Source organism: Enterococcus sp. S22(2020), from assembly GCF_020295385.1.
Taxonomy (GTDB): domain Bacteria; phylum Bacillota; class Bacilli; order Lactobacillales; family Enterococcaceae; genus Enterococcus_L; species Enterococcus_L dunnyi.
In genome coordinates, this window is record NZ_JACFUD010000002.1 from 403,701 (window position 1) to 461,371 (window position 57,671).

General features: G+C 37.8%; 52 protein-coding genes and 1 other annotated feature (2 of these 53 cut by a window edge). Of the genes, 37 read left to right on the forward strand and 15 right to left on the reverse strand.

All coding sequences use genetic code 11. The features are described from left to right. From H3T55_RS04785 to H3T55_RS04795, 3 genes are all read left to right on the forward strand, one after another. On the forward strand, positions 1–1,936 hold the 3' portion of the coding sequence (locus H3T55_RS04785) for a calcium-translocating P-type ATPase, PMCA-type (RefSeq protein ID WP_225533565.1). Its footprint begins 701 nt before the window's first position; the window shows 1,936 of its 2,637 coding nt (coding positions 702–2,637); its start codon lies beyond the left edge, outside the window; the stop codon is at positions 1,934–1,936. Between the two features lie 1,082 nt (positions 1,937–3,018). Continuing rightward, positions 3,019–4,965, forward strand: coding sequence for a KUP/HAK/KT family potassium transporter (locus H3T55_RS04790; RefSeq protein WP_225533715.1), 1,947 nt, complete (start codon positions 3,019–3,021; stop codon positions 4,963–4,965). 114 nt (positions 4,966–5,079) lie between these two features. Beyond that, positions 5,080–6,369 (forward strand): hemolysin family protein, encoded by a 1,290-nt coding sequence (locus H3T55_RS04795; protein WP_225533566.1) that lies wholly within the window; start codon positions 5,080–5,082, stop codon positions 6,367–6,369. A 56-nt stretch (positions 6,370–6,425) separates the two neighbouring features. Here the strand turns inward: H3T55_RS04795 and H3T55_RS04800 are convergent, their stop codons facing one another. Next, positions 6,426–7,010, reverse strand: coding sequence for a hypothetical protein (locus H3T55_RS04800; protein ID WP_225533567.1), 585 nt, complete (start codon positions 7,008–7,010; stop codon positions 6,426–6,428). A gap of 196 nt (positions 7,011–7,206) precedes the next feature. Between H3T55_RS04800 and H3T55_RS04805 the strand changes: the two genes are divergently transcribed. The 10 genes from H3T55_RS04805 (at position 7,207) to H3T55_RS04850 (ending at position 19,460) form a co-directional block, all read left to right on the forward strand. Beyond that, positions 7,207–7,932, forward strand: coding sequence for an epoxyqueuosine reductase QueH (locus tag H3T55_RS04805; protein WP_225533568.1), 726 nt, complete (start codon positions 7,207–7,209; stop codon positions 7,930–7,932). 167 nt (positions 7,933–8,099) lie between these two features. Then, positions 8,100–10,364: a 5-methyltetrahydropteroyltriglutamate--homocysteine S-methyltransferase gene (metE, locus tag H3T55_RS04810; protein WP_225533569.1), complete on the forward strand. Its 2,265-nt coding sequence runs from the start codon at positions 8,100–8,102 to the stop codon at positions 10,362–10,364. Beyond that, positions 10,365–11,228 carry a methylenetetrahydrofolate reductase [NAD(P)H] gene (gene metF, locus H3T55_RS04815; protein WP_087640894.1) on the forward strand — a complete coding sequence of 288 codons (864 nt, stop codon included), beginning with the start codon at positions 10,365–10,367 and terminating at the stop codon, positions 11,226–11,228. 404 nt (positions 11,229–11,632) lie between these two features. Further along, positions 11,633–12,538, forward strand: coding sequence for a signal peptidase I (locus H3T55_RS04820; protein ID WP_225533570.1), 906 nt, complete (start codon positions 11,633–11,635; stop codon positions 12,536–12,538). Between the two features lie 68 nt (positions 12,539–12,606). Further along, positions 12,607–13,854 carry a hypothetical protein gene (locus H3T55_RS04825; protein WP_225533571.1) on the forward strand — a complete coding sequence of 416 codons (1,248 nt, stop codon included), beginning with the start codon at positions 12,607–12,609 and terminating at the stop codon, positions 13,852–13,854. A 36-nt stretch (positions 13,855–13,890) separates the two neighbouring features. Next, positions 13,891–14,628 (forward strand): cell wall protein, encoded by a 738-nt coding sequence (locus tag H3T55_RS04830; RefSeq protein ID WP_087640896.1) that lies wholly within the window; start codon positions 13,891–13,893, stop codon positions 14,626–14,628. A 13-nt stretch (positions 14,629–14,641) separates the two neighbouring features. Then, entirely contained in the window at positions 14,642–15,484 is an 843-nt protein-coding gene (locus H3T55_RS04835; RefSeq protein ID WP_225533572.1) for a BsaA family SipW-dependent biofilm matrix protein, read from the forward strand. A gap of 11 nt (positions 15,485–15,495) precedes the next feature. After that, the gene (locus H3T55_RS04840) at positions 15,496–16,116 is read left to right on the forward strand and encodes a hypothetical protein (RefSeq protein ID WP_225533573.1); all 621 of its coding nucleotides are present in this window, start codon (positions 15,496–15,498) and stop codon (positions 16,114–16,116) included. Positions 16,117–16,231: 115 nt separating this feature from the next. Beyond that, a complete protein-coding gene (locus H3T55_RS04845; RefSeq protein WP_225533574.1) occupies positions 16,232–18,451 on the forward strand; it encodes a MucBP domain-containing protein in 2,220 nt (739 codons plus the stop codon). A 307-nt stretch (positions 18,452–18,758) separates the two neighbouring features. Then, the gene (locus tag H3T55_RS04850; protein ID WP_225533575.1) at positions 18,759–19,460 is read left to right on the forward strand and encodes a recombinase family protein; all 702 of its coding nucleotides are present in this window, start codon (positions 18,759–18,761) and stop codon (positions 19,458–19,460) included. A 58-nt stretch (positions 19,461–19,518) separates the two neighbouring features. Here the strand turns inward: H3T55_RS04850 and H3T55_RS04855 are convergent, their stop codons facing one another. The 3 genes from H3T55_RS04855 to H3T55_RS04865 all read right to left on the reverse strand — a co-directional run bounded on the left by H3T55_RS04855 (position 19,519) and on the right by H3T55_RS04865 (position 22,958). After that, the gene (locus H3T55_RS04855; RefSeq protein ID WP_225533576.1) at positions 19,519–20,670 is read right to left on the reverse strand and encodes a pyridoxal phosphate-dependent aminotransferase; all 1,152 of its coding nucleotides are present in this window, start codon (positions 20,668–20,670) and stop codon (positions 19,519–19,521) included. A gap of 109 nt (positions 20,671–20,779) precedes the next feature. Next, positions 20,780–21,502, reverse strand: coding sequence for an amino acid ABC transporter ATP-binding protein (locus H3T55_RS04860; RefSeq protein WP_225533577.1), 723 nt, complete (start codon positions 21,500–21,502; stop codon positions 20,780–20,782). Beyond that, on the reverse strand, positions 21,495–22,958 hold the full coding sequence (locus H3T55_RS04865) for an ABC transporter substrate-binding protein/permease (RefSeq protein ID WP_087640903.1): 1,464 nt from the start codon (positions 22,956–22,958) through the stop codon (positions 21,495–21,497). The genes H3T55_RS04860 and H3T55_RS04865 overlap by 8 nt, the downstream gene beginning before the upstream one ends. 220 nt (positions 22,959–23,178) lie before the next feature. On the opposite strand from H3T55_RS04865, the gene H3T55_RS04870 reads away from it, so the two are divergent. The 9 genes from H3T55_RS04870 (at position 23,179) to H3T55_RS04910 (ending at position 32,765) form a co-directional block, all read left to right on the forward strand. Continuing rightward, positions 23,179–24,267 (forward strand): iron-containing alcohol dehydrogenase family protein, encoded by a 1,089-nt coding sequence (locus H3T55_RS04870; protein ID WP_225533578.1) that lies wholly within the window; start codon positions 23,179–23,181, stop codon positions 24,265–24,267. A gap of 189 nt (positions 24,268–24,456) precedes the next feature. Further along, entirely contained in the window at positions 24,457–25,602 is a 1,146-nt protein-coding gene (gene tgt, locus H3T55_RS04875; protein WP_225533579.1) for a tRNA guanosine(34) transglycosylase Tgt, read from the forward strand. Between the two features lie 81 nt (positions 25,603–25,683). Further along, the gene (gene yajC / locus H3T55_RS04880; protein WP_225533580.1) at positions 25,684–26,055 is read left to right on the forward strand and encodes a preprotein translocase subunit YajC; all 372 of its coding nucleotides are present in this window, start codon (positions 25,684–25,686) and stop codon (positions 26,053–26,055) included. A gap of 128 nt (positions 26,056–26,183) precedes the next feature. Continuing rightward, positions 26,184–26,432 (forward strand): post-transcriptional regulator, encoded by a 249-nt coding sequence (locus H3T55_RS04885; RefSeq protein ID WP_225533716.1) that lies wholly within the window; start codon positions 26,184–26,186, stop codon positions 26,430–26,432. Positions 26,433–26,621: 189 nt separating this feature from the next. Continuing rightward, positions 26,622–29,219, forward strand: a complete 2,598-nt coding sequence (adhE, locus tag H3T55_RS04890) for a bifunctional acetaldehyde-CoA/alcohol dehydrogenase (RefSeq protein WP_088269841.1) — start codon at positions 26,622–26,624, stop codon at positions 29,217–29,219. 87 nt (positions 29,220–29,306) lie between these two features. Continuing rightward, positions 29,307–29,735: a GNAT family N-acetyltransferase gene (locus H3T55_RS04895; protein ID WP_225533581.1), complete on the forward strand. Its 429-nt coding sequence runs from the start codon at positions 29,307–29,309 to the stop codon at positions 29,733–29,735. 361 nt (positions 29,736–30,096) lie between these two features. After that, complete coding sequence (locus H3T55_RS04900; protein WP_225533582.1) at positions 30,097–31,272, forward strand: RtcB family protein; 1,176 nt, start codon at positions 30,097–30,099, stop codon at positions 31,270–31,272. A gap of 24 nt (positions 31,273–31,296) precedes the next feature. Then, positions 31,297–31,827 (forward strand): GNAT family N-acetyltransferase, encoded by a 531-nt coding sequence (locus H3T55_RS04905; protein ID WP_225533583.1) that lies wholly within the window; start codon positions 31,297–31,299, stop codon positions 31,825–31,827. Between the two features lie 68 nt (positions 31,828–31,895). Further along, positions 31,896–32,765 (forward strand): VOC family protein, encoded by an 870-nt coding sequence (locus tag H3T55_RS04910; RefSeq protein WP_225533584.1) that lies wholly within the window; start codon positions 31,896–31,898, stop codon positions 32,763–32,765. A gap of 81 nt (positions 32,766–32,846) precedes the next feature. Here the strand turns inward: H3T55_RS04910 and H3T55_RS04915 are convergent, their stop codons facing one another. Continuing rightward, positions 32,847–33,326 carry an RrF2 family transcriptional regulator gene (locus H3T55_RS04915; RefSeq protein ID WP_225533585.1) on the reverse strand — a complete coding sequence of 160 codons (480 nt, stop codon included), beginning with the start codon at positions 33,324–33,326 and terminating at the stop codon, positions 32,847–32,849. A gap of 100 nt (positions 33,327–33,426) precedes the next feature. Here H3T55_RS04915 and H3T55_RS04920 point away from each other — a divergent pair, with 100 nt between their 5' ends. Beyond that, positions 33,427–34,533: a YhgE/Pip domain-containing protein gene (locus tag H3T55_RS04920; RefSeq protein ID WP_225533586.1), complete on the forward strand. Its 1,107-nt coding sequence runs from the start codon at positions 33,427–33,429 to the stop codon at positions 34,531–34,533. 158 nt (positions 34,534–34,691) lie between these two features. On the opposite strand, the gene fni is transcribed toward H3T55_RS04920, so the two are convergent. From fni to H3T55_RS04950, 6 genes are read right to left on the reverse strand one after another with little or no spacing between them, the layout of a single operon-like run. Beyond that, positions 34,692–35,741 carry a type 2 isopentenyl-diphosphate Delta-isomerase gene (gene fni / locus H3T55_RS04925; RefSeq protein ID WP_225533587.1) on the reverse strand — a complete coding sequence of 350 codons (1,050 nt, stop codon included), beginning with the start codon at positions 35,739–35,741 and terminating at the stop codon, positions 34,692–34,694. Continuing rightward, a complete protein-coding gene (locus tag H3T55_RS04930; protein WP_225533588.1) occupies positions 35,725–36,822 on the reverse strand; it encodes a phosphomevalonate kinase in 1,098 nt (365 codons plus the stop codon). Before H3T55_RS04930 ends, fni begins: the two co-directional genes overlap by 17 nt. Further along, positions 36,819–37,817 (reverse strand): diphosphomevalonate decarboxylase, encoded by a 999-nt coding sequence (gene mvaD / locus H3T55_RS04935; RefSeq protein ID WP_225550107.1) that lies wholly within the window; start codon positions 37,815–37,817, stop codon positions 36,819–36,821. The genes H3T55_RS04930 and mvaD overlap by 4 nt, the downstream gene beginning before the upstream one ends. Next, positions 37,817–38,761 carry a mevalonate kinase gene (gene mvk / locus H3T55_RS04940; RefSeq protein ID WP_225533590.1) on the reverse strand — a complete coding sequence of 315 codons (945 nt, stop codon included), beginning with the start codon at positions 38,759–38,761 and terminating at the stop codon, positions 37,817–37,819. The genes mvaD and mvk overlap by 1 nt, the downstream gene beginning before the upstream one ends. Before the next feature lie 17 nt (positions 38,762–38,778). Beyond that, positions 38,779–40,137, reverse strand: a complete 1,359-nt coding sequence (locus H3T55_RS04945) for a tripartite tricarboxylate transporter permease (RefSeq protein ID WP_225533591.1) — start codon at positions 40,135–40,137, stop codon at positions 38,779–38,781. Next, a complete protein-coding gene (locus tag H3T55_RS04950; RefSeq protein WP_225533592.1) occupies positions 40,137–40,364 on the reverse strand; it encodes a hypothetical protein in 228 nt (75 codons plus the stop codon). Before H3T55_RS04950 ends, H3T55_RS04945 begins: the two co-directional genes overlap by 1 nt. Before the next feature lie 517 nt (positions 40,365–40,881). Here H3T55_RS04950 and H3T55_RS04955 point away from each other — a divergent pair. Beyond that, positions 40,882–41,814: an N-acetylmuramoyl-L-alanine amidase gene (locus tag H3T55_RS04955; RefSeq protein WP_225533593.1), complete on the forward strand. Its 933-nt coding sequence runs from the start codon at positions 40,882–40,884 to the stop codon at positions 41,812–41,814. Positions 41,815–41,857: 43 nt separating this feature from the next. On the opposite strand, the gene H3T55_RS04960 is transcribed toward H3T55_RS04955, so the two are convergent. Both H3T55_RS04960 and H3T55_RS04965 read right to left on the reverse strand, forming a co-directional pair. After that, a complete protein-coding gene (locus tag H3T55_RS04960) occupies positions 41,858–42,490 on the reverse strand; it encodes a pentapeptide repeat-containing protein (protein WP_225533594.1) in 633 nt (210 codons plus the stop codon). Positions 42,491–42,525: 35 nt separating this feature from the next. Beyond that, positions 42,526–43,590, reverse strand: a complete 1,065-nt coding sequence (locus H3T55_RS04965) for an FUSC family protein (protein WP_087640922.1) — start codon at positions 43,588–43,590, stop codon at positions 42,526–42,528. Positions 43,591–43,888: 298 nt separating this feature from the next. Here H3T55_RS04965 and H3T55_RS04970 point away from each other — a divergent pair, with 298 nt between their 5' ends. Next, on the forward strand, positions 43,889–45,562 hold the full coding sequence (locus H3T55_RS04970) for a peptide ABC transporter substrate-binding protein (protein ID WP_225533595.1): 1,674 nt from the start codon (positions 43,889–43,891) through the stop codon (positions 45,560–45,562). A 306-nt stretch (positions 45,563–45,868) separates the two neighbouring features. Here H3T55_RS04970 and H3T55_RS04975 read toward each other — a convergent pair whose 3' ends face one another. Continuing rightward, complete coding sequence (locus H3T55_RS04975) at positions 45,869–46,216, reverse strand: DUF3899 domain-containing protein (protein ID WP_087640924.1); 348 nt, start codon at positions 46,214–46,216, stop codon at positions 45,869–45,871. A gap of 82 nt (positions 46,217–46,298) precedes the next feature. On the opposite strand from H3T55_RS04975, the gene opp1B reads away from it, so the two are divergent. From opp1B to H3T55_RS05030, 11 genes are all read left to right on the forward strand, one after another. Continuing rightward, positions 46,299–47,240 (forward strand): oligopeptide ABC transporter permease Opp1B, encoded by a 942-nt coding sequence (gene opp1B, locus H3T55_RS04980; protein ID WP_087640925.1) that lies wholly within the window; start codon positions 46,299–46,301, stop codon positions 47,238–47,240. Further along, positions 47,240–48,292: an oligopeptide ABC transporter permease gene (opp3C, locus tag H3T55_RS04985; protein ID WP_087640926.1), complete on the forward strand. Its 1,053-nt coding sequence runs from the start codon at positions 47,240–47,242 to the stop codon at positions 48,290–48,292. The genes opp1B and opp3C overlap by 1 nt, the downstream gene beginning before the upstream one ends. A 5-nt stretch (positions 48,293–48,297) precedes the next feature. Continuing rightward, a complete protein-coding gene (gene opp1D, locus H3T55_RS04990) occupies positions 48,298–49,359 on the forward strand; it encodes an oligopeptide ABC transporter ATP-binding protein Opp1D (RefSeq protein WP_087640927.1) in 1,062 nt (353 codons plus the stop codon). Continuing rightward, entirely contained in the window at positions 49,359–50,318 is a 960-nt protein-coding gene (locus H3T55_RS04995; RefSeq protein ID WP_087640928.1) for an ABC transporter ATP-binding protein, read from the forward strand. The genes opp1D and H3T55_RS04995 overlap by 1 nt, the downstream gene beginning before the upstream one ends. Positions 50,319–50,730: 412 nt before the next feature. Then, complete coding sequence (locus tag H3T55_RS05000; RefSeq protein WP_225533596.1) at positions 50,731–51,843, forward strand: transposase; 1,113 nt, start codon at positions 50,731–50,733, stop codon at positions 51,841–51,843. A gap of 353 nt (positions 51,844–52,196) precedes the next feature. Next, positions 52,197–52,997 (forward strand): Cof-type HAD-IIB family hydrolase, encoded by an 801-nt coding sequence (locus tag H3T55_RS05005; protein WP_225533597.1) that lies wholly within the window; start codon positions 52,197–52,199, stop codon positions 52,995–52,997. A 109-nt stretch (positions 52,998–53,106) separates the two neighbouring features. Next, positions 53,107–53,241: a sequence feature (ribosomal protein L20 leader region), on the forward strand. A 70-nt stretch (positions 53,242–53,311) separates the two neighbouring features. Further along, a complete protein-coding gene (infC, locus tag H3T55_RS05010; RefSeq protein WP_087640931.1) occupies positions 53,312–53,833 on the forward strand; it encodes a translation initiation factor IF-3 in 522 nt (173 codons plus the stop codon). A 97-nt stretch (positions 53,834–53,930) separates the two neighbouring features. Continuing rightward, entirely contained in the window at positions 53,931–54,131 is a 201-nt protein-coding gene (rpmI, locus tag H3T55_RS05015; protein WP_069662903.1) for a 50S ribosomal protein L35, read from the forward strand. Positions 54,132–54,263: 132 nt separating this feature from the next. Further along, positions 54,264–54,623, forward strand: a complete 360-nt coding sequence (gene rplT, locus H3T55_RS05020) for a 50S ribosomal protein L20 (RefSeq protein WP_087640932.1) — start codon at positions 54,264–54,266, stop codon at positions 54,621–54,623. 130 nt (positions 54,624–54,753) lie between these two features. Then, complete coding sequence (locus tag H3T55_RS16710) at positions 54,754–55,479, forward strand: hypothetical protein (RefSeq protein ID WP_225533598.1); 726 nt, start codon at positions 54,754–54,756, stop codon at positions 55,477–55,479. A gap of 126 nt (positions 55,480–55,605) precedes the next feature. Next, a complete protein-coding gene (locus tag H3T55_RS05030; RefSeq protein WP_225533599.1) occupies positions 55,606–56,295 on the forward strand; it encodes a CPBP family intramembrane glutamic endopeptidase in 690 nt (229 codons plus the stop codon). A gap of 58 nt (positions 56,296–56,353) precedes the next feature. Here H3T55_RS05030 and H3T55_RS05035 read toward each other — a convergent pair whose 3' ends face one another. Continuing rightward, a complete protein-coding gene (locus tag H3T55_RS05035; protein WP_225533600.1) occupies positions 56,354–57,082 on the reverse strand; it encodes a TraX family protein in 729 nt (242 codons plus the stop codon). Between the two features lie 230 nt (positions 57,083–57,312). On the opposite strand from H3T55_RS05035, the gene psiE reads away from it, so the two are divergent. Continuing rightward, on the forward strand, positions 57,313–57,671 hold the 5' portion of the coding sequence (gene psiE, locus H3T55_RS05040; protein ID WP_087640935.1) for a phosphate-starvation-inducible protein PsiE. The gene runs 85 nt beyond the window's last position; only the first 359 of its 444 coding nucleotides appear in the window; the start codon lies at positions 57,313–57,315; its stop codon lies beyond the right edge, outside the window.

Here is a 57,671-nt window from a genome sequence, read left to right on the forward strand (position 1 = left end):
GACACAACAAACACCATTGCAAAAGCGTTTAAATCAATTAGGAAAACGAATCAGCCTGATTGCACTAGGAGCCGCGGCGATTGTTTTTATTATTGGACAGTTACAAGGGGAACCATTATTAGAAATGTTTATGACGGCTGTTTCATTAGCAGTTGCAGCTGTACCTGAAACGTTGATGGTCATCGTTACATTGACGCTGGCTTTTGGCGTGCAGAAAATGGCGAAAAAACATGCGATTATTCGCCGTTTACCAGCAGTTGAAACACTCGGGACCGCTAATGTCATTTGTTCGGATAAGACAGGGACGCTTACCCAAAATAAAATGCGTGTCAGACGTGTCTGGTCTCGTGGAGATGAAGTGACGGATACAGAAGACGCAATGACAGATGAAGCGATGGAAGTGTTAAAAATGGCTGCTCTTTGTACGGATGTGATCGTGGACAAAGAGGGTGACGATTTAGTCATTCAAGGAAATCCAACAGAGGCGGCAATTGTGCGTGCAGTCGAAGAAAACTACCATACAAAAGCTGAGTTAGAAGAAAAATACCCAAGAATTGGCGAAATTCCATTTGATTCAGAGCGCAAAATGATGACGACGGTTCATAAAATGGGGAAAAAATATATTTCTGTTACCAAAGGAGCCTTTGATGTCTTATTGACCCGTTTTCGTTTTGGGGATTTGGATCAGGCAGCCGTAGTTAATGATCGATTCGGAAAAAGGGCTTTACGAGTGATTGCAGTCGGTTATGCGATCTATGATGAAGAACCTACTGAAATTACTTCTGAAGCCTTAGAGAAGAATTTAAGGCTATTAGGATTGATTGGGATGATCGATCCGCCGAGACCTGAAAGTAAAGGCGCAATTGCCAGAGCTAAAAAAGCGGGGATCAAAACAGTAATGATCACAGGAGATCATGTGGTGACTGCTGGCGCAATTGCAAAAGAATTAGGTATTTTACAAGACAAAAGTGAAGCGTTGACTGGTTCAGAGTTACAACAAATGTCTGATGAAGAACTGGATCAACGAGTAAAATCACTTTCTGTTTATGCACGGGTAACACCAGAAGACAAGATTAGAATCGTAAAATCATGGCAGCGGACAGGTGCTGTGGTCGCAATGACAGGAGACGGTGTCAACGATGCCCCTGCTTTAAAGGCCAGCGATGTTGGTTGTGCGATGGGGATCACTGGAACGGATGTAGCGCAAGGCGCAGCAGATATGATTTTAACGGATGATAACTTTGCCACAATTGTTGATGCAGTAGCCCAAGGACGTGCTGTTTACAGAAATATCCGCAAAGCAGTAAATTTTCTGCTGAGCTGTAATATTTCAGAGATTTTTATTGTATTGATTGCTATGCTTTTAGGTTGGGGTGCACCGTTCACAGCGGTACAACTACTATTTGTCAATGTAGTTGCAGATGGCTTGCCAGGTTTTGCTTTAGGGAAAGAACCTGCTGAAGCTGGTATCATGGATGAAGCACCAATTCCTAGAAATGAAGGGATTTTTGCGCGTGGTTTATGGAAAAAAATCGGAATCAATGCTTTTGTTTTCACCGTGATCACACTCTTTGGTTTTTATTTAGGGGCAAATGTTGATTCCGTATCATATTTCTTTGATGCAAGCTATGAAGTAGGTCAAACTGTGGCTTTCTTGATCTTAGCTTACTCATCGATTTTACATGTATTCAATGTCAGAAGCACTCAATCGATATTTAGAGTAAAACTTGCAACGAACAAATCATTATTTGAAATGGCAGTACTAGCTGTGATTATCACCACAGTGATCGCATTAGTGCCATTTACACAAGATTTATTTGGCTTAGTACCGATTGGTATGAATCATTGGCTATTGGTTTTTGGTCTTTCTATCGTACCGATTTTCGTGAATGAAATGATTAAATTCCATTATTCTTCAGACGAAGAGGAAGAATAAAAAAGACGATAAAATGGCTTGGAATACTGTCTTTAGCAAAGGCAGTATTCTAGGTCTTTTTTTGTAGAAAAAACGAATAAAAAATATTTATATAAAAAGACTTGCTAAAATAGTGTGAGAGTATTATAGTTGTTATCAAAATCAGTTATTTTTTTATTGATTTTGTTAATTAAATAAAAAATTACAACCACTATTTTTATTTGGCTGACCAAATAAAAATCTTAGGGGAGTAGCGACATAGTTTACTATGTTCTTAGATCAACAGCTAGTGTGAATAACACTGGTCTAGGAATGAAATTGCGAGACCTAAGTGTAAGGACCAAGTGTCGTTTCACTTAGGTCTCTTGTTTTGCTTTTTAAGGGAACAAACATCTGAAAAAAAGTGGTTGGAAAGATGTATTGTTGTGCTTTACAGGTATTCCCTCGGAAAAAAGATAAAAACTGCCAGTGATAAAAAGCATCACTTTCAGGTTTTCCTATTTTTCGTTTGGGACAGATCGAGCCTGTACAGCTTTTGCATCGTCTAGCTTCAAGAGCTAGTCTCTCGGAAAAAAGATGACTATTGCTCGTGGCAAAAAGCACCACGTCCAATAGTCCCTATTTTTCAGTCGAGACTGACCGAGCTCTTTCAGCTTTTGCATCATCTAGCTTCAGGAGCTAGTCTCTCGGGAAAAAGATGACTATTCCTCGTGGTAAAAGCACCACGTTCAATAGTCCCTATTTTTCGGTCGAGACTGAATGAGCTCTTTCGGCTTTTGCATCATCTAGCTTCAAGAGCTAGTCTCTCGGAAAAAAGATGACTATTGCTCGTGGCAAAAAGCACCACGTCCAATATTCCCTATTTTTCGATCGAGACTGAATGAGCTCTTTCAGCTTTTGCATCATCTAGCTTCAAGAGCTAGTCTCTCGGAAAAAAGATGACTATTGCTCGTGGTAAAAAGCACCACGTTCAATATTCCCTATTTTTCAGTCGAGACTGACCGAGCTCTTTCAGCTTTTAATTTTAGGAGGAGAATCTTGTGGGAGAGAAGTCTAAGTTTTCGCATCATCAGAAATTGACCGCTGCTGGTCTTTTAGTGGCTATGGGGGTCGTTTATGGCGATATCGGAACTAGTCCGCTTTATGTAATGAAAGCAATCGTTGGAGATAATGGCGGTCTTCAAAATGTGTCAGAGAACTTTATTATTGGAGCGGTGTCATTGATTTTTTGGACACTGACGATTTTAACAACGATCAAATATGTTGTGATTGCTTTGAATGCGGATAACCATGGTGAAGGAGGGATCTTTTCTTTATATACGCTTGTGCGTAAAAAAGGGAAGTATCTGATCATTCCGGCGATGATCGGAGGAGCTGCGCTTTTAGCAGATGGTGTCCTGACTCCAGCTGTGACTGTGACGACTGCAATAGAAGGATTACGTGGTATTCCAATATTTTTCGAGCGTTTCGGAAATGATCAAAATATTATTGTGATCATTACGTTAGTGATCATCCTTGTGCTGTTTTCAGTGCAGCGCTTTGGGACAGATGCTGTTGGTAAAGCATTTGGACCAATCATGTTTGCTTGGTTTACTTTTTTAGGTATCATGGGTCTGATCAATTTTGGACAAGATTGGACGGTATTGCGGGCGTTGAATCCCTATTATGCGATCCATCTTTTAATGAGCCCTGAAAATAAGCTGGGGATTTTTGTTTTAGGGAATGTCTTTCTTGCAACAACTGGTGCAGAAGCATTGTACTCTGATTTAGGTCACGTAGGAAAATATAATATACGTGCAAGCTGGCCGTACATCAAGGTCTGTTTAGTACTGAATTATTTAGGTCAGGCTGCGTGGATTTTAAGTGCTAAAAATGATCCATCGATTTTAGCGATTGAAAACTTGAATCCATTTTTCCAAATGATGCCGAATAGCATGATGCTGTTTGGAGTTGTGTTTGCTACGATCGCAGCAGTCATTGCTTCACAGGCTCTGATTTCAGGTTCGTTTACTTTAGTATCAGAAGCGATCAAATTAAAATTATTACCAAGATTAAAAATCATTTATCCTGGTGCGAATATCGGTCAAATGTATATTCCGGCTGTGAATACACTGTTATGGCTGATTTGTTCATTGATCGTAATCACATTTAGAACATCTACACATATGGAAGCCGCATATGGACTTTCGATCACAGTAACGATGTTGATGACAACTATTTTGCTTATGTTCTATCTTCTTCAAAAAGGTGCACCGCGCGGAATTGCTTATCTTATTACTTTATTCTTCGGCAGTATTGAATCGATTTTCTTTGTGTCGAGTATTGCAAAATTCTTCCATGGTGGTTACGTTGCTGTGGGGATCGCCCTTTTGATCCTTAGCGTGATGACGATTTGGGAATGGGGCAATATCATCAAAGAGAAAACATCAGATACAGTGCCTTTGAAGCAATATGTGGAGCAATTGCGGATGTTGAAAGAGGATACTTCTGTACCAAAATCTCAAACAAATGTGGTCTTCATGACTCCTGATTTGATCGGTGAAGAAATTGGCCGACCAATTATTTATTCGATTTTAGATAAACAGCCGAAACGGGCAAATGTTTATTGGTTTGTCAATGTTGAAGTAACGGATGAGCCTTTTACGAAAGAGTATTCTGTTGATATGATGGGGACTGATTTTATCGTTCAGGTTCAATTGTATCTTGGCTTCCATGTGGCTCAAGAAGTAAATATCTATATTCGCCAAATCGTTCATGATTTGATGAAAGACGGCCGTTTACCAAAACAACCACAAAGATATTCCTTGACTCCTGGTCGTGAGGTTGGGGATTTCCAATTTATCATTATTCGGGAAGAGCTTTCAAAAGTTACTGAGTTAAAAAAATGGGATCGTCAAATCATGCAATTGAAGCTGGCGATCAAAAAATGGACGACCACTCCGGAAAACTGGTTTGGTCTGGAATATAGTGAAGTGAAATATGAGTCTGTACCATTGATCATTGGTGATACACGTAAAACACGATTAAGAGAAAGAAAACCTGTGTTATAACGTCAAAAAGCTTTAGTCCGTTGATTGGGCTGAAGTTTTTTTGATTGCTCTTATTCGCACAATTTGGATTAGACAAGTATAATAAGCACAGAGAAGAAAAACGAGGTGTAGGAAATGCTTGCAATTAATTTTTTTATTTTATTTTTAATGATCGCTGTTACTGCTTTTTTTGTAGCAAGCGAATTTGCTCTAGTGAAGATTCGAATGTCTAGATTGGAACAATTAAAAAAAGATGGAGTTAAAAATGCTGAACTGGCGATCCACGTCACACATCATTTAGATGCTTATTTATCGGCAAGTCAGTTAGGGATCACTTTGACTGGATTGATCATTGGTTGGGTCGGTGAAGGCTCTGTAGCTGCTTTACTACATCCTTTGATCGGCAACTTACCGATCAGTGCAGCATTGAGCAGAACGATTTCTATTATTTTAGGTTTTGCATTGGTGACTTATGTCGATGTTGTAGTAGGTGAGTTATTACCTAAAAGTTATAGCATTGCGCAAACAGAAAAAGTTGTTTTAGCTATAGTTAAACCGCTGCATTATTTTTATAAAATCATGTATCCATTTATTTGGCTGTTAAATCATTCGGCAGCTGGATTAGGAAAACTATTAGGGATCAAACTAGTTTCAGAAGGTGAAGAAACCTTGACTCAAGAGGAATTACTTTTTGTGGCAGTTGATTCTTATAAAAAAGGTGAGCTCACAAAGGAAGAGTATCATTATATGGAGAATGTCTTTGAATTTGATGATACCCTCGCAAAAGAAATTCAAGTCGATCGGACATCGATGGAAGTTTTTGAGGCGGATGAAACGGTCACACAAGCGATACAGCATTCTTTAAAACGAGGACACACAAGATATCCTGTGATCGAAGAGTCAAAAGACCAGGTACTGGGCTATGTTACCTTGCCGACATTGATCAGAGAATCTTTTGTAGATGGAGAAAGAAAAGTCTGTGATCTAGTCGAAGAACCGATCGTAGCTCTAGCGACAACACCTATCAAAACCTTGTTGACAATGATGCGTAAAGAGGGAAAACATATCGCGATTTTAAAAGATGAATATGGCGGAACTACTGGAATGGTCACGATCGAAGATATTTTAGAAGAGCTTGTTGGAGATATTCGTGATGAAACGGATTTGGAAACGGCTCTGATCGCAAAAGAGTCAGAGAATACGTATATCATCTCAGGAAAAATCACGCTGGACGATTTTGAGCGTTATTTCAAAGTTAAAATACCAGAATTTGAAACGTCTGAAATGTCGACCTTAGCAGGATTTATTGTTGAACAAAAGAATACTCAAATTACAGTTGGGGATCGATTCGTATTTAATGAATTTACTTTTGAAGTCATGGATTATGAGCATGCACATATTGATTATTTTAAAGTAACAAAATAAAATAAGAGTGAGACAAACTGTTTTTTGACGTTTGTCTCACTCTTTTTGTTAAACTATTAAGCTCTATGATAAGTCAAATCAGAGGGACCGAAGAAAGAGCCTGAAACAGACATTTGGGAGAAATTCTCTAAATCGATGTCATGAACAGTCAATGTGAAGTCATTATCAGGAACGTGATTTCCTTCTGCGTCATACACTTCATTTGTGATGAGTAGGCTTTGATTTTGTTCGTCCCAATTTAAAGCTGCTAATTTAATAGAAAAAGCACCTCCTACACCTGACATAGGTGCTATGCTTGCAGTTTCACCTGAAAATGAAGCGGACCATTGTATCCCGTTAGCATCATTTTCAGTTGAACGCCATTCGCCCATTAGTGCATTGTAAATCGTTTGTGGATCTTTAGGAGTAGTTTCAGCAGTAGTGCTTGTTTCAGTGTTGGTTTCTTCGTTAACCGATGATGGAGTCACATCTACTGTGTCGGTAGTCTCGATTGTTACTGTAGCATCTGTTTTGGCTTTAGTATCCGTTGTCACTACTTGAGTAGATGTTTTTGGTTGTTCAGATTTGCTCTCCTTTTTCCCACCGCACGCGCTTAACGTTATTAATAGTAGAGTTGCCATAAGTAATGTTGATTTTTTCATTGTGTAACCTCCTTTTGATATATCTATTGTAACTTTAAAGAAATGTTTTTGCAATACAATTGTAATAAAAAAAGACTGTTATATTTATTGTATCGAGTATAGGTAATTGCATTCATTTTTGCTAAGAGAGTAGATAAATAGGAATAGAAGAAGTAAAATAGAACGTATCGTACAACAAATCTTGGAGGTGATTTAGGTGATAAACGTAACAGAAATAACAGAAAAATTATCTCCAAATCAAAAGATCAATTATGATCATGTCCTGCAAAAGCTGATTGCAGATTGGGAAAAACGGGCGATTCGCCCAACTATTTTACTTCATAGCTGTTGCGCACCTTGCAGTACGTATACACTTGAGTACTTAACGAAATACGCGGATGTGACGATTTATTTTGCAAATTCCAATATCCATCCTCGGGCAGAATACTTGCGGCGTGAAATCGTTCAAAAACAATTTGTGGAAGCATTCAATGAACGAACGAATAATGATGTTCACTTTTTATCTGCCCCTTATGAACCTAATGATTTCATGCAGATGGTCAAAGTAAATAACTTGTCTGAAGAACCAGAAGGTGGTAAACGTTGTTCTGCTTGTTTTCACATGCGCTTGGATATCGTTGCTGAAAAGGCACAAGAATTAGGCTATGATTATTTTGGCAGTGCGCTGACTTTGTCACCAAAGAAAAATAGTCAATTGATCAATGAAATTGGGATCGATATTCAAAAATTTTATGCAACAAACTATCTACCAAGTGATTTTAAGAAAAATAATGGGTATAAGCGTTCGATCGAACTTTGCAAAGAATACGATGTCTATCGTCAATGTTATTGCGGTTGTCTATTTGCCGCAACAAAGCAAGGTGTTGATCTTAAAATGTTCAATAAAGAGGCAAGAGAATATTTAAAAGATCAAATGGAATAGCCAATAAGGCAGATGAGAGAATTACGCAGCTCAAAGAAGAGCAGCGTAATTTTTTTGTTCATTTTTTAATATAGCTAAAAACTATATTAAATGATAGGAAATAAGTGTTATCCTATATTTCTTTCTCGTGGTAAAGTAGTTGAAATACCTTTTGAAGGAGGAAATGTATGAAAACATCGATTATTGGCTTTCCCAGAGTTGGGGAATTACGGGAATTAAAATTTGCGACAGAAAAGTATTTTAGAAAAGAGATCACAGCAGATGAACTGGAGACTACGGGAAAAGAGTTGCGGAAAAAGCACTGGCAGCTTTTGGTCGATCAGGGAATCGATTTCATTCCTAGTGGTGATTTTTCTTTTTTCGATACAACATTGGATACAGCAGTCTTGCTGAATTTAGTACCGAAAAAATATAAAGAGTTAGAGTTGTCGCCGCTTGAAACATATTTTGCATTGGCAAGAGGGTATCAAGGTGAAGCTGGTGATGTAACGGCATTAGCAATGAAGAAATGGTTCAATACCAATTATCATTACATGGTTCCGGAAATTGATGATGAAACGGAGCTTCAGCTAGTTGGCAGTACGCTAGTCGATACCTTTAAAGAGGCGAAAACCCTGGGAATCAAGACACGTCCAACGATATTGGGTCCTTTTACATTATTAAAATTGGCTACTTATCACGGGCAAAAAGGTGCCGAAGATTTTTATCAAGCAGCTATTTCAGCATACAGTCAATTATTTACAGAGTTATCCAAAGAAGAGTGCGAATGGCTTCAGATCGATGAACCAGCATTAGTCTTAGATTTGACACAAGAAGAAAGCAAGCAGTTTAAAACATTGTATCAAGCATTGCTTGCTGAAAAAGGCGATCTAAATATTTTAGTTCAGACATATTTTGGAGACGTTCGAGATGTGTATCAGGAATTAGTTGATCTTCCTTTTGATGGGATCGGTCTAGATTTCGTTGAAGGAAGAAAAACACTAGAATTAGTGGAAAAATATGGTTTTCCAAAAGATAAATTACTTTTTGCAGGGATTATAAATGGGAAGAATATTTGGGCAAATGACTATCAAAAATCGTTAGCGCTGATCGAAAAGCTTCAATCAGCCGGTGAGATTGTTTTAAATACGTCTTGTTCGTTACTGCACGTTCCTTTTACACTAAAAAATGAAACTTCTTTGGGCGTTGATGTAACGAAACATTTTGCTTTTGCTGTTGAGAAATTGGCTGAAATCAATAATGTGAAGAAAATCAATGAAGACAAGCATCTCAATCAAGCGTTATTAGAAAAAAATATCAGCTTATTTAAACAGGAACGCTATACTAAAAATGAACAATTGGCACAGAAAATCGAACGTTTGACAGAGGATGATTTTGTTCGTAGGCCAGTCTTGGTAGAACGTGCGGCTATTCAAAAAGACAAATTGAATCTGCCGATTTTACCAACGACAACGATTGGTTCATTTCCGCAAACCAAAGAGGTAAAACAAAATCGTGCTAAATTCAAAAAAGGTGAGATCACAGAAGCAGAATATACTGCGTTCAATCAAGAAAAAATTGCTGAATGTGTCGCCTTTCAAGAAGAAATTGGCTTAGATGTTCTTGTTCATGGTGAGTTTGAGCGAAATGATATGGTAGAGTATTTTGGCGAAAGTTTGGATGGCTATTTGTTTACTGAAAAGGCATGGGTGCAATCATACGGCACTCGTTGTGTGAAGCCGCCGATCATCTGGGGGGATGTGTCACGTTCGAATCCAATGACAGTTTCATACTCTAAATATGCTCAAAGCTTGACAGATAAGCCTATGAAAGGAATGTTGACAGGACCTGTAACGATTTTGAACTGGTCATTTCCGCGAGAAGATATTAGTTTGAAAGAGTCGACATTGCAGCTAGCTTTAGCTATTCAGGAAGAGGTTTTGGATCTAGAAGCTAATGGAATCGAGATCATTCAGATCGATGAAGCAGCTTTACGGGAAAAATTACCGTTGCGTCAATCCGACTGGCATTCTGAATATTTGGATTGGGCGATTCCGGCGTTTCGTTTAGTGCACAGTAAAGTCCAACCAACGACTCAAATTCATACACATATGTGTTATAGCGAGTTTGCGGATATTATTCGGGATATCGATAATATGGATGCAGATGTGATTTCGTTTGAAGCCTCTCGTTCAAATTTAACGATTTTAGATGCTTTGAAAGCTATTGATTTCCAAACACAAGTGGGACCTGGTGTTTATGATATCCACTCACCACGAGTGCCTTTAGTCGAAGAAATAGAAAAGACGATCCATAATATTTTAAAAAAGTTGCCTGTTGAAAAAGTTTGGGTCAATCCGGACTGTGGATTGAAAACGCGTGGAGTGCCCGAAACACATGCAAGCTTGAAAAATTTAGTCCTCGCAGCTAAACAGGTACGTGGAGGGATTTAAATGAGAACAGATGCCTTGTTTAAAGAAAAAACTGTTTTTTCTTTTGAAATATTTCCGCCAAGAAGAACAGCTCCTGTAGAGACGATTTATCATACGTTAGAACGTTTAAAAGGACAACAGCCTGATTTTATCAGTGTTACATTAGGCGCTGGCGGCACAGGAAATAATTTAAGTACAGCAGATATTGCTCAAAAAATACAAGAAGAACAATTTTTGCCAAGTGTGGCTCACTTACCTGCTGTCAATTTTTCTAAAAATGAGGTCATCGCAATTTTGGATGAATTAAAACAGAAGAAGGTCGAGAATATTTTGGCATTGAGAGGAGATATTTTACCTGACAAAGAACCTAAGAAAGACTTTGTTTATGCGAATGATCTCATCACATTTATTCATGAACAAGGACAATTCAATATCATCGGTGCCTGCTATCCTGAAACGCATAGTGATGCCGCGAGCTCGGTAGAAGATATTCAAAATTTGAAGCGAAAAGTAGATGCGGGGACGAATCAACTGATCACACAATTATTCTTTGATAATCACTACTTTTATACCTTTAAAGAAAAATGTGAGATAGCAGGAATCGATATACCGATTCAAGCAGGGATCATGCCTGTTGTAAATAAGAAGCAAATTGAACGAATGGTAAAAATGTCGAACGTGACTCTGCCAACAAAATTTTTGAAGATGATGGAGCGCTATGAACACAACCCAGAAGCGATCAGAGATGCCGGCATTGCTTATGCAATTAATCAAATTGTAGATTTGGTAGCTCAGGGTGCAGATGGTATTCACTTGTACACGATGAATAATCCTTATGTAGCACAAAAAATCAGAGAAGCGACGCGTAGTCTATTTGAAGCGTAAAAAAATGAACTGTATGGAATGACTGAACAAAGTTATTCCATACAGTTTTTTTCTGTTCATAAAATTAATTTATTTATAGATATAACTGTCCCTTTTTTAAGTTTTAAAATAACATTAAATTACATTTATTTTTTTATTTAAAAATAACTAAAACTCTATTTTTTCATTTGTATGTATATATAACAAAATAGATTCGGTTGTGTTTTAAAGCATTTTTAACAACTTTTTAAACATTGATAAAATAGATTTTTAAGGAAAATCAAAAATCCATTGATTTAAAAAATAACATGTAGTATCATTTTTTTAGGTGGTAAAAAATAATTACATTTAGGTAACCTTATTGATATCTAGTTAGAGTTTTTCTTATGTAGTAGTAGAAAAAGTAATGAGTGGGAGGGAAGAATATGTCAAAAAGAACGTCTGCCAAAAATTTAGACAATTTTAGTGAAAGAGTACCTACAAAGCAGCGTCCTAAGCGTCGTTCTCAGAATAGAAAAGACTATGATCAGTTACGTCCGAAGGTTGGAAAATATGATGAAGCTGATACGAAGCCGAGACGAAAATCAAAACCAAACACTGATAGAAAAAAAGGCACCTCCTTTGAAAGAGGGGATAAAGCTACTAGGCGTCAGCGAATTCGTAAAGAAGAATCTTTTCAAAATCAGAGGATGAGAAGGCGTCATGACAGACAAGATCCCCAAGTTACTGAAAAAAAACCAGCAATCATGATTTTTTCTTTTTTTAGCAACTTATTTTTTTACGTAGTAACCATCGGAATTATTATGATGGCGGTGATGTTTTCCTTCAGTTCAAAATCTACAGCTTCGATTTTCGGCTATCGTTTCTATACAGTGTTGACGAATTCGATGGTTCCGCAAGAAAATGGCCCAAAGGGTGGTTTTTATGCTGGGGATATCGTGATCGTCAAAATGACAGATGGAACAAAAGTAAAGAAAGATGACATCGTGACGTTTGCTGTTGGCGATGGTTCCCGCTATTTGACACACAGAATGGTCGATCGTAAAGATGAGCTGAATGGCGAAAAAGGTGATTTTTTGATCACTAAGGGGGATGCTAACAAAAGTAATGATCCGCCGATAGCTGCAGATCGTGTATTAGGTAAAGTGATCGTAGCAGTTCCAAAAATCGGTAATCTTTTAGATTTTATTCGGGAAGAATTTTGGGCATGTCTGATCTGTGTTCTTTCTTTATACGGATTTTTCTTAGTATTGAAAGCCTATTTGTTTTCACCCAAAGAAGAATATATCAGAAGAAAAAAGACATCAAAACATCCAGCATATGGACAGTGATATTAGCACGTCGTCTTTTGATGGCGGCGTGAGAATATAAATTATTATCTTTAGGAGGATAAAGAAAAATGAAAAAGAACAAAAAGAAAAAGTTGGTAGCTGCTGCACTTTTAGCATTATTGGCAGCAGGAGCAGGTACTTTTGCGTGGATCAATTCTCAAGATCAACGAATCAACCGTGTGAAGACTGCAGCAATCAAAGACGGTAGTGTCAGCGTTGAAGAGTTGTGGAATCCAAAGCCGATCGTACCAGGAACTGATGCAACGAAAGAAGTAGCAGTGACAAATTCTGGGAATACGCCTGTTTTTGTGCGCGTGTCTTATGAAGAAGTATTAAATTATCTAACAGAAAAAGGTGCAGTGACAAATCGGACTGAAGGTTGGGAAAAGAGTGCTACACCAGCAATGTCAGATGATGTACCTGTAGAATTTGACGGTGAAAAGTATACAGCAGCCGGCAGCGGTTATACAGATGTGACAGGAAAAGTAAAAGACAGTCAAGGAGCGGCTTTACCAACTGGAGTTAAAGTCTATGCAAAAGGGTCTGTCACAAAAGATCCTGTGACTGGCGATGAAAATACTACGTTTAGCTACTCTGCATTTTTCGAGTATAGTTCTGGGAAATTTCAGGCAATGACGACAGACATTTCTGTGAAAAGCGGCAATACGGTCGGCTCATCAGCAGAAGACTGGGAATTTGTCATGAATAAAGCTGAGTATTCTGTTTATAAAGGTGGTTACAGTAATAACGTAGCCAACTGGGCGGCATCTACACTAGAAGGTGCATCAGCTGAAGCAACTGCAGCAAAAGCCTCTTTACTGGGGAGTGCAGGAAAGAAATACGATGTAGATTATGACTATAAAGCAACAACTTTGGGTCTTACGAGCATTCCAGCAGCGGCACCTGCAACAGCAGCTGAACAAATTCCGACAGCTTCATCAGATAAAAAAGGTGTTCAAGCAGATAAAGCAGCTCTGGGCATCAGCGGGATTCATATAGAATATGGGACGGATATGACTGTAACGACAGCTTTAGCAAATAATAAGTGGGCATACAATAAAGAAGATGGCTATTTCTATTTCACAAGCCCGATCAATTCAGGTGCTACAACTCCGCACTTGTTGAAAAAATTAGTATTTACAAATGCAATAGGAACGGAATATACAAATGCAACATATGACTTGATCGTAAAAATGGAGGCTATTCAAGCGACAAAAGAAGCCTTGACAGATACGACTGGTTGGAGTTTACAAGGCGCAGATGGTTCAGAGACAAAAACGATCACTGAATATCTAGCAGGCCAAGCAGCAAGTTAATTTTTTTAGAAGGATAAATTAGGAAGGGGAAAAATCATGCTGCAATTACTGGTACAAAAACGTCTGCCGAGTCTAGTTTTATATAGCTTAGTAAGCATTATGATCACTTTTACTAGCGGAACGCTTTTAGCTGTTGCAAGTCAAACCCTTCCTCCAGGATTGATCATTGGCGATGAGACGGGGATATCTGCTTCTTCGGAAGGAGAATATTATGTCGATTTGCCAAATGTTCTGCCGGGAGAAAGTTATGAAAAAATAATTACGATTCGCGGTTTAGATATCAAAGAACCATTTGAATTGGGAATTTTAGTTACGCCAGACTCATCGAAAGGGCTTATCGATTTTAATCAGCTGATTACTTTGACTTTGACCTTGGATAATAAGGTTTTATATCAGGGACCTTTGTTAGGCAATGGAGAATTTGATTGGACAGTTCAGCCATTGATCATCGGAACGTGTGAGTATGGAACAGATCAAATTTTAACTGCTCGTTTTGATGTCGATAAAAATTTTACAGCAGCTGATTTTAAAGAAGAAAGCCAATTACTTTATCATTGGACATTTGTCGCCACAAAAAATCAACCCGAAACACTGACTTCCACAAGTAAGGAGCCAGTGTCTAAGGAAAAAGAACAGTCTAAGGGGATGTTTCCTCTGACAGGGGAAGAAATCAGAAATTTGATTTATAAGATTTTAACAGGATTACTATTGGTGTTGATCAGCATTCTGCTATGGAAGAAGCATAAAGAAGAACCAAGTAAAAAAGGATCGTGAAAGGGGGCTGCAAATGAAAAAAGGAAAACGTCTATTAAAAATTATTCACACACATAAATTGTTGTGGGGCTTATTTTCTATTGTTTTAAGCTTATTGCTTGTCGTAGGGACTACATACTCTTGGATTACATATAGTGATGACAGGATCAATCGAAATAAGCCTAATAGTAAACAATTTTCTGTTGTGATCGATGAATTATTTACCCCAAATTTGCAGTGGAGCCCAGGTACAGTAACAGAAAAAAGATTACTTATCAAAAATGACGGACAGCTTCCTGCATTTGTCCGAGTCTCTCTTTATGAATTTCTTGCTCATTTTGAACTAGATATGGTTGATGGTACAGGAAATGGCGGATTAAAAATCAGTGCTGTATCGAGTGGAACAGATATGTCTGGAGATGATGCAGAGACATGGGAAAAAGGCCGTACGTATAAGCTTAAGACTGGTCAGTATTATACTGTATCCGAAGTTTACAAAGGGGATAAATCAAAACCAAACACAGCATATATCTACAACGGAAACCGGCCAGCCGATGGTCTAAAATATTTGATGATCAATTTCAATAATCCGGATATTTTTGATAAGGACAATCAGCCAAGTAATGAGAGAAGACATTATTGGTACTATTCAGAAGGGTATTTCTATTATTCAGAAATGCTAAAACCAAAGGAAAAAACAAAAGAATTGATTCAGAATGTGAGCTTGGACAAGAATTTGCCGAATAAATATAAAGGCTCATTGTATCAGCTAGTCCCTATTATGGACAGCCATGACAGTACGAAATCTTTGTTGGAGGATTGGGAGATTCCTGCTGGTTCGTATGTGGAAGTTATGTACCATGATAAAGTACATTAGGAGGACTTAAGATGAAAGAGCAAAAACAAACGATTTATTTTGTCTGGTTATTACCGTTTTTTGTTCTGTGTTTAATCATGGGAGGAATCACGGTTTATGCTGCGATGACGATGCAGGAAGAAAAAGTGAATCGTTTTCAGATCGGAAATCTGCAAACAAAAATCGATGAAGTGTTTACTGAACCGACAACGATTTTACCAAATAAAGCAGTGGCAAAGAAAGTCGATATCACCAATACAGGAACACTCGATCAATTTGTACGTGTTTTGCTGCAGCCGGAAATTAGTATAGAAAAAGAAGGCGTGAGAAGACTTTTACCATCAAAAATCGGGGATGAGGTATTGCTGGATGTGAATACTAGCCAGTGGCGAGTGGGTGAAGATGGATACTATTATTATATGGATATTTTAAAACCTGGAGTGAGTCATGCGGCGAAGAATTTATTTACGCAAGTAACGTTGAAAAGTGGTCTAGGAGCAGAATACCATGGAGCGAAGGTTAGTTTATTGGTAAAAGTGGAAGCAATCGATTGTAATAAATATTCCTATCGTGATGCTTGGTGGCAAGGAGCGGTACCTGTTCAGAAGGAATTGCTGGACATCGACAAACAGCTGGCTATTAAAGCTGAATAAAAATAGGCACATGGGATGTATATTCCATGATTGCCTTTATACTCAGCACTTATGAAATGAGTGTTTTTAATGGAGAAATCATTGATTTGATAAGTAGTGATCAAAAGGAGAGAATATGAAAAAAAGAGAACAAAATTTGAACCAGAAAATAAAAGTAAAATGGTTGTTTCTATTGTTGCTTGCTTTGGTTGTTGGAGGTTATTTGTTTGTAAGTCAAGGCAATTTAAGGGCTTTTACGATCATCAATAAAGGTGAATTTTCTTTAAAAGCTGAAAATCGTTGGGATGGAACTGAGAAGAAAAGTTATTCTTTTTTAGAGTGGGGCGCTGTTAATGGATTAAAACAGTCGGGTTATCAATTGTTTCAATCAGAAGATGGTGTAACTTGGAATGCTCGTTCTATGAATTACGGAAAAACGATCAAAGTTTTAAATATTTATCCAGATACAGTAGATGCACGAAATCTAAAAACCTGGATGGATAGTTTAGGACTAAAAAATTCAAAAGGAGATAGATTGATACAGGTAAGTTATGTTGCTCAAATGGTTTTTGGGTTGGACCCTGATAGCCATCTAAAAAACGCTAAAGGGGAGTATTTATATGATGTTATTATGTTTGGTTCATGGGATTATAACAATCATGTAGATATTTCAGTCGCGGCAAAAAATGCAACACAAGCATACATCGATAGCGGTAGAGGTGTATTATTCGGACACGATACGATCACTCCGAATGATCGAGGGCATACTAATTTTAATAGTTTTGCCAGTCAGTTAGGGTTTAAACTACAAGCATCATCTTTTCAACTTGGTAGTACATCTGTAAAAATCAATAACAATGGCTATTTGATGAAATATCCATTTGAACTACAAAATGATTTAACTTTAACGATACCTTTGACCCATACTTGGGGACAGGGAATATTACCTGGCTCCAGTACGATCAAATGGCTGGAATTTCAAGAACCATATAACTGGAATAAGCCTGGAGATGGCAGCGCTGATGCAACCTTTTATTTAGCTACGAACAACAATTTAGGAATGATTCAAACAGGACATAGTAATGGTCAATCAACGATGGATGAGCGCAAGATCATTGCGAATACCTTATATAATTTAGCTCAAGTATCTTTAGAAACAACAGCACAAGATTATACAGTAAAGGATGATCGGGCCCCTAAGCTAGTAACTGCTGCTCCGGTGCCAAATACTAGTATAGAGAATTTTAGTATAGAAATCGATAGTACTGATGTAGGAAAAGAGTATCAGTGGTATGTAGAAGCGGATACAAGAGACGATGGCTTGAAAAAATCTGATGTAGTGAAAGAAACCATCACTAGTAATATTGCTGGTTATTTTTATAAGATCGATAATTCTGCAGCATCCAATTTAAATACTACTGTAATAGGATACAAAGATGAATTTGGTCGAATTTCTTCTGATCGTTATGATATTTATGTAGCACCTCAAGGAACAACAGATAAAAATGCAGTAGACTATGATCCCTTAAAAGATGCAAATTTAGTTACATACAATACAAAAGGAATAATTAGCGGTATCAATGGTTTAGCTGATTATAATAAATATCTACATGTCGTTACTGTTGACCGTGCAAATAATGTTAGCAGAGTGAAGACGATCCCGCTCAAAGATCTAATACCATTAGCTAGAGTCACTGAAAGATACCTAGATACAGAAGGAAAAGAGCTTCAACCAGAAACGTATAAAGATATAGTCAAGGGAGACCATTATACTCAACGGATCAAAAATCTGAACGGTTATGCTGTAGATAGCTATCAGATCGACCGTGCAGAAGCTGTACCAAGTACAGGTGAGACAACTGTTTCGATTGATAGCGTCACTCAAAATATGACAGTCACTTATTATTACAATAAATTGATTCAATTGAATCTTAGACAAGTTGTACTTGCAAGTCAGGAGGAAATTGTTGTACCAAAAAAAGGATATTTACAGCTAGATAACGGATACGTAGATAAAAAAAGTAATTTGTTTAATGTAGCCGTTGATTCCGGAGTAGCGCAGGAACAAGTGTCATACACAAGTGTGGTCATTGCAAAGCAGGCAACCCATCATCAAGTTTCTGTAAAAGTACTCCCTCCTGAATATTATTCATACAGTGGTTATACAGTCACTAAAGACAACAGTATTCATGATAGTGGGATAAGGGTAAATGGTGAAATTCGTTTAGATATTACTGAAACTACTGGCTATTGGTTAACTATTTATATAGAACCTTCTATTGAGAAAGGGCGTTCGCCAGTGCCTTATAATTGGGATTATCAACGAAATAAATTAGGAGAGATCCAAATGAAGTAGGTAGATTTAGTGCAGTATGTTTCGGTGTAGTTTAAAAGAAGATATTGATATCCACACTAGCCAATAATGCTGCTAAAGAAAAAGCTTGAACTATCACTTTTAATCTCAATTTTGGGAGGATAGGCATGTATATACTATTGATTGTATCGTCAATCATCATTTTTATTCACAGCTTACTGCTTGTGTATATTATCCAAAAAACTACAGCATTGACGGATAAGATCGAGCAGTTATCACACAAGTTTGTGTCAAAAAAGAAGGGACGATCTGCGTTACGAAAAAGAAGTGAGCAGAGGAAGTAAAGAAGATGAAATTAGGTTATGTTCATGGGCATAAAGTAGATCAACAATATGATATTTTGGAATCATATGAAGTAGACGAAATTTTTTCGGATATGGATCAAAGTTATGAGTGGATATGGAAAGCTGACAGCGAGCTGCAACGATTATTGGATTACTCAGAATCAGGAGATAGTGTGGTTATATTCTCTTTAGAGGTAATATCGAGAGACTATCAAGTACTACTTAAACTATTCAGCGAGTTGGAGAAATTACAGGTGGAGCTAATTGTTTTGAGCTCACCAGAACTGACATTACGTGAGTGGCGGCAAGTACTCAGTTGGGTTGCCGGAAATGATCGCTTATTGTATCCAAGAGTAATTAGTGTCAAAATGAATCGAGAAAATGAAAAAAACAGGGGAAGTTATACTGTATTTAGCAGAAAGTCAGAAGCTAAAAAGCTCTATCGAGAAATTTTTTGGCTACTTGTCAATAAGCGAAAAATAAGAGCAATTGCAAAAGAAAAGGGAATTCCTGTTGAAACTGTTTTTCGAATTCAGCAAGAGGTCAAGCGAATGAAGCTAGCGCTGATTTTCAGTATTTGTTTCCTTTTGGCGATCACCACGATCAAACTCACTGAAAATTTTTCAGATAATCTATTGATCCAGATCGTAGTCTGTATTATTACGACAATGATCATACTTTATAATGCTTTGTCAGATAGTGAATAGAAATAAAAAAGAGTTGTCCTTTTCAGTGTTTTTTTGGAAAAGGACAATTCTTTTTAAGTTAAAAGGACATCTTTTCAATTCGATCAAAGGCCTCTTTTAAAACGCTGATATCCTGAGTAGCAGCCAAACGTACATACTCATCGCCAGTAGTTTCACCAAATGCTTTCCCTGGGATCATCAGGACGTTGGTTTCTTTCAATACTTTTTCAACAAAAGGAACAGAAGTAAGATTTGTTTTAGAAATATTGATGAAGGCGTACATGCTGCCTTTCACTGGATGCAAAGATAGAAAAGGAATTTGAGCGATTCGTTGCTCTAGATACTCTAAACGTTCCTTAAACACAGAGACTACCTTAGGAACCAACTGCTCAGCATGAGTAAGAGCATAAATCCCAGCTTGCTGCGATGGGCTTGGAGCTGAGTACGTGATACTTTCATTTATTAGTTTAGCAGCTTCATTAATATAATCTGGTGCGATCATATAGCCGATTCGCCAACCTGTCATAGCAAAAGCTTTTGAAAAGCTGCTGAAAGTAATCGTATGTTCTGGTGCAAAAGAAGCCATGGGTACAAACTCATCATAAAAACAAAAAGCTTCATAGACTTCATCTGAAAGAATATAAAAATTATGTTCGATCGCAAGTTCTGCGATTGCTTTAAAGGTTTCAGGTGAAAAAACAGCACCCGTTGGATTGTTAGGCGAATTGATAATGATTGCTTTTGTCTTGTCAGTGATCGCTGCTTTTAAGACCTCGATGTTGATTTGAAATCCATCTTCTTCATAAGTAGGAATGAACACTGGTTTTCCACCTGCGAAGATCACTTGATCTTTATAAGGTGAGAAATAAGGTTCGTGAATAATTACTTCATCATCAGGGTCTAACAGAACTTGTAAAGTCAAATACATCCCATGTAAAGCACCAACTGTAGCACGAATTTGTGAAGTCTCAAAGGATAACCCGTACTGTTTTTGATAGAAAGCTGAAACAGCTTCGAGAAATTCTTGACTACCGCCTGAAGCAGTATATTTTGTATGGCCCTTTTTCGCATCGTTGAATGCTGCGTTGATGATCGTTTCATCGGTGATCAAATCGGGATCTCCAATTGATAGATCCAGTAAATCTGGTACTTGTTTTGCTAAAGTAGCAATATCCATTAGAATATTTTCTGCTGGCGTTTGGTGACGTTGAGCAATGTTTGAAATGTCCATGTTTTTCCTCCTGTTACGTTATGTTTACTTTATTTATTTTATTCCTAATTTGCTAATTGTTAAAGAGGGCAAAGCAAATGAATGATCATTTACTCAGCCCTCTGCGCTATTATAGTACTTTTCTTAAAAAGTCTTGTGTTCTTGGATTTTTTGGTTGTCCGAATATTTCTTCCGGAGTTCCTTCTTCTTGAACGATCCCAGCATCCATAAAAATCACGCGATCTGCTACTTCCCGGGCAAAGCCCATTTCATGTGTCACAACGACCATAGTCATTCCTTCGACGGCTAAGGCTTTCATTACAGATAAAACTTCGCCAACCATTTCTGGATCAAGTGCAGATGTAGGCTCATCGAACAACATTACATCCGGGTTCATCGCTAAAGCTCGGGCGATCGCTACACGCTGTTGTTGGCCACCAGATAGACTTGATGGATAACTGCTGCTTTTATCTTTTAAGCCGACCTGCTCTAATAGGGCTAGGGCTTTTTCTTTTGCCGCTGTAGGCGATTCTTTTTTGACTTTGATCGGACTGATCGTCAGATTGTCCAATACAGTTTTATGTGGGAAAAGGTTGAAGTTTTGAAAAACCATGCCCATTTTTTGACGCAAAGTATCAATATCAGTATCTTTATCCAGTAAGTTTTTTCCTTCAAATTCGATCACACCGTCTGTTGGTTGTTCCAGTAAATTCAAACAGCGAAGAAATGTACTTTTTCCGCTACCAGATGGGCCGATGATCACGACCACTTCTCCAGCTTTGACATCTAAGTCGATGCCCTTTAAGACTTCATTTTTTCCAAAGGTTTTGTGTAAATTTTTAATATTAATCACTAGTACTCATTCTCCTTTCAGCAACACCTAATAGGCGGGAAATAGTAAAGGTCAATACAAAGTAAATCAATGATACAACAAGATATGGCAAGAATGGTTTGAAGCTGGCTCCTTGTACATTTCCGGCTTGGAAGATCAATTCAGAAACACCGATAACTGAAACAACGGAAGATTCTTTGATAACTGTTACAAATTCATTTCCAAGTGCTGGTAAGATATTTTTGATTGCTTGAGGTAATATGATATAACGCATGGCCTGTGGCTGATTCATACCAAGAGAACGAGCGGCTTCTAACTGCCCTTTGTTTACGGCATTGATTCCTGCACGAACGATTTCAGCGACATAGGCACCACTATTTAGGGCCAAGGCTATACAACCAGCTGCGATTTTCGATAAGTCCAGTCCTAATACACCAGTACCAAAGTAAACGATAAAAATTTGTACTAATAAAGGAGTACCACGGACATATTCGATATATGCAATTGCAATACCGCGCAGAATTTTTGATTTAGACAATTTCATTAGTGCTAGCAAGCCACCCAAGATCGCACCGAATAACACACCCATAAAGGCTAGAAAAATCGTGTAGCCAGCGCCGCTAATGTAAAATTTACCATATTTTCCAAGGAAACTCTCATCATCTGTAAACATCAATTTTCCGGCTTCTTTTTTATAGCCTTCCAATAAGTTATTGTCATTGATCGTTTGGATCGAAGCGTTGACTTTTTGTTCTAAAACTGGTGCATTTTTTGGAATAGCGACAGCTGCGTCTTTTTCTCCTTGTTCGAATGTGACATCTGCAAAAGTTAAATTAGTATCTCGATCCACATAGGCTTCTGCTACAGGGCCTTCTAACACAGCGGCCTCTACTTTTTTATTCTTTAAGTTCATGATGATATCAGGAACCTTTTGTAAAGAAGTCGGCACAGAACCAATTAATTCGGTTTTTGCTAGTTCTTCTTGCGTCGTTTGCTTTTGAACGCCGACTTTCACACCATCAAAATCATTTGTCGATTGAAATCTATCCTTATCATCTTTTCTGACAACCACTTTTTGCTGGACAGTCATGTAAGGATGAGAGAAGTTAACTTCTTTTAGACGTTCGGGTGTTGGCGCCATACCTGAAATGATCAAATCGATTTTTCCAGTTTTCAAGGCACCTAATAAGGCATCAAAACCTAATTCTTCGATTTTTAATTTTACCCCTAGATCATCAGCGATTTTTTGAGCGATAGAAATATCGAACCCTACGATCTGGTCTTTGCCATCAACGTCTGCATGGAATTCATACGGTGCATAGTCAGCAGACAGCCCGACAATCAGTTCGCCTCGTTTCATAATGCTGTCGTAGACAGGATCTTCCTCTTGAGCAAAACTAGTAGTTGCAGGAAGAAAGGTTAAGAGTACCAGTAATACTGGCATAATGAGTGCTAAAACTTTTTTTGGTAGTTTCATTTTTTTGTCTCCTTTGTAGTAGATTAGTGGAAGTAAGCAATACTTCGATTGATTTCTGATAAATATACTGAAAAAATCAAATAAATGTATAAAAATTTATTGTTTTCGGATGTGATTTATCATATCATAGATTAAGGGAAAGGAAAAGTGGATTTAACCAAAGAATTTATAAAAATTCACTTTTGCATAAAAAATCAAGAAAAATGGAAGGTCGGAAAGAATGAATCAATCGTTGATAGTAAGAGGAGCACCGCAAGAATATGAATGTCGGATCGGTGCGTGGGATGACTTAGAGGTGCATTTAAATAGAAGAAATATTAAACGTGTGATGGTGTTGCATGGCAAGGATTCATGGGAAGCTGCCAAAGTATATTTTCCAGAACTAATGAATATAGATGCATTTTTTGTATATTATGGTGGTGAATGCACAGATGAAAAAACAAATGACTTAAAAAAACAGTTTGAGCAACATGATTTAGAAGGGATTATTGCTGTCGGGGGCGGGAAAATTGCAGATTTGGGTAAAGCAGTAGCGAACCAATGTGAAGTTCCTGTGTTGATTTTACCAACGCTAGCTGCGACTTGCGCAGCGTATACCCCCTTGAGTGTTATCTATGATAAAGAAGGTTCAATGGTTCGCTATGATGTATTTGCTAAAAGTAATGCGCTGGTTTTGATCGAACCGAAAGTCATTCTGAATTCGCCGGTCGAATTGATGATCGCAGGAATTGGTGATACAGTGGCTAAATGGTATGAAGCAGATGCGATGATCTCGCAGCTATCTGTCCAATTGATAGAGATACAGGTGGCAGCTTTTGCCGCTCAAAAATGTCGGGAAGTGTTGTTGACGGATAGTCAGGCTGCTCTTGAGGCGATGCAAAAGCAAGAAATCAATCAAGCCTTTTTAAACGTTGTGGAAACCAATATTTTATTAGGCGGAATGGTTGGCGGTTTTGGTGATGATTATGGTCGAACGGCAGGTGCACATTCGATTCATGATGCGTTGACGATTTTACCAGAAAGCCACCAACAATTACATGGGAACAAGGTTGCTTATGGCGTGTTTGTTCAGCTAGTGATCGAGGATAAATGGACTGAGATCGAAACGTTGATTCCATTTTACCGTGAGTTACAATTGCCGATTTCATTAAAAGAGATGAATATGGTTTTAACGGAGGAAGAATACCAACGTGTAGCTGAACGTGCTGCTGAGCCGCATGAAACGATTCATTATATGAAGGAAACAATTACTCCAGAGGTAGTGAAAGATGCTATGATCAAGTTGGAAGCAGCGATGAGTACTAAATAGAAATATATGCTGTTTTTGTCTCCGTCGTTCATTAAAAAAGAGCTCTCGTCATCACAGGTTAAGAGATGACGAAAGCTCTTTTTGATTATCTAAGGATATGCTAAAGAAAGCCTGTAAAACCTTGCAAAGCCATTAAAAAAAAAGTATGATGAAGAAAGTGTGAATCCACAAAAGAAAGTAGGGAAATGAATGACGGAACCAGCCATTCGTTATCGTTTAATAAAAAAAGAAAAACATACAGGTGCTCGTTTAGGCGAATTGATTACGCCGCATGGAACGTTTCCAACACCTATGTTTATGCCAGTAGGAACGTTAGCGACAGTAAAAACAATGTCACCAGAAGATTTAAAAGAAATGGGTGCAGGTGTGATCTTAAGCAACACCTATCATTTATGGCTTCGTCCAGGTGATGACTTGATCGCAGAAGCTGGCGGCTTACATAAATTTATGAATTGGGATCAACCGATTTTGACCGATTCAGGAGGTTTTCAAGTATTCTCATTGAGTGATATGCGTAAAATCACTGAAGAAGGGGTTCATTTTAGACACCATTTAAATGGTTCAAAATTGTTCCTTTCACCAGAAAAAGCAATCAACATTCAAAACAACTTAGGCTCAGATATCATGATGAGCTTTGATGAATGTCCACCATTTGATGAAAGCTATGATTATGTGAAAAAATCGATCGAACGGACATCACGCTGGGCAGAACGCGGCTTGAAAGCTCATGCACATCCAGACCGTCAAGGTTTATTTGGGATCATTCAAGGGGCCGGTTTTGAAGATTTACGTCGTCAAAGTGCGAAGGACCTGATCAGTATGGACTTTCCAGGATATTCGATCGGCGGGCTATCTGTTGGTGAGCCAAAAGCAGAAATGAATCGAGTGCTTGATTTCACCACTCCTTTGATTCCTGATAATAAGCCAAGATATTTGATGGGTGTAGGAACAGCAGATTCATTGATCGATGGCGTGATTCGCGGGATCGATATGTTTGACTGTGTTTTACCGACTCGGATTGCTAGAAATGGTACATGTATGACCTCAAAAGGCCGTTTAGTCGTTAAAAATGCGCAGTATGCCAGAGATTTTCGTCCGTTGGATGAAAAATGCGATTGCTATACATGTAAAAATTATACGCGTGCATATATTCGTCATTTGATCAAAGCAGATGAAACCTTCGGTATTCGTTTGACATCGTATCACAATCTATACTTCTTATTGAATGTGATGAAACAAGTGCGTCAAGCGATCATGGATGATAATTTACTAGAATTTCGTGAAGCCTTTTTTGAGGAATATGGATTCAACAAAGAGAATGCGAAAAGTTTCTAATAATTTGATCAAAAGACTGGTGTTGTAAAGGAAGTTTTGTTACAGTAAACTAGTGATTATATGATAGAGAGGTGAATAAGAATGGGCGGAGGACTTTCGTTTATTTTACCATTAATTCTTTTAGGAGGAATGATGTTTTTCATGACACGTTCCCAGAAGAAACAACAAAATGAGCGTCAAACACTTTTAGATGCAATGAAAGTGGGCGATGAAGTGGTTACGATCGGCGGCTTACACGGTGTGATTTCTGAATTTGACAGTGAAAAAAGAACAGTATTGATCGATTGCGAAGGAATCGTACTAGAATTTGATCGCGCGGCGATCAAAACGGTAAAACCGGGTACGACTGTAGTCAACGATAGTGATGTTACAGTAGTCGAAGCAAAAGAAGAAACAGTTGTTGAAGAACCAACAACAACAGAAACTTCTGACAACGATGACACGAAAGAATAATTCCAGCTTGCTGGAATTTTTTCTTTCTAACTAGAATGACCATCGTGTTGTTCAGTATAGTACATAGTTGATTCTTTAGAAAGAAGGGATGCGTCATCGAAAAGTTATCTTGGCGCCAGCGTTTTTTGGTGAAAAAAGAATTGAAAACAACGTGTCAGTCTTTTCGAGAGCTTGGCTATTCTTCCGTTGACGAAAAAGAATTGATGCACTATCTTGTTTCTTATCGTTGGAAAAAGAATGCACCAGCATCGATTCAAGCGTGCCGAGAAGATATTTTACATATTAAGCCAAATGAATTTTTTGATTATCAACAGCTGATTGCACAAACAAGCAAAATGACGATCAATGATTGGCAGGATTTAAAAGACTTATTCTAGAAATAGAATAGGTTTTTTTATTTTCTTTTAAAAGAGAACGCTTACTTGAAATTGAGTGGATAAAAACTTGCATAAATGTGAAAAAAATCACAAAAAACTATTTACAAGAAAAAAATATTGTTGTATGATGTGTATGTGAAATGATTAACAAACAAAAATACATGATTCAATTTTCAGGAGGATTTTAAAATGGCTAAAACAACCAAGAAAGAAGAGACTCAAACAACTGATGTAGCAGCGATGATCGATGAGCTAGCGAAAAAAGCAAATGTTGCTTTAAAAGAAATGGAAGATTTTGATCAAGCAAAAGTTGACCATATTGTGCATCAAATGGCAATGGCTGCTTTAGATCAACACATGCCTTTAGCAAAAATGGCTGTTGAAGAAACTGGCCGCGGAATTTATGAAGACAAAGCAATCAAAAACATGTATGCCTCTGAATATATCTGGAACAGCATCAAGCATGATAAAACAGTTGGTGTGATCAATAAAGATGACCAAACTGGTTTGATCGAAATTGCTGAGCCTGTCGGTGTGGTTTGCGGGGTAACACCAACAACAAATCCAACATCAACAACAATTTTTAAAGCCTTGATCGCACTTAAAACACGTAATCCTATCGTTTTTGCATTCCATCCAAGCGCTCAAAAATGTTCTGCTGAAGCAGCACGTATCGTTCGTGATGCGGCAATCAAAGCAGGTGCTCCTGAAAACTGTGTACAATGGATCGAACAACCATCACTAGAAGCAACTTCTGGTTTGATGAACCATCCGGGAATCGCCATCGTTTTAGCCACTGGTGGTGCAGGTATGGTGAAATCAGCTTACTCAACTGGTAAACCAGCATTAGGAGTAGGTCCCGGTAATGTTCCTTCTTATATTGAAAAATCAGCTAAAATCAAACGTGCAGTAAACGATTTGATCGTTTCAAAATCATTCGATAATGGAATGATTTGTGCTTCTGAACAAGCTGTGATCGTAGATAAAGAAATTTATGCAGCTGTTAAAGCTGAATTTGAAGCACATCAAGTGTACTTCGTAAAACCAAATGAATTACAAAAACTTGAAGATGCAGTAATGAACGAAGGAAAATATGCAGTTAATCCTGCAATCGTTGGTTACTCTGCTGAGCATATCGCTGACCTAGCGGGGATCAAAGTACCAAAAGGAACAAAAATCTTAGTTGCAGAAATCGAAGGTGCAGGTGCTGAATACCCACTTTCTCGTGAAAAATTATCACCAGTTCTTGCAATGATGAAAGCGAAAAATACAGACCATGCCTTTGACCTATGTGAAGCAATGCTTGAATTAGGCGGCCTAGGACATACTGCTGTGATCCATACAGAAGACGAAGACTTACAAGTGAAATTCGGTTTACGCATGAAGGCTTGCCGTATCTTGGTAAACTCTCCATCTGCTGAAGGCGGAATCGGAAATATCTACAACGAAATGATTCCATCATTGACATTAGGTTGCGGATCATATGGTAAAAACTCTGTCTCTAAAAACGTATCTGCTGTCAACTTGATCAACGTCAAAACTGTAGCGAAACGGAGAAATAATATGCAATGGTTTAAATTACCACCAAAAATTTTCTTTGAAAAAAATTCATTACAATACCTACAAAAAATGGAAAATGTTGAACGTGTTATGATCGTTTGTGATCCAGGTATGGTTCAATTCGGTTATGCTGATACAGTTCGTAAAGAATTACAAAAACGTAAAAATGATGTTCAAATCGAAGTTTTCTCAGCTGTAGAACCAAACCCATCAACAAATACAGTTTACGCTGGAACAAAAGTGATGGTTGATTTTGAGCCTGATACGATTATTGCTTTGGGTGGCGGATCTGCAATGGACGCAGCTAAAGGAATGTGGATGTTCTATGAGCACCCAGATACAGAATTCTTTGGAGCAAAACAAAAATTCTTGGATATCCGTAAACGTACGTACAAAATCGACAAACCAGTTAAAACACAGTTTGTATGTATTCCAACAACGTCAGGTACAGGTTCAGAAGTAACACCATTTGCGGTTATCACAGATAGCGAAACACATGTAAAATATCCATTAGCTGATTATGCATTGACACCAGATGTAGCGATCGTCGATCCTCAATTTGTTATGTCAGTTCCAGCTTCTGTTACAGCGGATACTGGTATGGATGTATTGACACATGCGATCGAATCTTATGTTTCTGTTATGGCTTCTGATTATACTCGTGGATTAAGCTTACAAGCGATCAAATTAGTTTTCGATCACTTAGAAAATTCTGTGAAACGCCCAGATGCGGAATCTCGTGAAAAAATGCATAACGCTTCTACAATGGCTGGTATGGCATTTGCCAATGCATTCTTGGGAATTTGTCACTCTGTAGCACATAAAATTGGTGGAGAATATGGTATTCCTCACGGACGTACAAATGCGATTTTGTTACCGCATATCATCCGTTACAATGCCAAAGATCCTTCAAAACATGCAATGTTCCCTAAATATGACTACTTCCGCGCAGACACAGACTACGCTGATATCGCGAAGTTCTTAGGTCTTAAAGGTAAAAATACTGCTGAATTAGTTGATGCATTAGCTAAAGCAGTGTACGATTTAGGTGTAGCAGTTGGAATCGACATGAACCTTAAAGCACAAGGTGTAACACAAGAAATCCTTGATTCTACTGTCGACCACATGGCTGAATTAGCATACGAAGATCAATGTACGACTGCTAATCCAAAAGAACCATTGATCAGTGAATTAAAACAAATCATCATTGATGCATATAATGGATAATTAAAAAATGGAAGGATGACTTGAAAAAGTTATCCTTCTTTTTTTTATTCAGTTATACTAATAATAAAAAGTCAGGAGGATAAAATGATGACGATCAGAGTAGCAAAAAGAACGGATATACAGGCGATCAATCGATTGAATACACAGACATTACAGCATGAATATCCTTTAAAAGAAGCAGAAGAGCGATTGGCATATATATTATCATCACCAACCAATCAATTGTTTGTAAAAGAAAGCCATGATCAGGTGGTTGGCTATATTCAATTAAGTGAGTATATCTGCACATATGGACCGGTTTTGATGAATGTTTTAGGGTTAGCCGTCGATGAAGCATTTCAACATCAAGGAATCGGCAAGGAATTATTGAAACATAGTGAACAGTGGGCAAAAGAGCAAGGAGCACAAGGGCTGCGTTTGAATTCAGGAATAGAACGAACGGAAGCACATCGATTTTACCGACATGTTGGATACAAGGAAATCAAAAAGCAAATCAATTTCAGAAAGTTATTTTGACAAAAAATCAGATTGACAAGTCAAAGGTTAAAATGATACGATTTAAACAATCAAGTGAAGAAAGGAGAGAACATCATGAAAGCATTTGTAAAAACAGCAATCAATCATCGAATGATCAAAAACGACAAGTATCAGTCAAAAAAAGCTGGGCACGCCTTTTGTGGTGTTCTCTTTTAAGTAGATAAAATTTCTGTATAGAAGTTTATAGACGGAGCTGTAGATCGTAGATGATCGTACAGCTTCGTCTTTTTTTATTTTTTTGGAGGTGAGTCCAATGAGTGGAAAAGGAAAGAGTAATCAAGCAGGCTAAGGAATGCGGTCGCATTTTGCATTCCAATAAATAAAAGAACGAGGAATCAGAATGTTAACAATTAAAGGGAAATATAATGAAGCACAGGTCTACACAGAAATGTTGGACGATGCTACGATTGGACAGATCATATCTTTATGTAATCAAGAGTTTGTCAAAGAAAGTCAGATCAGAATCATGCCGGATACACATAGTGGTTCAGGCTGTGTGATCGGCACAACAATGACGATCCAAGATAAAGTAGTACCAAATTTAGTAGGAGTTGATATCGGCTGTGGACTCTATGTTGTAAAACTAAAGAAATCGATCAAAACCAATTTTGACAAATTAGATCGAATCATCCGTACAAGAATTCCAAGCGGGTCGAATTCTCATGATAAAAGCTATTATGAATTTGAATTAGGTGACATCCATGCGCCGATCCATAAAGGTTGGGCGTTAAGAAGCTTGGGAACATTAGGTGGCGGAAACCATTTTATCGAAGTCAATGAAGGAAAAGATGGCTTATACTTAGTCATCCATAGCGGCAGTCGCGTGCTAGGAAAAGAAATCGCTGAATATCATCAGGAAGTTGGCTATCAAAAATTATCACAACAGCGAAAAGAATTGAAAATTAGCGCATCCCAGGCAACCAAGCTGGGTGAACTTGAAAAAGCTGACGAATTGATCGCTATGCGTGAAGCAATAAAAATTCCATATGAATTATCTTACGTCACAGGAAATGATTTAACGAACTACTTGAATGATATGAAAATTGCTCAAGCATACGCTGCACTGAATCGTAAGCTTATGGCTGAAACAATTCTCAAAGGAATGAAGTGGAAAAAATCAGTCATTGAATCGTTTGACTGTCCTCATAATTATATTGATTTAGACACAAAAATGTTAAGAAAAGGGGCAGCTTCGGCAACATTAGGAGAGAAAATGATCGTACCTCTAAATATGAAAGATGGTAGTATTTTAGCTATTGGTAAGGGGAATCCAGAATGGAATCAATCAGGGCCGCATGGTGCCGGCAGACTGCTGAGCCGCTCACAAGCAAAAGCTAAAATCAGCTTAGAAAGTTATCAGCATGCAATGAAAAATGTATGGACGACCTCTGTATCGAAGAAAACTATCGATGAAGCACCAAAAGCATACAAGCCAATGAAACAATTACTTGCAGATGTTACAAGTACGATGGACGTTCAAGAAGTGATCCGACCGTTATATAATTTTAAAGGATAGATATGAAAGCGTAGGTTTGTACTCATGGATGAAAGAATAATCATGGTGAAAAAAATTGGTAGAGAAGCACAAGGTGAAAATAAACAGTTGATTGCAATGGACGATGTCAAAGGTAGAGAACCAGATAAAGGAAAAATGGCCGACCATTTATTAAACGCATTTAAAGGAACGATCGATGATCAAGGTGAAGACTTAAAACAATGGCAAAATGAGGTAAATCAATTTTTTCAAGGAAAATACGGGCTGATTTTAAAAGAACATTCTTATTACCATGTGTCTTTGGGAAAAATTACGGGTAGTGTCATTGTTTCATTATTTAGGAAGATTCCTTTGATCATTTATCTAGCAGTCGATCCTGCTAGTAGAGAATCAGGACTATCGTATGAATTAATGGAGCAAGTCTTGTCATCGTTCACAGATACGACGTATAAACATATTTTTCTTGTGGTAACATTAGACAACATATCTGCCAAAAGGGTGTATGACCGTCTTGGTTTTGAATACGCAGGAACGGATTGGGATATGATTTTGCAAAAGCAATCCTTTTCCAATTAATGAATAAGGCATATATAATCAAGCTAAAGGAATAAAAGCACTGATGATTCATGAAAGGAAGATTGGCTATGTCAAAATTTTCACCGTGTTTATGGTTCGATGGAAAAGTGGAGGAAGCAGCAGATTTTTATGTGGATGCGTTTGAGCAAGGAATGATCAAGCAAACTGATTACTATGTAGATAGTGAACATCAGCCGAAAGGCTCTATTTTAACGATTTCGTTATCTCTTGCAGGACAAGAATTTATTTTGTTGAATGGCGGTCCTGAATTTAAATTTACGCCAGCGATTTCTTTTTATGTAGAATGTGAGACAGAGGAACAAATCGATCAGTTGTGGAAAAAGTTAAGTCAAGAAGGCAACGTATTGATGGAATATGGGGAATATCCTTTCAGTCCTAAGTTCGGCTGGGTTGCTGACAGATACGGCGTGTCATGGCAGTTGGTTTTAGCTGGACGACCTCAATCGATTGCACCAGCTTTTCTATTTACGAAAGAGCAGTCAGGAAAAGCAGAAGAGGCAATGAATCAATGGATCAGTATCTTTGGAGATGGAAATGTTGAATACGTTCAGAAAAATCCTGATGGTACGATTTCGCAAGCGTTATTTACGATGCATGGACAGCCGTTTCGAGTAATGGATGGTGGAGCAGTCGATCACGATTTTACATTTACTATGGCGACATCTTTTTACGTTTATTGTAAGGACCAAGAAGAAATCGATCGTTTATGGGATGCAGTAACGGCTAAGGGAAAAGAGTGGCCCTGTGGCTGGATGGAAGATGAATATGGTGTCTGTTGGCAGACTGTAACGAGTGATATGGAAAAATTATTTGATAATTCTGATCCGGATCGTGCGTACCGGGTTATGCAGGAATTGTATAAAATGAAAAAAATCGATATAGCTGCGTTACGAGCAGCTTATGAAAAAAAAGAATAGTATTAGCACTCAGGTGTGTTACAAAAGTGAAACTGCTTCTTTTACTGATGAATGATTTTCAGTAAAAGGAGCAGTTTTAGATTAGTTTGCTGAGATTATTTGTTTCCAATCGATTTCCAGTGTTTTCCCAGTGTGATCTTTAGGAGCGATTTCGTCAACAAAATGTTTGGCTAATGTTTGTTTGTATTCAGCTTCTGCAGCTAACAAAATTTGTTTTACGACTAGTTCTTTTTCTTTCACTAATGCTTCAGACAGAAACATATTATGGATCGGATTTAAATCCAGTTTATCCAAAAATGTCGTATTTTCATCAACAGCTTCAAATACCTCCAAGAAACTAATTTCACGAATGTCTTTTTTTATCGTGTATCCGCCATTTTTAGAAGCACTTGAATTGATCAAGCCTGCATCTTTTAGCTTTTTAGCAATCTTTAATAGATAAGTTGGAGAGACTTCCATTCGTTTACTGATCTCTTGAGATTTTAAGGCACTCCCTTCAGGTAGTTCTGCCAGCATGACTAAAATAGCGAGGGATTGAATAAATGAATTGTTAAGTTTCACAAAAAAACTCCTTTCAGGTGATTGACAAATAGGCAAATAAAAGATATCTTTAGATTCTGAATATCCGCGGATGTTCAGAATCTTCAGAAAAGGTGATTATATGAAAAAAAAATTGACGATTGCAGGAATAGCATTAACTTTGATTTTATTGATTCCTATGCTCTATTCTACTATATTTATCAAATCTATGATGGATCCTTATGGAAATATCGATAAACTTCCAGTTGCTTTAGTAGATAACCAAGAAAATAATGACATTTATACGGCTCTTAAAGAGAGTGAACTCTTTGATTTTACAATAACAGACCATAAAGAGGCTGTTGAAAAGTTAAAAAAAGGAGAGGTATATGCAACGATTGAATTTGAGAAAGAGTTTATGAATAAGATATCAGAATTTCCAGCGAAACAAACTTCTGCTGAAGTCATTCTGACGACAGGAGAAGGACTTAATTATTCTTCTGCGAAGATCATCTCAAGTGCGATCGATAAATTTGTGTTACAAGCAAATAATAAAACATCCAGTTCAATGATTCAAAAATTGAATCAAGAAAAAATACCTGTTCCAGCTCAAATCAGTGAGATCATTCAACTAAACCATAAGGAATATTATCCAGTCAAAAATAATGGAGAAGCCATGGCACCGTATATTTTATCTTTGACGCTTTTTGTTGGAAGTATCTTTTTGAATCAATTCGTTATGCGAATCTTCAAGAAAAAATCAACGAGCTATTTTGGTTACTGGCGTAAGCAATATCTCTATCCATTACTGATCGTATTTGGACAAAGCTTACTCTTAGCGTTTGCTATCTTCAATATTTTAAACCTTCATACGAATTATTGGAAGGAATTTATGTTATTCATTTTCCTTGCGTCAGGAACGTTTTACAGTGTTATCGTGTCATTTAATAAGCTGTTTCCAGGGATCGGGAGTTTACTAGTATTGGTTATTACGATGCTCCAAACCTCCTCATCTGGCGGAAGCTATTCGATTTATTTAGCTTCACCTGTATTTCAAACGATCCATCGCTATATTCCTATGACATATAGTGTCGATGGCTTTAGAAAATTACTTAGTTTAAATAACACGAATATCGGAACAGAAACATTAGCCTTGATCTTGTTCTTTGGATTGAGTCAAATGATCATCTATTTTTCATATTGGTATCATGAAAAAAGACTAGTTAAAGCAGGAGAAAGCAATAGTTGATTGTATCTGTTTAAGGTCTTTAAAAAGTTTCCCATGAAATAGGTCTTAGGCAAAAACGGTCAACTTAAGAAACTAGTGATCGAAAAAAATAGCAGATCGAAATTCCTTTGAGGACGTTCGATCTGCTATTTTATTTTTTTTAAAGCTTAAAGTTAAATCTAATCACGACTTCTCTTGGCAAATGTTTGGTAAGGAATACCACGACTTTCACACCAATGACTGATTTCGTTAGAAAAAATGAGATCTGTTGTGGCGAGTTCGGCTGTCGTTGCTTTTCCAAGCAGAGTATAAAGCATACGAAGTTCGCTTTCCCACTGTTTGACTAACTCGATGGTTTTATCTAAACCATGTGTCATCAAGTGGTTCAAGATCGTTCCAGCGACACCAACACTTTTGGCGCCTAAGCTGAGTGCCTTGATGATATCTAACGATTGGCGGATACCGCCAGAAGCTAGAACCGTTATCTCTTGCTGAAATGATTGGGATTCTAGTAAAGAAAGCACTGTAGATTGTCCCCAATCCTCTAGAAAACCTAATTCTCTCTTTTTTCGACGAGCGTTTTCGATCTGAGTAAAGCTCGTTCCGCCTTGACCACTGATATCGACTGCTTGCACGCCGCGTTTTAGTAATTGTTCGATCGTTTCACTGCTCATTCCAAAACCAACTTCTTTTACAATCACCGGTAGTGATAAATGAGCAACGATTTCTTCGATATTATCTAACCAACCGTGAAAATCACGGTCTCCTTCCGGCATAACTAGCTCTTGCGGAAGATTGACATGGATTTGTAAACCATCTGCATGAAAAAGCTCGACTGCTTTTTTGGCTTCTTCTAAAGATAATCCTGCACCGATGTTCGCAAATATGATCCCAGTTGGATTTTCTTTGCGCATGATTTTATACGTATCAGCTAGATCAGGATCTTTTAGAGCAGCATTGACAGAGCCTGTAGCAGTCATCAATCCTGTTTCCTTTGCAATGATCCCGATTTGTTGATTGATTTCTTTTGCACGATCACTTCCGCCCGTCATTGCATTGATGTAAAATGGCTGTTTAAAAGAAAAATCAAGAAATGAGGTCGAGATGTCGATGTCATCCAAAGCAATTTCTGAAAAAGAATGGTGGACGAAACGCAGCTGGTCAAAATCATTACTTTTTTCTTTATGAAAAGCCTTAGCTAAGGACATATGTTCATCTTTTCGATTCATCTTTTCCCTTCTTTCTGTAAAAATAGACATGTAGCGGTAAAGGAGTGATCCCTTCTTTTTCCCAAGAACTCATCAGTGGCAGAATTCCCGTTTTTTGTTTGAAAACGACGATTCCGCAGTCGCCGCCGCCAGCACCAGAAGATTTAGCTGCACCGCCATAAGCGTCAGAGAGATCACATAATTTTTTTAGCGCAGGGGTTTCGATCGTCACTCCCGTGATCGATGTCAACTTTTGTAGTAGGGCACGGTTTTCTCGGATTTGTGTTTGGATCAGTGAAATATCCTCCGATTCAAATCCCGTGATCATCATTTCTACACAATCCTTACTTTTTACTAAGAAGTCCTTATATGCTGCTTCTTGCATGTCTTTTGATTGATGAACCTGATCCACTAAATCAGAAGTAGAAGCAGGTGAGCCTGTCCAGCCAATCAATAAGCGTAGCTTTTTAGGAACAGTCAAAGGCTGAATCCTTAGTTTTGGCCAAGTTGTTTCAAGAAGTTCTGTTAATGTTTTGTGTTGAAGAGCTTCATTGACCCATTGGTGATCAAAAGTAGAAAAAGCGATCCAGCCGCCATAACAGCTTGCAGCGATATCACCGCAGGAGCCATTTCCCTGAACGGCTAAATGAGCAAGAGCAGAAAGCTTGAAGATATCTTCTTCTGACAAAGACAAATCATAAAAAAGTCCTAACGCCTTCACGGTCGCGACCGTGACCGCGCCGCTGGAGCCTAAGCCATATTTCCGTCCGTTAGAATTATCCAGTTCACTTGTGACTTTTAAATGATAAAAGGAAAGCTTCTTTAGTTGTTCTTGTGCATATTTTTCTGTTAAGCGAATAGCGGCCAAGACATAATGAAAGGGATTTTCCCGAATATCTAAAACAAGCTCTTCATTTCTCCTTGTCCAACGTACAGGTAAAGAGCTGTATTGCGCTGACTGAATACTGCCGTTTTTTTCTGCTTTTTGTACTGTAACAGTCACGAATTGATCGACGGCAACAATGATCGACGGATGTCCAGGTTCAACAACCGCGTATTCGCCAGCGATAAATAACTTGCCGGGAGCAGACACTTCTATCATGAGTTTTCAGATCCTTCCGTAGACAGCAGCGTGATTCCAGGACCAGCGTACGCTGAAATCAATTGTTCACTAGAAAAGTGTTCTGCTAAAAAATGTTTTAATGCTGTGAGATGTTTCTTTTCAACTAAAATTTTGACGTTTGGACCTGCATCCATTGTAAAATAGCAAGGCAAGCCGTTTTTCCGAATGTCCCTAACTAACTGCATGACTTTAAGACTTTCAGGAGACCAGTAAGTAAACGGAGGAACAGCTCCTAAGGTCGTACCATGCATTCGTAGACCGTTTGCTTCGGTGACTTCCCCCAGTTTTATAAAATCCTTTTCTACAATAGCCTGCTTAGCAGTCCTTAAATCCGCATCGATCGAATCTAACCAACCAGAATAAAAGCTGGAGGTCTCTACGGTACGTCTCATGCCGTCACGGCTGGAAATATCCTTAACGCCATCATCCACTAAGACAAAAAGCATCGCAAGTTCATCTTCCCAGCCATTTGCATCGATCGATCTTGCAAAGGATGTTTGATCAGATGAGCCTTTTTGCCATTCTGAAAATCCGCCAAAAATACTGCGGCAGGCCGATCCTGAGCCGCGCCGAGCTAGACGTGATAGGTCTGTATCAGTAAGATTTAAATTCAGGGCTTGGGCACATGCGCCTGCTAAAGCAGCTAAACCACTTGCAGAAGAAGCTAATCCAGCAGCGGTGGGGACAAAATTTTGACTGTCGACTTTAGCAAATAACTCTACCTGATATGTCTGACGAATCAAATCTAAAAAAGCTGTGACTTTTTTTGTCTGTTTTGATTCTTGTATCATTCCATCCAGAAAGAATTGATCTTCCGTTAGGTTTTCGTTGAACGCCACACTGGTTTCTGTATAAAAGGCATCTAAGGTCAGTGATAAACTATTATTCATTGGTAAAATCAATTGCTCATCTTTTTTGCCCCAATACTTGATCAGGGCAATATTAGTATAGGCACGTGCTTTTCCCATATACATTATTTTTTCACCTCTAATGATTGAATCCATGCTGCGTTTGCCCCAGCACTTTTCAGGGCAGTTGCAATTTTTTTAGCTTGTTCCTTCGATCCACTTAAAGCAATCAAACAGCCGCCGCGGCCGCCGCCAGTTAATTTTGCACCAAGTGCGTCATTTTTTAAAGCTGTATCGACTAGATGATCTAGCTGTTTGTTGCTTACGGTCAATGCTTTTAAGTGTTCATGCGCCTGATTCATACTGGTCCCTAAAAGTGGGACATCGTTCATTAAAATCGCTTGTTTCGCTTGAACAGTCAAACGTCCTAGCTTAGTAATGTGTTTTGCTGTTGCTTGTTTATCTTCTTCAAAAAGATGAGCAACATCGCTGACAGCTTCTCTAGTTTGTCCTTTGATACCAGTATCTGCAACGATCAAATAAGCATCAGAAACATTCATCGGAAATAACTCAAGCGGCTGTCCTTTGACGAAAAAGATCGGTTCACTTCCGCTAGTAGCTGCTGCATCGATACCACTAGGATTACCATGTGCGATTTTTTCTGCTTCATCGACTAGCTTTAGCAGAGTTTCCTTTGAACAGGAGGTTTTAAAATAATCGAATATCCCTCTAACGATTGCTACAGCTACTGCAGCGCTTGAGCCCATTCCTCGTTCGGCAGGAATGGTACTGTTGATGGTTACTTTTAAGGTCGTATCCTCTTGGCCTAATTCGGCTAATGTTTGGTTGATGACTTTCTGAACGCTTTTTAAGCGAGCAGGCACTTCTGCTAGGTTGCCGTAAAAGTATTGACAATCCAATATCATCGCCTTTTCAGCCTCTACTGTAGTCATAATAGCTGTTTCCTCAAAAGGAAAAGCAATTGCAGGCTCACCGTATACAACAGCGTGTTCACCCATCAAAATGATTTTGCCTGTCGCTTGACCGTGACCTAAATTCTTTCTATTCATTCCAATCAACTATCTTTCTATTTAAAAATTAAATGTGTAGTGATCCAAGGTGCTGCATACAAGATCATGAATTGAACGCCATAATTGACGCCCATCTTATTAAGAGTACCACAAACGATCCCTACCAGTAAAACACCGAAAATATTGATTAAACCAGCATCCATGTAAGCCAGCAATAAAATAAAACCGATAAATAGGCCAAGAATTGCTTCATGAGGGATCTTTTTCAAAACGAATGCGGTCATTTGACGAGCATATCTCATTGCAATAAAGTACGTGATGATCGAAGCTAAAACACCGGCAAATACAATTGCAAAAACAAACTCACCTTTGCTTAGTAAATGATGAATATTATGCTCTAAAGTAAAAACGGGCGGCGCATTGAATAGAGCATTGGCAGGTCCCACAGCGACTGGAGACAATGGAATCCCTAAAGCGATCAAGGGAATGATCACCCCTGATAGATAGGTTGCATGAGACAATGCACTCATAGAAGTGATAGCCATGCTGGCTTTTTTTACGGGGTCTTTTTCCTTATTTGCTACAGCTTCACCAAATAAAATCGTTAATCCGACAGGACTTAAAAAGAATAGGAAATTTGAAAGTAAAGAAACCACAGCACTTGTTCCTGCTTCTTTTTTTGTGATCGTTTGAAGCGGATGGGCTAGTGTTTGCCGCTCATCGACTTTATTCAAACGAATCTCATTTTTGTCATGTCTCGGTAATGCTTCTCGGCTCTGTTTGTTTAATAATCCTAATAAAGAAACGAGCAATGGTCCGATCGTGATCCCTAAGAAGAAAGAAACAGTGACATTTTTCTCTTGGGGTACAGCACCAATTCCCCAATAAAGATAACGCAAGCCTTGAAATAAAAGTCCTAAAGGGATGATGCTGATCAAAGCCAATAATTTATTTTTTCCTATCAATGATAGAAAGATCGCACCAAATACAAATAATAAGGGCGCATATTCTTTCACCGAATCTGAAAAAGGCGCCAAAATATTTGCTAAAAGCAGACTGACTGGAATAGCGATAGCTGTTCCGATGATCGAACCTGTAGCCATCTTTTTAATACTAGTTGCCGCCATCCCACGTTCTTTCAAATATAAGGCATGCTCGATCATTGGTGTCGACATCACACCACCAGGTAATCCGACAAGAGCTGTAGGAATCGCATTCATCAAATTCAATGTGATGATCGCAGAAATGAAAAAGGTCAGTACGACGATCGGCTCTACGCCTGCTAAAACAACAGCCAAAGTAACTGGCATCAAAACAGAAGTTTCGTCCGTTCCCGGAACGAACCCAATAAATGTATATAAAACAATTGCTCCTAAAACGGCTAGAAGCATCTGAAAAAGTAATCCTGCATCCATTAATTTTCTTCCTCCTCAATAACGGTTCGCTTCGGTTTGATCAAAACAGTACTGATAACAAACCCTAAAACAGCTCCCCCTAAACCAAAAAATAATTGCTTCGTTGTATTTCCTGCAGGTGCTAAAAAGAAACTCCCCATTGTTGTCACACTGCAAATTACAATTGCCAAAATCAAATCTTTCAAATCAACCAGGTCGCCCCAGAGTTCAATAAGATTCTTTTTCATGATATCTCCTCCTTGATATAAAAGCGGAACAAGCCGTTTAGCCTTGACTGAAAAATAGGAAATACTGTTTGTGGTGCTTTTTGCCTCACACATTATTTATCTTTTTTCCGAAGAGCTAGCCTGTGCAGCTAAATAAAATAAATGATCAACACTTTCTAGCGAAAGTCTTGTACTGTTCAGCATCAACTCAAATCTTTTCGTTGTGATTCTCAGCAAATGACCAACACTTTATTCGGCCCCTAGTATGTTCATCATCAGCTCAAACATTTTCGATATGATTTCCAGCAAAAATTTGTCCGACCAATATGTATCCTTGCTTTTCCATACTTTTAAGTAATTGAGAATTATTCTCAACCTATATTAGTTTACCAAAAAAGCCTATGAAGTAAAATTTTTGAACCCATCTTAAACAAAAAATTAGAAACGACACCATTCCATTTCAATTTAAGGATGGTTTAAGCTTTTAGTTTTACTCTTTTTATTAAGGAACCCATACATATAAGACAGGAGAGTAAAAATGAAGAAACGAATGATCTGTGTCATATCAATAGTCATCGTATTACTAGGAATAGGTTATTCAAAAAGGATAAAAGAACTGAAAAGCTATCCATCAGCAGTAGAAGACACATCAGTGGAGACTCTGGCAATATCACTTGAAGAAGGGGAGGAAAGCTTGGAAGAAATAGTGAAAGTAGGCTCAAAAGAGGCAATTTTATACAGCAAAGCTTCAACAAAAAGTACTGAACTTGCTGAGATCAATCGTGGAGAATTATTAAAACTAGTAGCAACAGAAAATCAATGGTATCAAGTAATTACAAATGCTGGTGATGAAGGTTATGTTTCTAAAAAAGCTAGTCAGATAATCACCCGAACAAAACAAGAGATCCCTAGTTCATTAGAAGGAGCGACAATCGTTTTAAACCCGGGACATGGCGGCGATGATACGGGGGCGATCAGTAATAATGGTTTGATCTACGAAAAAGAAGTGACGTTAGAAACGGCAGAGGTGATCAAAACGGCACTGGAAGAAAAAGGCAGTACAGTGATTTTGACTCGAGAGGATGACGTAGCTGAGGATTTGGCTGATATTTGTACTGTCAGTCAACAAAATGAGGCGGATATCTTTATCAGTTTGCATTATGATTCTTCAGAAAACATGAATGAAGCAACTGGGACGACCACGTATTATTATTATGAAGCATATGCTGACTTGGCTGAAGCCGTTAATCAGTCATTAGCTGAAACTCTCCCACTACAAAATCGTGGAATCGATTATGGGAATTATCAAGTCTTACGGGAAAATACTCAACCAGCCTTATTACTAGAATTAGGCTATATGAATTCAGATTATGATTTAGAAATATTCAATATGGATGACTATCAAATGCAAGTGGCAAAGGCATTGGTCGAAGGGCTGACTGAATATTTTCAAATGGTGCAAAATGCCTGAAAAAATAAGTAGGCTTCTCAATATTGAGAAGCCTACTTATTTTTTATTCTATGCTCAATCCTAATCCAGCAGCAATGATCACTGCCTGCTCTGTTGTGACCTTTAATCCCTTGATCAACTCTTGAGAAAATGCGATTTTTTCAAATGTACTTTTTCTTAAATCGAGTTCCTTCAGTTTTGTATGAAACCAATTACTGCCAGTCAATGAACATTCCTCAAATAAAAGATTGTTCCAAACAACTTCGACAAACTCCGTATCATTCAAGCTAGTCTGATTGAAGTGAACGACTTTTTGATTTGTTGCACTAAATGAGGCGTAGTCCGCTAAGCAATCTTCAAATGTACAATCGCGGAGGTAACTTTCTGCAAAGTTAGTCCCAGTCAATTTACAGCGGCGGAAATGAACTTGATGGAAACTTGCCCCGAGCCATTCCGTATTCGAAAAATCACAATGCTCAAAAATAACATTACTACATTCAAAGCGTTCTAGATGATTTCGATTCATTGTCAATTTATCAAAATGACACTCTCTAAAAACCAAATTACGAAGATCCTGATAACTAAGGTCTTGTTCTTTTAGTGCCAAACCTTCGATAATGATTTCATCATCTAAAGAAATAAACTCTGTTTGCGTTAACTGTGGTAAGATCGGAGCTGTTGGTTTTTTTATTTTCATGAGATTAACCTCCGGAAATAGGATTCAGAATCGACTTATTCTGTTTCTTTATCTAAATTTTCATCTAACTGATAAGCGCGGTTATAAAATCGTAAGCAGGTCGTCAAGACGTAAGCGCCTAAAAGCCCAAGTAAACTGCCTAAAACAATTCCGATCAAACGATAATTCAAAAGGCTGACCAAATATTGATGCCGAGCCAAGTTAGCTAAAAGTAACGACATCGGTGTTGTAAAAAAGTTTGCGATCGCATAATTTCGTTTAATAAAAAATTCGACAGTCAAAAAGAAAAAGCAAATCAATAAAATCGATTGTAGCGTTGTAAAAGCAATACTCAACAATAAAGCTGCGATCAACAGACCGACCATCGTGCCGAAAATCCGCTGAACATTTCGATGCATGATTGCGCGTAGATTATCTCCCTGTAAAACAGCTGCACAGGAAACGATCATCCAGTATGCATTGGTCAGTTGTAAGGACTGACTGATATAAGTAGCTAAAAATAAAATTGCAGCATAATGCAAGGCATCTAAAAGCGCAGCAGGATCAGTGTATAACCGTTCTTGTAAAGAAATCTTCTTCTCTACAGGCTCCGCTTCAACAGGACCTTCAACAAAATAAAGGATAACTGCGATTATCAAAGAAGTCATCACGCCCAAGAACACGTAACTCATCATGATCGGTATCCTATCAAGCGGAATTTTTGTTCCGCTGCCCATTGCAGTAACCATGACAATAAAAAAAGCCCCTGGCTTGGCAATAGCATACAATCTAAAAATGATCCTAGCTAAAAAAGCAATCGATGCAATCGTGATTGGAATGACCCATGGAATATGTGTACTGAGCATTCCTAGTAGATTTCCTAAAAGTAAAAAACTACCTACAGAACTTAAACGAATCATTAAATCCTTAAGAGGCAATGTTTGATAATAAAGGAAAGTAAAGATACCTAGAGAACCAAAACTGCCGATCAATAAATTATTTGAGAAATAACCAATAAATAATGGGATCGCCATACAAATTCCAGCCCCAACTAGGCGGAAGGGCGCTTTTTGTGGTTTGTGAATTACTAATAACTCCTTAAAAAAAGATGAACTCTCCATCTAATTCCTCCTATACTTTTAAGATAATCATTTTTCAGATCTTTAAAGTCCTGAAAAAAATATATCCTCTCTATTAATCTAACACACTATTTAAGTAGAAGACAATTGCTTTTTCATTTTATTTCTAAGATTATTCTTCTAATGTAAATATAATTTGATGATGCGAATATGAGGATAAGATAAGATTTTTCTTGATTTTTTAATTTAAAAATTGTAAACTATACCTCAGATACAATAAATAATTATTAAATTCTGATTTTTCAGAAAATACTTTAGGGTTTCTAGGGAGGAAATAAGAATGAAGTTAAAGAAGTCATTTGCTTTTGGATTCATCACTTTATTTAGTTTATCACTTGCTGCGTGCGGCAATGGTGGAAAAACAGACGACTCAGGCAGTGCTGCATCAACTGGTGGAAAACCAAGTGGAGAGCAAGTATTCCGAGTGAACGTTTTACAAGAAATGCCAAGTGCTGACTTATCACTAGCAACAGATACGATCAGTTTTACAGCATTAAATAATGTGTATGAAGGAATTTATCGCTTGGATTTAGATAATAATCCACAACCAGCTGGTGCGGCTGAAAAAGCTGAAGTCAGTGAAGATGGGATTACTTACAAAATCAAGTTGAACGAAGATGCGAAATGGTCTGACGGTCAACCTGTAAAAGCAGAAGACTATGTTTATGGATGGCAACGTACAGTTGATCCAGCAACGGCTTCAGAATATGCTTACTTGTTCGAGTCTGTTAAAAACGGAGCAGACATCGCAGCAGGTAAAAAAGACAAAGGTGAGCTAGGAATCAAAGCAGTAGGTGACTACGAATTAGAAGTTACTTTAGAAAAAGCAACACCATACTTTGATTATCTATTAGCATTCCCTTCATTCTTCCCGCAAAGAAAAGATATTGTGGAAAAATATGGTAAAGAATACGCTGCAAATAGCGACAATGCTGTTTATAACGGACCATTTGTTTTAGCTGACTTTGACGGACCAGGTACTGATACTGAATGGTCTTACAAGAAAAACAAAGATTACTGGGATGCTGACACTGTGAAGCTAGACGAAGTGAAAACAAATGTTGTAAAAGAAGCACCGACTTCTTATAACTTATTCCAAGATGGTCAAGCAGACGATGTTATCTTGACTGGTGAGCTTGCACAACAAGCAGCTAACGATCCAGCATTAGTTATTCAAAAAGAAGCATCGACACAATATATGGAATTGAATCAAATCGATGAAAATTCACCATATAGAAACGAAAACTTAAGAAAAGCAATTTCTTATTCAATCGACCGTAAATCATTAGTAGAAAATATCTTAGGTGATGGCTCAGTTGAACCTAAAGGACTTGTTCCAGCAGATATGTCTAAAGATCCTGATGGAAAAGAAGACTTTACAGCGGCTGCAGGCGATAAGATCGAATACGATAAAGCAAAAGCAAAAGAATATTGGGAAAAAGCGAAGAAAGAATTGAAGATCGATTCATTGGAAATGGACATCTTATCTTCTGATGCTGACTCATCTAAGAAAACAGTTGAATATGTACAAGGTGCGATCGAAGAAGCACTTGATGGCGTGAAAGTCACTGTTAGTCCGGTGCCATTCTCTGTACGTTTGGATCGTTCAAACAAAGGAGACTTTAAAGCTGTTATCGGTGGATGGGGAGCTGACTATGTAGATCCAAGTAGTTTCTTAGATCTATTCCAAACAGGCGTACCATATAACCGTGGACGTTATAGCAACCCTGAATATGATAAATTAGTGAAATCTGCTGCAACAACCAATGCAAACGATCCTGAAAAACGTTGGGATGACATGGTCAATGCAGAGAAAACAATCATGGGCGACATGGGTGTCATTCCGCTTTACCAAAAAGCAGAAGCACATCTACGTGCTGAAAAAGTCAAAGACGTTGGCTTCCACCCAGCTGGTGCGCAATATGATTTCAAATGGACATACATTTCAGAATAAGCCTGAAAACATTTGAGCTGAGTTTATCAAAAAATGGAGGCAGGACTGAATGCCTGCCTCCATTTGTAATAAGAAGAGATTCACGAAAATTGACAAGAAACATTGAGGCTGAAAGTAACAGATGTGATTGCTCGTGCGAATACTCTTTGCGCGAGCATGACTGTTCCTTTAGCAATTGTTCTTGTAATTTTCGTGAATCTCGGCTTGTTTTTAATGAAATCGAGTTCCTATTACGATAGAAGCTTGATTTAAAAGCAAGGAGCAAGAATCAATGAAAATTATTTTCCTCACTCTTGCTATCTTTGTCTATAAAAAGTAAAATAATAAAGAAACAATAGAGACGATCAGTAAGATACCGCCTGTTTCAAGCCAGTAAAGCTGATGTGCTTTACCGATTTCTGAAAGTGGGATAAATTCTTTCGGTTCATTTTTCTTTTTAAAACGAAAATGCATTTTCATAAAACGTTGGAAATTATCAAAAAATTCTGAGGACATGACCCAAAGGGCCAATCCGATAATCAAAAAGAATAAAGAAACGATGAAAAAGGTATCTGATATGGAACGGATAGTCAATGACTGTTTTATTAATAGGTAAGTAAAAATACCGATGCTTGAGACCGCTGAAGTTATGAGAGGCCATTTTAGTTTATTCATGTGCTCATCCTTATCTAAATTTTCTATCCTTACTTTATCGAAAAAAGCTGATGAAGTCAAAATAATCTCGGAGGTGTCATTCTTGAACAGTTTTGGAAAATATTTTCTTAAACGGGTCTTTTTTATGATCATCACATTGTGGTTGATCGCGACTATTACATTTTTCTTGATGCAATTATTACCAGGTACTCCTTATACCAACCAAGAAAAACTTAGTCCAGAAACAATTGCTATGTTGAATAAACAATCTGGCTTAGATAAACCAGTCATCGTTCAATATGGAATTTATTTAAAAAATCTGCTAGTCGGTGATTTTGGGATTTCATTCCAATTCAAAAACCAACCAGTAGCAAAACTTTTAGCAGGCCGTATCGGACCATCCGTCCAATTAGGTGGACAAGCGATTATTTTCGGTACATTAGTAGGGATTCTTTTAGGGATCATTGCTGCGATGCGCCAAAATACTTGGGTGGATACACTGGCAACGTTAATGGCTATTTTAGGACGTTCGATTCCTAACTTCGTCTTTGCCGTATTGTTACAGTATGTATTTGCTATGAAATTAAAAGTGTTGCCAATTGCAATGTGGAATGGCTTTGCTTACACGATTCTTCCAACTATTGCACTAGCTATGAGTCCAATGGCAGATTCCGCCAGGTTTATTCGAACGGAAATGGTCGAGGTATTACATAGTGATTATGTAGAATTAGCACGTGCTAAAGGCTTGAGCCGTTGGCAAGTTGCTGTTAGACATGGACTTAGAAATAGTTTGATTCCATTGATCACATTATTAGGACCTTTAGCTGTCGGTTTGATGACAGGGTCTCTAGTTGTTGAAAATATCTTTGCGATCCCTGGTATCGGGGAACAGTTTGTAAAATCAATCATGACAAATGATTATCCAACGATCATGGCAGTAACGATTTTATATTCTGCTTTACTAGTATTTGTTATTTTAGTCGTAGACTTACTTTATGGATTGATCGATCCAAGAATTCGTGTTTCAGGAGGTGACCGTGGCTAATGCAAACAGTTGATTTAAACAATGTACCAGATAAAATCAAAAATATTCCTGCTGGTGAATTCCAGCCTTTAGATACTTCAACAACAAAAGAGCGGGAACGAATCGCAACACCGTCACTAAGCTTTTTGCAAGATTCTTGGCGTCGTTTGAAAAAGAATAAAGCTGCTGTTGTTTCCTTGATCTTTTTAGGGATCATTATCTTTATCTCAATTATTACGATTTGGGTCTCACCACATGATCCAACTCAACAAAACGTTGCATATATCAATTTACCGCCGCGTATCCCATTTTTAGATAGCATCAACGGCTTCAATGGGACAGCTACAGTAGCTGGGCAAGTGGTTGATAAGTATGCACAAGCCAATGTTCCAGATAATGTGAACTTCTATTTAGGAACAGATGGATTAGGACGTGATGTGTTAAGCCGTTTGTTCATGGGAACACGTATCTCGTTATTGATCGCTTTTATTGCTGCTTTACTTGATATCACGATCGGTGTTACGTATGGTTTGATTTCAGGATTATTAGGCGGACGTGTCGATACAGTGATGCAGCGTATTCTTGAAGTTCTTTCAGGAATCCCTAACTTAGTTGTAATGATCTTGATGCTGACAGTGTTTGATCCAGGTATCTTATCGATTGTTTTGGCGATGGTTATCACTAACTGGATTTCAATGGCCAGAATCGTTCGGGCACAGACCTTGAAGCTGAAAGACCAAGAATTTGTACTAGCCGCTCAAACATTAGGTGAATCTCGTTTGAAGATTGCCGTAAAACATATTTTGCCGAATATTTCTAGCGTGATCATCGTTCAAATGATGTTCAGTATCCCGTCGGCAATTTTCTTCGAAGCGTTTCTAAGTTTCATCGGTTTAGGATTAAGACCGCCGACCGCTTCTCTTGGAACCTTGTTGAATGAAGGATATAAAACATTCCGTTTCCTTCCATATTTAATGTGGATTCCTGCCGTAACACTATCGATAGTAATGATTTGTTTCAACTTACTAGCTGATGGTCTACGTGATGCCTTCGATCCTAAGATGAAAGAGTAGAGTGAATGACTATGGAAAAAGTATTAGAAGTAAAAGACCTACAGATTTCTTTTGATACGTTTGCTGGAAAAGTAAATGCTATTCGCGGTGTCAGCTTTGAATTGTTCAAAGGTGAAACACTTGCGATCGTAGGAGAATCTGGTAGTGGTAAATCAGTAACGACTAGAAGTATCATGCGTTTGTTGAGTAGTAATGCAAACATTGATAATGGAGAAATCCTGTTCAAAGGCGAAGATATCGTTAAGAAAACAGAAAAACAAATGCAAACGATTCGCGGAAAAGAAATCGCAATGATTTTCCAAGATCCGATGACGTCATTGGATCCGACGATGCCGATTGGCAAACAAGTAGCTGAATCGTTGATCAAGCATAATAAAGTATCGAAAAAAGAAGGATTAGAGCAAGCACTGGAACTATTGAAATTAGTAGGGATTCCAAATGCCGAAAAACGTTTGAAAAACTATCCTCACCAATTTTCAGGCGGACAACGTCAACGGATCGTTATTGCGATCGCTTTGATTTGTTACCCAGAAGTTCTGATTGCCGATGAACCAACAACTGCATTGGATGTAACGATCCAAGCACAAATTTTAGAATTATTAAAAGACTTACAACAAAAAATCAGCACATCGATCATTTTTATCACCCATGATCTAGGGGTCGTTGCCAATGTTGCTGATCGTGTAGCCGTAATGTATGGCGGACGTTTAGTAGAAGTTGGGACATCAGAAGAAATTTTCTATAATCCTCAACATCCTTATACGTGGGGCTTACTTGGCTCAATGCCGACGATGGAAGGAACAGAAGATAAGCTATATGCGATTCCAGGTTCACCTCCTGACTTATTGGATCCGCCAAAAGGAGATGCTTTTTATCCGCGTAATGAGTTCGCAATGAAAATCGATGCAGAAGAAGCGCCGCCTTATTTTGAAGTTTCACCAACTCATAAAGCTGCGACATGGTTATTGGCGCCACAAGCACCAAAAATCACACCTCCAGCAGAAATCGTTAGACGTTGGGCAATTTATGCTGAACGTCATAAGACAGCAACAGGAGGCGTTAAGTAATGAGTGAAAAAAGAAAAGTACTTTTAGATGTTAAAGGCTTGAAACAATACTTTAACGTGGGCCGTCCTGATGAAGTCAGAGCGGTTGACGATATTAGTTTTCATATCTATGAAGGCGAAACATTTGGTTTAGTTGGAGAATCCGGTAGTGGAAAATCAACGACTGGCCGTAGCGTGATTCGCTTATATAACCCAACAGATGGTGAAATCATTTTTGACGGGGAAGATATCAGTAAAATTCATTCAAAATCAGCAATGCAGGAATTCCGTCGCGAAGTTCAAATGATCTTTCAGGATCCTTATGCTTCACTGAATCCAAGAATGAAAGTCAATGACATCATTGCTGAAGGAATCGATATCAATCATTTAGCCAGTACACCTGCTGAGCGTGAAGAGAAGGTCAATGAGCTTTTAAAAGTCGTAGGACTTGATCCAAGCCACGGCACACGTTATCCGCATGAGTTTTCAGGTGGTCAGCGTCAACGGATCGGAATTGCCCGTGCATTAGCTGTGAATCCTCGTTTCATCATTTGTGATGAGCCGATTTCGGCATTGGATGTATCGATTCAGGCACAGGTCGTTAACTTATTGCAGGATCTGCAAAAAGATGCTGGATTGACGTATCTGTTTATCGCTCATGATCTATCAATGGTAAAACATATCAGTGATAGAATCGGTGTGATGCACAGTGGTAGATTATTGGAAATGGGCTCAAGTGATGATGTATATAACTTTGGCGTTCATCCGTATACAGAAAGTTTATTATCAGCGATCCCATTACCAGATCCAGATTATGAACGCACACGTAAACGTATCGTTTATAAACCACAGCCAGAAGACAATAAAGAACGTAAATTGAGAGAAATCACTCCTGAACATTACGTATATTGCTCGGAAGACGAAGTGGATGTCTATCGTAAAAAAATTGAAGAGAAAAAAGCCAGAGCGAATCTAGGATAAGCATTTGGTAAAGAAAAGACTAGCTAAGAAAAAATACTTTTTTCTTAGCTAGGATTTTTAACAAGTAATGAGTTGTTCTAAAAAAGATAAAATAAAAAATGAGGCAAAAAAGTAGCAGTCATATTTCCTATTTTTCAGTCAGAGCTAATCGGCTTGATCAGCTTTTTGAGGCAACTTTTTCGGTAAGTAGATAAATGACTGCAAAGATAAAGAGCATCTTTTTAGTCATTTCCTAACTTACTCAAAAGCTGAACGCCTCAATCAACTTTTTATCTAATCCAGCTTCTTGAGCCAGCTCTTCAGAAAAAAGATAAAATAAGAATGAGGCAAAGAGCGCCTCAGTCGTATTTTCCTATTTTTCGGTCAGAGCTAACCGGCTCAATCAGCTTTTTATTGGTAGGGTGGTATGTTCATGAGGGTTTTAAAGGCTTATAAGTATCGGCTTTATCCTACCTCCGCTCAAGAGGAGTTTATAAAAAAAACTTTTTCTTGTGTTCGTCTTGTGTATAATCTTTTGCTTCAGGATCGGATCGCTCTTTATAAAGCATTGAAAGAAAATCCCGATCTTACTGTCAAACTTCCGACACCTGCTCAATATAAAAAAGAGCATCCTTGTTTAAAAGAAGTAGATAGTTTGGCCTTAGCGAATGCACAAGTTTATCTGGATCGAGCATTTAAAAAATTTCATAGAGAAAAAGGCGTGGGTTTCCCCAAGTTGAAACAAAAGAAAGATTCTGTTTCATCTTATACGACCAACAATCAAAATGGAACGATCAAAATTATCGATGATAAATGTATAAAGGTTCCTAAATTAAAAACGCCGATGAAAGTGAAAATGCATCGTCCGATAAAAGGAAAAATAAAGTCAGCAACGATTTCTTTAACACCTAGTCATAAGTATTTCATTTCGATCCTTTGTGAAGAGGAAGTTCCGGAAGTAGAGAAAACCTATTCTGCTATAGGGATCACATTAGGTACCTCTGAATTTGCGGTGCTATCAAACGGTAGACGTATCGATAATGATAAGTACACCAGAGAATTCGAGCAGCGGCTTGCACGGGAAGAAAGAAAACTAGTCAGGCGTAAAGAAATTGCTAAAGTAAAAGGTACAGAACTATCCCAGCAAAAAAACTATCAGAAACAAAAATTGAAGGTAGCTAAAATGCGGGAAAAATTAATGAATCAGCGAACAGATTTTTTGAATAAAATTACAACGGAAATCGTTCGTAAATATGATGTCATATGCATTGAAGATATTCATCAAACAGAAGTTTATAGAAATAGAAAACTTCATCGAGGAATTTCAGATGTATCTTGGGCACTGTTTGTTTCAAAATTAGAATATAAAGCTTCTTGGTATAATAAAAGATTGATCAAGGTTTCTGCTTGCAATGAATGTTCTGAACATTCAGAAAATAAAAAACAAAGTAAGATCTTTCTTGAAGATATCGATAAACAAAAAGGAGCTTCTGATCCAGAAACAGCAGCGAGTATCCATGTTTTGAACAAAGGATTAAGCTATTAAAAACATTTATCAAAAACTGTAGGGACTACAGGGTTAGCCTAGGGAATATAAGGTAGATACAGCGATGATTCGATCATTTATCTTTTTCTAGGAAATTTCTATTCAATAGAAATAGTTCACTAATTATTAGTTGATGAAAAATAAAAAGTAGAACTTTGTTAGACCTATTCTTTTAATTTTTGAATAAGTCTGGCGAAGTTTTTTCAATTTGCAGGTAAAAGTGTAGTACAATCATAGTGGAAGGAAATAGTTAGACGGACACATCATAAATAAATAGAAAGCGCTTGTATTTTCGGGTTCGATACTACTTGATCTGAGAGGATATCAGGCGATCCAAGAAAGGAAGATAATAAATGACAATTAAAATGATTGCAGTAGATATGGATGGGACATTTTTGAACAGCAAGAAAGAATATGATAGAGAAAAATTTGATTACCTCTATCAAAAAATGAAACAGCAGAATGTCCGTTTTGTAGTCGCAAGTGGAAATCAATATTATCAGCTAAAATCTTTTTTTCCAACGATAGCAGATGAGTTATCCTTTGTTTCAGAAAATGGTGCTTATGTCATTAGTGAAGGGAACGAAATTTTCTGCGGAGAGCTTCATCCGGATAGCGTAAAAGATGTTCTTACTATTTTGTCTGAGGTAGAGGGTGCACATACGATTCTTTGTGGGAAAAATAGTGCATATGTCAGTGAGCAGGAGCCGGATGAATTTGTCGCATATGGCAGTAAATATTATCATCGCTTAAAAAGGGTACCGAATTTATTCGATATAAAAGAGGATACGCTGTTTAAATTTGCCTTGAGTTTTCCGTCTGAGAAAGTTAAGGGAGTGTTAAAACAGCTGAATGAAGTATTAGGAGACAAAGTGACGCCTGTTTCCAGTGGGCATGAGGATGTTGATTTGATTATTCCAGGGATCCATAAGGCGCATGGTTTAATGCAGCTGCAGCAATTATGGGATATCAAAAATCATGAAATTGCCGCTTTCGGTGATAGTGGAAATGATTTGGAAATGCTAAAACATGTAGGACATGGTTTTGCAATGAGCAATGCTCAGCCTGAAATCAAGGTTGCAGCTAATGAAATTATTCTATCGAATGATGAAAGTGGTGTTTTAGTTAAGATTGAAGAACTATTAAGTAAGTAGTTGTCTTTAAGGCAGTGTATAAACAGAGAAACATTTGTACACTGCCTTAAAATTTTTTTTATAGACGTTTGACAAATACTGTAGGATAGTTTATACTGTTAAAGTTGAGAAATGAAAGCAGAAGCACCCGCTTCTCGCCTTAGTTGACATTGTCACTGGGCTTGATAAGAGGATTCCTTATATCAGAAGATATGAGTCCGAAAAATCGCGGGATCTGTTTACAGAGCCTGTTTTTTATTGTCATTTTTATGACAAGGACGTCAAGGAATAACAACGTTTCAGCGCTGATTTTCTCTTAAAAAACTTGGAGGTGAATGACCATAGCAAAGGATATGATGGTGAACGACGGCATTCGTGCACGCGAGTTACGTTTGATCGGACAAGACGGTGAACAATTAGGTGTTAAAACAAAAGTGGAAGCATTAAAAATCGCTGAAACAGCCAATTTGGATTTAGTTCTAGTAGCACCTACTGCGAAACCTCCTGTTGCGCGAATTATGGATTATGGAAAATTCCGTTTCGAAACGCAAAAGAAAGAGCGTGAAGCTCGTAAGAAACAAAAAGTGATCAACGTAAAAGAAGTTCGTTTAAGTCCGACAATCGATGTCAATGACTTTAATACAAAACTTCGTAATGCACGCAAGTTCTTGGAAAAAGGAGACAAAGTGAAAGCTTCGATCCGTTTCAAAGGCCGTGCCATTACCCATAAAGAGATTGGTCAGAAAGTTCTTGATCGCTTAGCGGAAGAAACTGCAGATATCGCTACAGTTGAACAAAAAGCGAAAATGGACGGACGCAGCATGTTCTTAACGCTGGCACCGAAAAACGACAAGTAAGCTGAAAAGCTGATAACTAGTTAACAAAAGATTTTGAGGATACTCGTTCAATAGTTGAACGGTAGACGAAAATGAAAATGTAGGAGGAAAATTAGTCATGCCAAAACAAAAAACTCACCGCGGATCAGCAAAACGTTTCAAACGTACTGGTAAAGGCGGTTTGAAGAGATTCCGTGCGTTTACAAGTCACCGTTTCCACGGTAAAACAAAGAAACAACGCCGTCAATTGCGTAAAGCAGGAATGGTATCAGCTGGCGATTTCAAACGTATTCGTCAACAATTAGCAAGAATGAAATAAAAAGCTGAAAGAGCTAAATTAGCATTGACTGAAAAAGCTTGCTGAATGTAGGAAAGCTGAAGAATTTCTTGTAGCAACTTAGCAATTAAAACACTCATAGAGATAATAGATATTTATTAGGAGGAATTAACCATGGCACGTGTTAAAGGTGGCGTAGTAAGCCGTAAACGTCGTAAAAAGATCCTTAAGTTAGCGAAAGGCTATTACGGATCAAAACATACTTTATTTAGAACAGCAAAAGAACAAGTGATGAAATCTTATAGTTATGCATACAGAGATCGTCGTCAGAAAAAACGTGATTTCCGTAAATTATGGATTGCGCGTATCAACGCAGCAGCTCGTATGAATGGCTTGAGCTATTCTAAATTAATGCACGGTTTGAAATTGGCAGAGATTGATATCAACCGCAAAATGTTAGCTGACTTGGCTGTTAACGATGCATCAGCATTTACAGCATTAGCTGACCAAGCAAAAGACGCTTTAGCTAAATAAGACTATTTTGAAGTTCCTATTTCTTAATTGAAAGGGAACTTTTTTATTATTTTTTACAAAATGATCTACCTTGATGGTATAATAATATCGAATTATTTAAAAAAATAATAAATAGAAAGCTGGTTTAAAAGTGAAAAAGAAACTATTTGTGTTAGCGCTTGTTTTTTTGGGGGGCATCTGTTCATTTGGGGTGAATACAGAAGCCGCTTCTATCAATGATCTACGTTTTGGTTCTCACGTACAGGATTATGGAGATACTGGTTTTGGTAAAGATAAGCGATTTAGGACGATAGCAGAAATGGGTCCTTCTGGAACAGGCAGTGGTTCCGTGCGACAATCGAAACGAATGGAAGCGATGTTCATAAAAGGAAGCACAGATATTTCGATCAATACACATGTAGAAAATATCGGTTGGTTATCTGAAAAACTAACAGCTAAGGAAAAAAGTGCTGGTGTCTCTAAACGAATGATCAAAGGTCGGAACACAACGATTTATTATCAAGCAGGTCGAGGCGGAACCGCTGGAGGAGCTTTGAGAGTAGAAGCTGTCGAATTCACTTTAACAGGCAGTTTAGCCCAGCAATATGATATGTATTATTGTGTTCATGCACAAGATTATGGTTGGTTAGGCTGGTCTAAAGCGAAATCCAAAACAGAAGATAGCAAATCGACCGCTCATAAAGCTGGAACAGCGGGTTTGTCTAAGCGTTTAGAAGCTTACAAAGTAGTACTGGTTCCAAAAGGATCACCTGGACCTAGAAATGTTAGCGGTCAAAAAAATTACCAATATGTAGCGAAAGATTCATTGGGAAGAGTGTATGCATATAAAGATGGAAAACGAGTTTCTGCAAAATAATTGGTCTATTTATATAAAAATCCATGTTAAAGGATAAGATTGCTTTCATTATAGATTTTACTCTGCTCTCGTTATTTGATATGATAAAAAGGTATAGTTTTTATTATTCAAAAGGAGAGTGGAAATATGGATGTTGTGAAAAAAATTTTTATGTACACGAAAAAATTCTTTATCGTGATCGGGTTATTTTTATTAAGTCAGATCAGTATAAATGTTTTCGACATTGCTAAAAGGATTTCTCAAGCTTCTGGTGTAGCGAGCTTATCATTAGTGGTATCGATCATCTTGATTTTAATGGTGATCGGAAATATTTGGCTATTGGTCTTTTTAGCAAAGAAATTAGGCTTTTTTACAATTAAATTCGATTTTCTCACAGGAAGAAACATAGGGATCATCATTGGCGGTTATGTTTTGGCTCGAATCGTTGCCATTGTTGGTACACTATTGTTAAATGCTCAAGGAATGAATTCTACTGCCAATGATGCAGCAATCCAAACAATGTTTACGGGAGAAAATCCATTGTTGATCATCCTATTGATCGGTATCTCTGCGCCGATCATGGAAGAAATTGTTTTCAGAGGAGGGATCATTGGTTTCTGGCTGAAAGACTACCCAATAGTTGGGGTTGTACTAAGCTCTGTTGTTTTTGGGTTGGTACATGGTCCAACTAATTTGATAAGTTTCTTGATATATGGATTGATCGGGTTGATTTTATCCGTTGTTTATCATAAAACAAAACGCTTAGAGCTTAGTATAGCAATACACTTTTTAAATAATATTTTAATCGCAATAATGATTGCATTTGGATTAGTTTGATCATTATTGAGACTAAAAAAACTGGCACCTGATTTCCCAAATTAGGTGCCAGTTTTTTTTATAGTATCATTCTTATTAAGACCAAGACGATCATATGAAGAGGATAGAACAAATAAAATCCCCACTTGACCCAATTCGGAGAGTATCCGCGTTGCCCATTATAATTCATCAGTAACGGAATCGTACCAAGAATCCCTAAGGTTGACACAAGCTCATATAACGGAACAGAGTCCGGAGCCATCATTCGAGCAACTAATAGCAATAAAAATAAGAGAAAGGTTGCGTAAACGGGTGGGATGATTTTCTTCAAGCTATCATTTTTTATGCGGTAAAAACTAAAAATGATCAATACACCAATCAAATTCCAGTCGGACATGACGGTGGCGAATGAAAATACAATGACCAGCAGTACATGCAGGTAAAGATTTTTAGTTTTATCATAGAACATGATCAGTAGTAAACCCATCAAAAGTGTGAAGAAAATATTATTCACGAGTTCAGAAGGATCAAAAGGATGGGTTGGATAAAATAAGAGATGGAATGGATAAATAGATAGAATCCAAAAAGCGGCCAATCGTAGAGCATATTTTTTAAGGTTCCTTGTGTAATGGAATCCCTCTACTAACAAATAAGCCATGATCGGAAATGTGAGTTTTCCAATCAATTCTGTGAAAAAGAAGAGTTCATTTGAATATTGGTACAATTTAAAACCGCTCCCAATATGATTGAGTAGCATAGCAATGATTGCAATCACTTTTAGATGAAATGATGTAAGTCTTTTTTCCATAATAATTACCTCCTATATCTATAATCAACCTTATCATAGATATAACAAAAAAAACGGGGGCTTAAGTTGCATTTTCTTCTAGGTCTAAGTAACTATCGATCAAGGAATGTCTCATTTTTCAGATTTAGATTTTTACATCGTGTAAAAAAAATGATATATTAGTTTTATAATGAAATGTAGTGAAAAATTTTTACGAATAAGTCTACTGCATCAATTAAAAGGGGGAAAATATGAAAGAAGATCAAAGGTTTGGAATAATGAAAAAATACGTTAACGTGGTTCTGGATATTGTTTTAGGAATGCTGGCCATTCTTATTTTGATATTTATGATCCGTCAGCTGATCGATATTGGTACATTTATCAATAAACCGATGACACCAAAAAATCTATCGGTCGTCATGCAGGAAGTCGTGGCATTTTTCATGTTATTTGAATTTATCATGATGGTGATTCGTTATATTCAAGAAGGACATCATATCCCGATCCGTTATTTGATTTTGATTTGTATCACAGCAATTTTGCGCCAGTTGATGGTGATCCACGGAGATGCAGTTCAAACATTACTATTGTCTATTTCGATTTTAGCATT

Coding starts and splice junctions, on each gene's coding strand:
- H3T55_RS04790 (WP_225533715.1), top strand. CDS start 3,019: ATGGGGGTCGTTTATGGCGATATCGGAACTAGTCCGCTTTATGTAATG.
- H3T55_RS04795 (WP_225533566.1), top strand. CDS start 5,080: ATGCTTGCAATTAATTTTTTTATTTTATTTTTAATGATCGCTGTTACT.
- H3T55_RS04800 (WP_225533567.1), bottom strand. CDS start 7,010: ATGAAAAAATCAACATTACTTATGGCAACTCTACTATTAATAACGTTA.
- metE (WP_225533569.1), top strand. CDS start 8,100: ATGAAAACATCGATTATTGGCTTTCCCAGAGTTGGGGAATTACGGGAA.
- metF (WP_087640894.1), top strand. CDS start 10,365: ATGAGAACAGATGCCTTGTTTAAAGAAAAAACTGTTTTTTCTTTTGAA.
- H3T55_RS04820 (WP_225533570.1), top strand. CDS start 11,633: ATGTCAAAAAGAACGTCTGCCAAAAATTTAGACAATTTTAGTGAAAGA.
- H3T55_RS04825 (WP_225533571.1), top strand. CDS start 12,607: ATGAAAAAGAACAAAAAGAAAAAGTTGGTAGCTGCTGCACTTTTAGCA.
- H3T55_RS04830 (WP_087640896.1), top strand. CDS start 13,891: ATGCTGCAATTACTGGTACAAAAACGTCTGCCGAGTCTAGTTTTATAT.
- H3T55_RS04835 (WP_225533572.1), top strand. CDS start 14,642: ATGAAAAAAGGAAAACGTCTATTAAAAATTATTCACACACATAAATTG.
- H3T55_RS04840 (WP_225533573.1), top strand. CDS start 15,496: ATGAAAGAGCAAAAACAAACGATTTATTTTGTCTGGTTATTACCGTTT.
- H3T55_RS04845 (WP_225533574.1), top strand. CDS start 16,232: ATGAAAAAAAGAGAACAAAATTTGAACCAGAAAATAAAAGTAAAATGG.
- H3T55_RS04850 (WP_225533575.1), top strand. CDS start 18,759: ATGAAATTAGGTTATGTTCATGGGCATAAAGTAGATCAACAATATGAT.
- H3T55_RS04855 (WP_225533576.1), bottom strand. CDS start 20,670: ATGGACATTTCAAACATTGCTCAACGTCACCAAACGCCAGCAGAAAAT.
- H3T55_RS04865 (WP_087640903.1), bottom strand. CDS start 22,958: ATGAAACTACCAAAAAAAGTTTTAGCACTCATTATGCCAGTATTACTG.
- H3T55_RS04870 (WP_225533578.1), top strand. CDS start 23,179: ATGAATCAATCGTTGATAGTAAGAGGAGCACCGCAAGAATATGAATGT.
- tgt (WP_225533579.1), top strand. CDS start 24,457: ATGACGGAACCAGCCATTCGTTATCGTTTAATAAAAAAAGAAAAACAT.
- yajC (WP_225533580.1), top strand. CDS start 25,684: ATGGGCGGAGGACTTTCGTTTATTTTACCATTAATTCTTTTAGGAGGA.
- adhE (WP_088269841.1), top strand. CDS start 26,622: ATGGCTAAAACAACCAAGAAAGAAGAGACTCAAACAACTGATGTAGCA.
- H3T55_RS04895 (WP_225533581.1), top strand. CDS start 29,307: ATGACGATCAGAGTAGCAAAAAGAACGGATATACAGGCGATCAATCGA.
- H3T55_RS04900 (WP_225533582.1), top strand. CDS start 30,097: ATGTTAACAATTAAAGGGAAATATAATGAAGCACAGGTCTACACAGAA.
- H3T55_RS04905 (WP_225533583.1), top strand. CDS start 31,297: ATGGATGAAAGAATAATCATGGTGAAAAAAATTGGTAGAGAAGCACAA.
- H3T55_RS04910 (WP_225533584.1), top strand. CDS start 31,896: ATGTCAAAATTTTCACCGTGTTTATGGTTCGATGGAAAAGTGGAGGAA.
- H3T55_RS04920 (WP_225533586.1), top strand. CDS start 33,427: ATGAAAAAAAAATTGACGATTGCAGGAATAGCATTAACTTTGATTTTA.
- fni (WP_225533587.1), bottom strand. CDS start 35,741: ATGAATCGAAAAGATGAACATATGTCCTTAGCTAAGGCTTTTCATAAA.
- H3T55_RS04930 (WP_225533588.1), bottom strand. CDS start 36,822: ATGATAGAAGTGTCTGCTCCCGGCAAGTTATTTATCGCTGGCGAATAC.
- mvaD (WP_225550107.1), bottom strand. CDS start 37,817: ATGTATATGGGAAAAGCACGTGCCTATACTAATATTGCCCTGATCAAG.
- mvk (WP_225533590.1), bottom strand. CDS start 38,761: ATGAATAGAAAGAATTTAGGTCACGGTCAAGCGACAGGCAAAATCATT.
- H3T55_RS04945 (WP_225533591.1), bottom strand. CDS start 40,137: ATGGATGCAGGATTACTTTTTCAGATGCTTCTAGCCGTTTTAGGAGCA.
- H3T55_RS04950 (WP_225533592.1), bottom strand. CDS start 40,364: ATGAAAAAGAATCTTATTGAACTCTGGGGCGACCTGGTTGATTTGAAA.
- H3T55_RS04955 (WP_225533593.1), top strand. CDS start 40,882: ATGAAGAAACGAATGATCTGTGTCATATCAATAGTCATCGTATTACTA.
- H3T55_RS04960 (WP_225533594.1), bottom strand. CDS start 42,490: ATGAAAATAAAAAAACCAACAGCTCCGATCTTACCACAGTTAACGCAA.
- H3T55_RS04965 (WP_087640922.1), bottom strand. CDS start 43,590: ATGGAGAGTTCATCTTTTTTTAAGGAGTTATTAGTAATTCACAAACCA.
- H3T55_RS04970 (WP_225533595.1), top strand. CDS start 43,889: ATGAAGTTAAAGAAGTCATTTGCTTTTGGATTCATCACTTTATTTAGT.
- H3T55_RS04975 (WP_087640924.1), bottom strand. CDS start 46,216: ATGAATAAACTAAAATGGCCTCTCATAACTTCAGCGGTCTCAAGCATC.
- opp3C (WP_087640926.1), top strand. CDS start 47,240: ATGCAAACAGTTGATTTAAACAATGTACCAGATAAAATCAAAAATATT.
- opp1D (WP_087640927.1), top strand. CDS start 48,298: ATGACTATGGAAAAAGTATTAGAAGTAAAAGACCTACAGATTTCTTTT.
- H3T55_RS04995 (WP_087640928.1), top strand. CDS start 49,359: ATGAGTGAAAAAAGAAAAGTACTTTTAGATGTTAAAGGCTTGAAACAA.
- H3T55_RS05000 (WP_225533596.1), top strand. CDS start 50,731: ATGAGGGTTTTAAAGGCTTATAAGTATCGGCTTTATCCTACCTCCGCT.
- H3T55_RS05005 (WP_225533597.1), top strand. CDS start 52,197: ATGACAATTAAAATGATTGCAGTAGATATGGATGGGACATTTTTGAAC.
- infC (WP_087640931.1), top strand. CDS start 53,312: ATGACCATAGCAAAGGATATGATGGTGAACGACGGCATTCGTGCACGC.
- rpmI (WP_069662903.1), top strand. CDS start 53,931: ATGCCAAAACAAAAAACTCACCGCGGATCAGCAAAACGTTTCAAACGT.
- rplT (WP_087640932.1), top strand. CDS start 54,264: ATGGCACGTGTTAAAGGTGGCGTAGTAAGCCGTAAACGTCGTAAAAAG.
- H3T55_RS05030 (WP_225533599.1), top strand. CDS start 55,606: ATGGATGTTGTGAAAAAAATTTTTATGTACACGAAAAAATTCTTTATC.
- H3T55_RS05035 (WP_225533600.1), bottom strand. CDS start 57,082: ATGGAAAAAAGACTTACATCATTTCATCTAAAAGTGATTGCAATCATT.